Raw genomic sequence first — 55831 nt, 5'->3', positions numbered from 1 at the left:
TGATCGATCTGGTCGCTGAACTTGCGCAGTTCTTCCAGGCTCATTTCCGCCAGGTCCTTGCCGCTTTCCACGCCGTATTTCACGGCATGGCCGACGATTTCATGGCAGTCGCGGAAGGGCAGGCCGCGACGTACCAGGTAGTCGGCCAGGTCGGTGGCGGTGGAGAAGCCGCGCAGGGCAGCTTCGCGCATCATCGCGTGCTTGGGCTTGATCGCCGGGATCATGTCGGCGAAGGCGCGCAGCGAATCGCGCAGGGTATCGGCGGCGTCGAACAGCGGTTCCTTGTCTTCCTGATTGTCCTTGTTGTAGGCCAGGGGCTGGCCTTTCATCAAGGTCAGCAGGCCCATCAGCGCGCCGAACACACGGCCGCTCTTGCCACGCACCAGCTCCGGCACGTCCGGGTTTTTCTTTTGCGGCATGATCGAGCTGCCGGTGCAGAAACGGTCCGGCAGATCGATGAACTGGAACTGCGCGCTGGTCCACAGCACCAGCTCTTCGGAGAAGCGCGACAAGTGCATCATCGCGATGCTGGCGGCCGAGCAGAACTCGATGGCGAAGTCGCGATCGGACACGTTGTCCAGCGAGTTGCCACCCACCGCATCGAAGCCCAGCAACTGGGCGGTGTATTCGCGGTCGATCGGGTAGGTGGTGCCGGCCAGCGCGGCGCTGCCCAGTGGCATGCGGTTGGTGCGTTTGCGGCAGTCGACCAGGCGCTCGTAGTCGCGGCTGAGCATTTCGAACCAGGCCAGCATGTGGTGCCCGAAGGTCACCGGCTGCGCAGTTTGCAGGTGGGTGAAGCCGGGCATGATGGCGCCCGCTTCGCGCTCAGCCTGCTCCAGCAAGCCTTTTTGCAGGCGGGTGATTTCGCCGAGGATCAGGTCGATTTCGTCACGCAGCCACAGGCGAATGTCGGTGGCGACCTGGTCGTTGCGGCTTCGGCCAGTGTGCAGCTTTTTACCGGTCACGCCGATGCGGTCGGTCAGGCGCGCCTCGATGTTCATGTGCACGTCTTCGAGGTCGACGCGCCAATCGAACTGGCCAGCCTCGATTTCACCCTGGATGGTCTTCAGGCCATCGATGATGCTGTCGCGCTCGGCATCGGTCAGCACGCCGACCTTGGCCAGCATGGTAGCGTGGGCGATCGAGCCCATGATGTCGTGGCGATACAGGCGCTGGTCGAAGGTGACGGAGGCGGTGAAGCGGGCGACGAAGGCGTCGACGGGTTCACTGAAGCGGCCGCCCCAGGACTGATTGGTCTTGTCAGTGCTCATGAATTCGCTCGTATCGGCTGAAGAAAAATGGCGTTGAAAGCTGCCGCGGATAATAACAGGGTTGCCAATCCTGTCGTTGACACTGGTCGATTGGTTTTCTCGTGTGGGAGCGAGCCTGCTCGCGATGGACGTTAACGATAACGCGTGCTTTCTGAATAAACCGTCGCTCTCAGGTTCATCGCGAGCAGGCTCGCTCCTACAGTTTTCACTATTAGTACAACGATATTTTTCAATTGAGCAATATCGTTCCGGCAACCGTCTACAGTTGGACAGGAGGATGAGCGCACTTCTCGGTGCGCAAGAGGACTATAAGAAGAGGGGTGTTCATATTGCGTATCAGCAAACCCTGTGGCGATGTGTCGCCAAAGCGGGCCTGGGCCGCTAATCGCCCGGCAGATGAAAAATTAGCTGCCCGACCAGCGGCACTTTTTCACGCTCGCGCTAGTCTTAGCGTGGATCGCGGTGACGGACGTCACTTCACCTGTCTACGCTATCCTTGTGCGAGACTCACGCAGGAATCCAGCGCAATATGAATGTCCTGATCGTTGATGACGACCCCCTAGCCCGCGAGCGCCTGAGCCGAATGGTTGGTGAACTCGAGGGATACAGTGTCCTGGAGCCCAGCGCCACGAACGGCGAAGAAGCGTTGGCACTGATCGACAGCCACAAACCGGATATCGTACTGCTCGATATCCGCATGCCAGGCCTCGATGGCCTGCAAGTGGCCGCGCGATTGTGCGAACGCGAAACCCCGCCTGCCGTGGTGTTTTGCACAGGCCCCGATGAATTTGCCGTGGAAGCCTTACAGGCCAGCGCCGTAGGCTATCTGGTGAAACCTGTGAGAACTGAACAGTTACATGACTCGTTGAAAAAAGCCGAACGGCCCAACCGTGGACAGCTCGCCGCCCTGACTCGACCCGCTGCCGAGAGTGGCAGTGGCCCGCGCAGCCACATCAGTGCCCGTACCCGAAAGGGCATTGAGCTGATCCCGCTGGATCAGGTGGTCTATTTTATCGCCGACCACAAGTACGTGACCTTGCGCCACGAAAGCGGCGAGGTGCTGCTCGATGAGCCCCTCAAAGCCCTTGAAGATGAATTCGGTGACCGTTTCGTGCGCATCCACCGCAACGCACTGGTCGCTCGCGAGCGCATCGAGCGCTTGCAACGAACACCGCTGGGGCATTTTCAGCTGTTCCTCAAGGGCCTCAATGGCGATGCCTTGATCGTCAGCCGACGCCACGTGGCCGGCGTGCGGAAAATGATGCAACAGCTTTGATTCGCTGATCGCAGGCGGACTGCACACCCGATTGCCGGATATCCGGGGCCAGGGAGGCCGAGTAGTTTCTGATACAAGTCAAAGTGGATTTGGCTGAGCTGTTATTATCCGTCGTATCTATTCAGTACGGATTGATCCATGTCCTCTCGCCAGATCCGCATCGCCACCCGCAAAAGCGCTCTTGCCCTGTGGCAGGCCGAATACGTCAAAGCCCGTCTGGAGCAGGCCCATCCGGGTCTGCTCGTGACCCTCGTACCCATGGTCAGTCGCGGCGACAAGCTGCTCGACTCGCCGCTGTCGAAAATCGGCGGCAAGGGCCTGTTCGTCAAGGAACTGGAAACCGCGCTGCTGGAAAACGAAGCCGACATCGCCGTGCACTCGATGAAAGACGTGCCGATGGACTTCCCTGAAGGCCTCGGTCTGTTCTGTATCTGCGAGCGCGAAGACCCCCGCGATGCATTCGTGTCCAACACCTACGCCAGCCTCGAGGCGTTGCCTGCGGGCAGCATCGTCGGTACCTCCAGCCTGCGCCGCCAGGCCCAGCTGCTGAGCCGACGTCCAGACCTGGAAATCCGTTTCCTGCGCGGCAACGTCAACACCCGCCTGGCCAAGCTCGACGCTGGCGAATACGACGCGATCATCCTGGCGTCCGCAGGCTTGATCCGGTTGGGCTTTGAAGATCGCATCACCTCGGCCATCAGCGTCGACGACAGTCTGCCGGCCGGTGGCCAGGGCGCGGTGGGCATCGAGTGCCGCACCGCGGACAGCGAAATTCACGCCCTGCTGGCGCCGCTGCATCACCAGGACACCGCGATCCGCGTGAGCGCCGAACGCGCCCTTAACAAGCACCTCAATGGCGGCTGCCAGGTGCCGATCGCCTGTTACGCCGTGCTCGAGGGCGAGGAAGTCTGGCTGCGTGGGCTGGTGGGGGATCCCGCTGGCAGTCTGCTGCTCAGTGCCCAGGCGCGTGCGCCGCGTGGCGATGCCGAAGCCTTGGGTGTACGGGTGGCCGAAGACCTCTTGAGCCAGGGCGCTGCGGATATCCTCAAGGCGGTGTATGGCGAGGCAGGTCACGAGTGACAGGCTGGCGCCTGCTGCTGACGCGTCCGGCGGATGAGTCGGCGGCGCTGGGCAGCCTGTTGGCCGAACAGGGGATTTTCAGCAGCAGCCTGCCGCTTTTGGACATAGTGCCGATCCCGGTCTCTGGGACAATGGGCAAAGCGTTCCGCGAACTGGATCGCTACTGCGCCGTGATCGTGGTCAGCAAGCCGGCGGCGCGCATCGGTGTCGAACTGCTCGACCGGTTTGGCCCGCAAGCACTGTGCGCGAAGTGGTTCAGTGTCGGCGCTGCGACGGCGCAGATCCTCGAGGCTCGCGGGTTGGACGTGAGCTTCCCGGCGCAAGGCGATGACAGCGAGGCCTTGCTTGAACTTGCAGCGCTGCGCGAGGCTGTCGCCCGGCCTGATCCGCGGGTGCTGATCCTGCGCGGGGAGGGTGGACGCGAACTGCTGGCTGAGCGTTTGCGCGAGCGAGGTGCTAGTGTCGAGTATCTGGAGTTGTACCGCCGCGAGCTGCCGCAATACCCGGCCGCAGCCCTAGGGCAGCGGATCGAGGCGGAACGCCTGAATGCGCTGGTGGTCAGCAGTGGACAGGGTTTTGAGCACCTGCATCAATTGGCTGGCGATGCCTGGCCGCAGTTGGCGCGGTTGCCGTTGTTTGTACCAAGCCCCAGGGTCGCCGAGCTGGCACGTGCCGCCGGGGCCCTGACAGTTGTGGATTGTCGTGGCGCCAGTGCCGCGGCTTTGCTGACGGCGTTACGGGAGCATCCCGTGCCCGTTCTCTAAATGCAAAGGATGGATACGTGAGCGAAACAGCCTTGCCTAAAGATGACTCGCGGCCAGTGCTCGATGCACCGGCTGATGCACCTCTTGATGAACTGCAACCACCCCCTGTCGAGCAGCAGCGCCGAGGAAACGGGCTGGCAATCGTCGCGCTGCTGGTAGGCGCCGTCGGTGTCGCAGTGGGTGGCTGGGGAGTCTGGCAAGTGCGGCACTTGCAAGCCAATACCCAGCAGCAACTGAGTCAGGTGCAGGCTTTGAACGATCAGGCGCAGAGCCTGAAGCTGAACGAGCAGCGCCTGAGTGCGCGCCTGGAACAACTGCCCAATGCCGATGTGCTGGAAGAACGCAGCCGCCTGGTGACTCAGTTGCAGGGCGACCAGCAACGCTTGAATCAACGCCTGGAAACCGTCCTCGGCGCCAGCCGCAAGGACTGGCGTCTGGCCGAGGCCGAGCACTTGCTGCGCCTGGCCAGCCTGCGCCTTTCGGCGTTGCAGGACATCAGCAGCGCCCAGGCCCTGGTGCAGGGTGCCGATGAAATTCTCCGTGAGCAGAACGACCCCGGTTCCTTCGCCGCCCGCGAGCAAGTGGCCAAGACCCTGGTGGCCTTGCGCAGCACCGAGCAGCCGGATCGCACCGGTTTGTTCCTGCGCCTGGGGGCATTGCGCGACCAGGTGATCAGCCTCACCGAGCTTGCGCCCGAGTACAAGGACCGTGGCGAATCCCTGCTGGGGCTGACCGCCGATGGCGACGGCGCCAGTCGCTGGGCGCAATGGTGGGATCAGATCTCGCGCTACATCCGTATCGATTTCAACGCCGACAAGAATGTCCGCCCATTGCTGGCCGGGCAGAGCCTGAGCCAGGTCCGTCTTGCCCTGAGCCTGGCGCTGGAGCAGGCGCAATGGGCCGCGCTCAACGGTCAGGCTGCGGTGTATGCCCAGGCACTGGCAGAGGCGCGGGATGTGCTCAAGGGCAACTTCAACCCGGACAATCCCCAGAGCAAAGTGATGCTCGAGCAGGTGGCCGAACTGAGCAAGCAACCGGTCTCCGTGGTCACCCCGGACCTGACCGGGACCCTGAGTGCGGTCCAGGGTTACCTGGAACGGCGTAACGTCAACGCCGAAGACTCGATCAAGCCGATGGCCAAACCTGCGGCCAATACCGCGCAGGAGGCCACCCCATGAAACGCCTCTATGTGATCGTGTTCCTGGCCATTGCGGCGGCGGCCGCCCTGGGCCTGGCCATCGCCGAGCATTCCGGTTACGTCCTGATCGCCTACAAGAGCTTTCGCTACGAATCGAGCCTGTGGGCGACCCTGGCCGTGGTTGCCGTTCTCTGGCTGGTCGTCTGGGGCATCAAGGCCTTGGTCGAGCTGGTGACGACCTCCGGTGGCGTGGTCAATCCGTGGTCACGGCGCAATCGCAGTCGCCGGGTCCAGGTGGCGATCGAGCACGGACAACTGGACTTGGCCGAAGGTCGCTGGGCCAGCGCGCAGCGTCATTTGCATCGGGCCGCAGAGGCCGAGCGCCAACCGCTGCTTTACTACCTTGGGGCTGCCCGCGCCGCGAACGAGCAGGGTCGTTACGAAGAAAGTGACAACCTGCTGGAGCGTGCGCTGGAGCGACAGCCCCAGGCCGAGTTGGCGATTGCCTTGAATCACGCGCAATTGCAGACCGATCGCGGTGATACCGAAGGCGCCCTGGCGACCCTGGAGGCGATGCACGAGCGCCATCCGCATAACGCACAGGTCCTGCGTCAGTTGCAGCGCCTGCATCAGCAGCGAGGCGACTGGTCGGCGGTGATTCGCCTGCTGCCTGAGCTGCGCAAGGACAAAGTCCTGCCCGCACCTGAACTGGCGGAACTGGAGCGTCGGGCCTGGGGTGAGAACCTGTCCCTGGCAGCGCATCGGGAAGAGGAAGGGGCTCTCGGTCTGCAAGCGCTTGATCGCGCCTGGCAGCAGCTGACCTCTGCTCAGCGCCAGGAGCCGCAATTGGTCCTCGCCTATGCCGAGCAGCTGCGGCAACTGGGGGCCCAGGTCGAGGCCGAAGAGGTCTTGCGCACGGCATTGAAACGCAACTACGACAGCCATCTGGCGCGCCTCTATGGCTTGGTGCGCGGCAGTGACCCGGCTCGCCAGCTGCACCTCGCCGAGGGCTGGCTGAAAGATCATCCGACCGATCCAGGCCTGTTGCTGACACTGGGTCGCCTGTGCCTGCAAAGCAGTCTGTGGGGCAAGGCCCGGGACTATCTGGAAAGCAGTCTGCGAGTCCAGCGCAACCCGGAAGCCTGTGCCGAACTGGCACGCCTGCTGGCGCAGATGGGCGATACCGAGCGCAGCAACCAGCTGTTCCAGGAAGGCCTGGGCTTGCTTGATGAGCGCTTGCTGGCGGCACCGCTGCCGGTGTTGGCGCACGGTTGATCGCTGCGTGAAGGATCGCTCGAGTGGGCGATCCGAACCGCGGATCCTGTCGGAATTCTCCCTTCGCGGTCCGCATTCAGCAAAGTCCTACAGACCACTTCATCTGATCCTCTGATGTCTGTCGGGATTTCCCTACGCAATTGCTGAAATGTCTGCATCTGCCCGCCTTGTAAGGGTTGCGCGCTTTCCACTACCGTAGCGGCCGGACTCTTGATCGTTACGGAAACGCCATGTCGTTGGCCTGCCCACGCTCCCTGTTTTTTACTGTGTTTATCGCAGGCGCCCTGGCCCTGGGCGTTTCCTATTACCTGGAATATGCGGTAGGCCTCAGCCCCTGTGGTCTGTGTCTGGTGCAGCGGGCTTGCCTGGCGCTGTTGAGCGGTTTTTGCCTGATGGCTGCGGTGCACGGTCCCGGTCGCCTGGGATCCTTCGTGTACTGGCTGCTCGGGCTGTCCTGCAGCCTGTTGGGGACCTTCACGGCCTGGCGCCAGGTGTTGCTGCAAACCGATCCGGTGCATCAACTTTCCGCCTGCTCACCTGACCTGGTCGAAGTATTCACCAGCGCACCGTGGCTGAATGCCGTGCAGAGGCTGTTCCAGGGTGCCGTCGACTGCCCGCGGATCGCCTGGACGCTGTTCGATTTGAGTATCCCGGAATGGAGCCTGCTGTTCTTCGTTGCGGTGATGATCCTGAGTATTTATCAGCTGATACGCCTGGTCTTGAGCGTCAGCCGACGACCGCTCGGCGGCGAGTCGGCGCAGCGGGTACTTGCCGGCGATTAAACACTTGTATGAACTTTATCGTCTGCGTACCTTGAAGCCACCGTCGTGCGGGCATAATCTGGCCCGCACGTGTCATTGGATTTATGTTGCTCGATGACGCTCTGCCTGGTCGAATCTTGATTCTCAAGTGTGCGACAGGTGTAGAGCAGCATGACCCACAAGGGAAGAGAGACCGCCATGCTCGAAAGTTGTCAGAATGCTCAGGAACGTTGGGGTGGAGTACATCTGCTGATCGATCGTTGGTTGCAGGAACGTCACGAACTGGTTCGGGCCTATGACACGCTCGGCGAGAAGCCTGAGGCGTTAGGCGAAAACCGAAAACCTTTGCAGGAATTCTGTGGGGTGCTGGTCGACTACGTGTCCGCCGGCCACTTCGAGATCTACGAACAGCTGACGGGAGAGGCCAAGGCCTTCAACGACAAGCGTGGCCTGGAACTCGCCGAGACGATCTACCCGCGCATCGACGTCATCACCGAGAAACTGCTCGCTTTCAATGATTTGTGTGATGCCGGCAAATGCGTCGCGGAGAAGTTCAAGGAACTGGGTGGCCTGTTGCATGAGCGTTTTGAGCTGGAAGACTGCCTGATCGAAGTGCTGCATACCGCTCACAAGGAAGAGGCTCCGGTTCAGGCCTGAACCGAGCTCCTGCAATGTCATTGAAACGGTGCGCGATGCGCACCGTTTTCGTTTCTGCTTTTCAGCCGGCTGCGCCGCGTAACTCGACTTCGAATACCAGGGGCGTGTACGGCGCGATCAAGTCACCGGCACCGTCGGCGCCATAGGCTTGCGCCGATGGAATCACCAGGCGCCATTTCGCACCGACCGGCATGTCTTGCAGGGCGCTGCGCCAGCCGCTGATCACACTGTCGAGACTGAACCATTGCGGCTGGCTGTTCTGGTCGAACACTGTGCCGTCAGGCAGGCGACCGACATACAAAACCTGCACCTTGCCATTCGGCCCGGCCTTGTCACCTGTCCCGGGTGCCAGCTCTGTCAGCAGGATGCCATCGGCCAGTTGACGAACCCCGGGCCTGGCTCTTTCTTCGCTGAGAAAACGCTGCTCTTTTTCCAAAGCCAATTCACTTTCCGGCGTAGGCGATTGCGTCGCAGCCAGGGCTTGGTGCTCGGCCAGAATCCGTTCGATCTGCTCGTCCTTCAACGCCAGTGGCTTGCCTTGATAGGCCTGCTGCAATCCGTCGACCAGTGCCTGGATCTGCAATTCGGGCACCTCCTGGCGCAAGCGTTCGCCGAGACTTGCGCCCAGGCTGTAAGCGAGATCGTGAGCCTCTTTTTCCTGGTTTTTTTCAGCGGCGTTGGCCACGGAAACTATCACGCACAGCGATAAAAAAAGGTAGCGCGACATGGGCACTCTCCGGCCTGGGTTGCGGGCGATTATGCCAGCGTGAATGCGTTTAACGGTGAACTGCTTTTGCGTCGGCACAGAACATTTTCAATTCGTTGCAACGCAGCGCTTTGGATACTGTCAAGATGCCCTAGCGGCGGTAGCAGCAGAGGTCTAGTATGAGCCGCACTCACGCCAGCCAGGAGGTAAACCATGTCGGCCACCAAGAAGCCTGTAAGTACTCCGTTGCACCTGCTCCAACAACTCTCGGGCAGCTTGCTCGAGCATCTCGAAAACGCTTGTTCCGAAGCTTTGGCCGATGCTGAAAAACTGCTCGCCAAACTGGAAAAGCAGCGCGGAAAAGCGCAAGAGAAATTGCACAAATCCCGTACCAAATTGCAGGACGCAGCGGCGGCTGGAAAGGCCAAGGCGCAGACCAAGGCGAAGGACGCGGTGAAACAGCTCGAGGACCTGCTTGATGCACTCAAGGATCGTCAATCGGAAACTCGCGGCTACATTCTGCAACTCAAGCGCGATGCCCAGGAAAGCCTGAAACTGGCCCAGGGTGTTGGTCGCGTACAAGAGGCTGTCGGCAAGGCGTTGTCCCTGCGTTCGGCCAAGCCTGCTGCGGCCTCTGCGAAGAAAGCCGCTGCCAAACCGGTTGCCGCAAAAGCACCGGCCAAGCCTGCCGCCAAACCTGCCGCCAAGGCACCGGTGAAAGCCGCAGCCAAACCTGCTGCAACAACTGCGGCGAAAAAACCTGTCGCGGCCAGCGCTGCAAAACCGGCGGCTAGAACTGCAGCTGCCAAACCTGCTGCCCGGACAACCGCGGCGAAAACCGCTGCTGCGAAACCAGCTGCCAAACCGGCCGCCAAAACTGCTGCTGCGAAACCTGCCGCGGCGAAAACCGCAGCCGCCAAACCAGCTGCCAGAACTGCCGCTGCAAAACCTGCTGCCAAGCCGGCCGCAAAACCTGTCGCGGCTAAAACCGCTGCCAAGTCAGCTACAAAACCAGCAGCCAAACCGGCGGCAAAAGCAGCCGCCAAACCTGCCGCCAAACCGGCTGCTAAAACCGCTGCCGCAAAACCTGCCGCAGCGAAACCGGCAGCCAAGCCTGCCGCGGCAAAACCAGCAGCCAAACCAGCTGCAAAACCTGCTGTGAAAAAACCGGCCGCTGCTACCAAGCCGGCCCCTGTCGCCAAGCCGACTCCGGCGCCTGCTGCCAAGCCAGCGACCCCAGCGCCAGCACCAACCGCTTCGGCTGCTCCTGCGCCGACAGCAACGGCCTCGACTGCCTCCACTGCGCCAACGCCAGTAGCACCGTCGAGCAACAGCTCCACCCCAACCAGCGCTTCTTAAGTGCCGGTTACCGCGACGCGCAGCTGATGCAGCGCGTCGCGGTCGAGGTGGGCGGCCTCTGCCGTCACACCTTCCAGCCAGACCGCCAGGTCGGTCGCGGCAGCTTGCGGCCAGCCTTCGGCCGATCGCTCCAGGCGCAATAACAGAATTCGCTCGGCCTCCAACTCAAGTGTCTTGACCTGCTCGCGTAGCGAGTGCAGTTCGGCATCCTGCGTGGCGGCAACTTTCCATTGCATGCGCAGTGCCCGCAACGGTTGCACGACATCGGCGTCCCAGGCTCGCGTCACGCCGCGAAGTTGCTGCAGGCGTTGTTCATTGCAGGCGATACCCCGCTGTCCCAGCCATGCCCCGCACAGCAGCAGACACACACTGACGCCGGCCGACTGCAATTGCAGGCACGCCTGTTCAACACCAGGGCGGGCATAAAGGGTCAGGGAAAAGCTCCACAGGTCAGAGGACATAGTGCTACTCGCGCCAGTTGCGAGCGAAGCTGGTAGACTCCGCCGCCATTATGATTCGACTTCAGAACCTGACTTTACAGCGTGGCCCGCAACGTCTGCTAGAAGACGCCGAGCTGACCCTGCACGCCGGCCAGAAAGCCGGCCTCATCGGTGCCAACGGCGCCGGCAAATCGAGCCTGTTCGCCTTGCTTCGGGGTGAACTGCACCCGGACTCGGGTGATTGCTTCCTGCCGGCCGACTGGCGTATCGCCCACATGCGCCAGGAGGTCGACACGCTCGAGCGCCTGGCGGTCGACTACGTGCTCGATGGCGACTTGCGCCTGCGCCAGGTGCAACGGGACCTGGCGGCAGCCGAAGCGGCCCATGACGGTGCCGCACAGGCCCGCTACCACTCCGAGCTGGACAGTGCCGACGGTTACACCGCCGATGCCCGCGCTCGCAAGCTGCTGGCAGGCCTGGGCTTCACCAATGAGCAGATGGATCGCCAGGTCGGCGATTTCTCCGGTGGCTGGCGGATGCGCCTGAACCTGGCGCAGGCCTTGATGTGTCCTTCGGACCTGCTGTTGCTCGACGAACCGACCAACCACCTGGACCTCGACGCCATCATCTGGCTCGAAGAGTGGCTAAAGAGCTATCCGGGCACCTTGATGCTGATTTCCCACGACCGGGACTTCCTCGATGCCGTGGTCGATCACGTGGCTCACGTCGATCAGCGCAAGATCACCCTGTACCGCGGTGGCTACAGCGCTTTCGAACGTGCCCGTGCCGAACGCCTGGCCCAGCAACAGCAGGCCTACGAGAAGCAGCAGGCGCAACGTGCGCACATGGAAAGCTACATCGCCCGCTTCAAGGCCCAGGCCACCAAGGCCCGCCAGGCCCAGAGCCGGATCAAGGCGCTGGAGCGGATGGAAGAGCTGACTGCGGCCCACGTCGACTCGCCATTCGACTTTGTCTTCCGTGAATCGCAGAAGATTTCCAGCCCGCTGATCGACCTGTCCGATGCCCGCCTGGGTTACGGCGACAAGGCCGTGCTGGAGAAGGTCAAGCTGCAACTGACCCCCGGTGCGCGGATCGGCCTGCTCGGCCCGAACGGCGCCGGTAAATCGACCCTGATCAAGAACCTGGCCGGTGAGCTGTCGCCGCTGTCCGGCCGCCTGACCCGTGGCGAGAACACCGTGGTCGGCTACTTCGCCCAGCATCAGCTCGATTCCCTGGATTCCAAGGCCAGCCCGTTGCTGCACTTGCAGCGCCTGGCGCCGACCGAACGCGAACAGACCCTGCGCGATTTCCTCGGCGGTTTTGACTTCCGAGGTGCACGGATCGACGAGCCGGTGCTGAATTTCTCCGGTGGTGAAAAGGCGCGCCTGGCGTTGGCCTTGATCGCTTGGGATCGGCCGAACCTGTTGCTGCTCGACGAACCGACCAACCACCTGGACCTGGAAATGCGCCTGGCGCTGACCATGGCCCTGCAGGAATTCAGCGGTGCGGTACTGGTGGTCTCCCACGATCGTCATTTGCTCAAGAGCACCACCGACAATTTTTATCTGGTGGCGGACGGCAAGGTCGAAGAGTTCGACGGCGACCTGGAGGACTACACCCGTTGGCTGGTGGAGTACCGTCAGCGCAATGCGCCGGTCAGCAACACCCCGGTCAATCCGGACAAGACCGACAAGAAGGCCCAGCGTCAGGCCGCCGCGGCGTTGCGTCAGCAACTGGCGCCGCACAAGCGCGAGGCCGACAAGCTCGAAGCCGAGTTGGGCAAGCTGCACGAGAAACTGGCGAAGATCGATGCCAGCCTGGGCGACAGCGACATCTACGAACCCTTGCGCAAGAATGAACTGCGCGACCTGCTGGCCGAGCAGGCCAAGCTGAAGGTGCGTGAAGCAGAGCTGGAAGAAGCCTGGATGGAAGCCCTGGAACTGCTGGAAAGCATGCAGGCGGAGCTGGAGGCGCTGTCCTGATGGAGGCGTTCAAGCTGCCGCTGCCGGCAATGTGGATCGAACCGATCTGGCTCGGTGTGCAAATCCTGCTGATCCTGCTGGCGGGTTACATCGCCCAGCGTTTCGTTGCCAAGTGCCTGACCCGTCTCGGGGAACGCTACCCGTTTCCGCCGCAATTGCTGATGCCGCTGCGCGGCGGTCTGCGTTGGCTGATCATGGGCAGTGCGCTGATCTTCGTGCTGGAGCGCCTCGGGGTCTCGGCCACGGTGCTGTGGACGGCGCTGTCGGGTTTCGTCGCGGTGGCAGCGGTGGCGTTTTTCGCCATGTGGAGCGTGCTCTCCAATCTGTTGTGCGCGATCCTGATCTTCACGGTCGGCCCGTTCCGCCTCGGTGATGTGGTCGAGTTGGTGGACACCACCGACAAGCCTGGCGTCAAAGGGCGGGTGATAGCGATCAATCTGCTGTACACCACGTTGATCGAGGCTGAAGAACTCGGTACGGGTAGCGCGATGGTGCAAGTGCCCAACAGCCTGTTCTTCCAGCGTTCGGTTCGACGCTGGCGTGGCACGGATGTATTCCCTTCCAGCGGGTTTGAAAAATAAGCTCGCTCCCACAGATGCACGCGGTCAACTGTAGGAGCGAGCTTGCTCGCGAAGGGGCCCTAAAGGCATAAAACGCTGGTCGGCCATTGCCATGTACTACAAAAAATCAATGGTCATCCACCCAAAGCCGCATTAGCTTATTCATCTGTCACAAATCCGAGTCGAGGTGTGCAATGGAGCTTCAAACATGGCTGGCGTTTTTTGCCGCCTGCTGGGTGATCAGCCTGTCCCCCGGTGCCGGCGCCATTGCGTCGATGTCCAGCGGTCTGCAGTACGGTTTCTGGCGCGGTTACTGGAACGCCCTGGGCCTGCAATTGGGGCTGGCGGTGCAGATCGCGATTGTCGGTGCTGGTGTGGGCGCGATTCTCACGGCGTCGGCCACTGCGTTCTTTGCGATCAAATGGTTCGGCGTGGCGTACCTGGTTTATCTCGCGATCAAACAATGGCGCGCGCTGCCCAGCGACATGAGCGATGACGCGGCGATCCGGCCGATTGGCAAGCCGATGGCCCTGGTGTTCCGCGGTTTTCTGGTGAACATCAGCAACCCGAAGGCGTTGGTGTTCATGCTGGCGGTGTTGCCGCAGTTCATTGATCCGCAAGCGCCGCTGCTGATCCAGTACGTGATCATCGGTGCCACCATGATCTGCGTCGACCTGATCGTCATGGCCGGGTACACCGGGCTGGCGTCCAAGGTGCTGCGCCTGTTGCGCACACCCAAACAGCAAAAGCGCATGAACCGTACCTTCGCCGGGCTGTTCATTGGCGCGGCGGCGTTCATGGCGACCCTGCGCAAAGCCGCGGTTTAAGCCCTCCGGCACAGGAAAGGCGACCTATCAGGTCGCCTTTTTCGTTTAAGTCCAGTAACGCGCCACACAACAAAGCTTGAGTGAAACTGATTGGGAGTGAACAATATGTTACTTCGTATTTCCAATTGAGATTCGTTCATGATCGCCCCGTCCCGTTTCCTGGCCTGGCTGATAGCGCCGGTGTTGGCCCTGTGCAGTTTTAATCTGCTGGCCGACACGGTAGAGGGCGCACCGCAAGCGCTGCACCTGCTCGACTACATCGGCGCGGATTATCCGCAAGCGGTGCAGGCCGGCAAGGTCGCCAGCGAATCCGAATACCGCGAGCAACTGGAGTTCGTCCAGGCGGTCCAAGGCTTGATTGCCGCGCTGCCGGCCAAACCGGAAAAGGCCGGGCTGGAACAGGGCATCACCAAGCTGCGCGAGGCGATCAGCGCCCGCCAGGATGGCGCCGACGTCGCCCGCCAGGCTCGCCAACTCGGGGCGAAGCTGGCCGTGGCCTATGAAGTCAGCCAGGCGCCGATCATTACCCCGGACCCGACTCGCGGCGCGCCACTGTACGCCCAGCATTGCTCGGTGTGTCACGGCGACACGGGCGCTGGCGATGGACCGGCGGGTGTCGGCCTGACCCCGCCGCCGGCCAACTTGCGTGATAACGCGCGCCTCGATCACCTGAGCCTCTACGCGATCTACAACACGGTGGGCCTGGGGGTCGAAGGCACCGACATGCCGGCTTTTGGCGATCAGATGGACGATCGTCAGCGCTGGGACCTGGCCACTTACATCGCCAGCTTCAGCGCCGATCCGGCGACCGCCAGCGGCGACAAGATCTATGACATTGCCGAGCTGGCCCGCCAGACCCCGGCCGAAGTGCAGGCCGCCGACGGTCCGCAGGCTGCCGCGACGTTCCGCGCGCAAGGGGCGCAGCCACCACAGGCCAAGCGTGGCCCGGCGCAGTTGCTCGACTACACCGCCGTCACCCTGGACAAGAGCGTGGCGGCCTACCGTGCCGGCGATCACGACCAAGCCTATGACCTGTCGGTAGCGGCGTATCTGGAAGGCTTCGAGCTGGTCGAAAGCTCCCTGGACAACGTCGATGCCAACGTGCGCAAAGACACGGAAAAGTCATTGATGGCTTACCGTCAGTCGTTGCAAGACGGCCTGCCGGTGGAGCAGGTGGAACAGCGCCTGGAAGCGGCCAAGGCCAAGTTGAAGGCGTCCGCCGAATTGTTGGGCAGCGATGGCTTGAGCTGGTCGTTGAGCTATATCTCCGGCTTGCTGATCCTGCTGCGCGAAGGCCTGGAAGCCATCCTGGTGCTGGCGGCGATCCTCGCTTTCCTGCGTAACACCGGCCAACAGTCGGCGGTACGCAGTGTCAACGTCGGTTGGGGCCTGGCGCTGTTGGCCGGCCTGGGTACCTGGGCGCTGGCGGCTTATGTGATCGATGTCAGCGGCTCGCAGCGCGAACTGCTGGAAGGTGCGACGGCGCTGTTTGCCAGCGTCATGGTGTTGTGGCTCGGTGTGTGGATGCACGACCGTCGTCATGCCGCAGCCTGGCAGGATTACATCAAGAGCAGCCTGGTGGGCGGAGGCGGGCGTTTCGGTTTTGCGATCCTGGCGTTCTTCTCGGTGTATCGCGAGCTGTTCGAAGTGATCCTGTTCTACGAGACCCTGTGGCTGCAGGCAGGTCCCGCTGGCCATGACGCGGTGCTGGCCGGTGGTGCGACGGCGCTGGTGCTGTTGGTTGGCCTGGCCTGGGTGATCCTGCGCGGCTCGGCGAAACTGCCGCTGACGCTGTTTTTCAGCATCAACGCCGGTCTGCTCTGTGCTTTGTCGGTGGTGTTCGCCGGGCATGGCGTGAAGGCGCTGCAGGAAGCCGGGATCTTCGGCACGCGACCGGTGCCGTTTTTTGAGTTCGATTGGCTGGGGATTCATGCGGATGCGTATTCGTTGAGCGCTCAGGCTGTGGCTTTGCTTGCGATCATCGTGCTGTACAGCCGTAGTCGCATGGCCGAGAAGCGGCGGGTGACAGTTTCTTAACCGAGGATCCTTAAAAGATCGCAGCCTGCGGCAGCTCCTACAGGTATACGTTAATCCCTGTAGGAGCTGCCGAAGGCTGCGATCTTTTGCTTTCAAGAGGAAAAAAACATGCGCGTATGGATCGATGCCGACGCCTGCCCTCGGGCAGCCAAGGATCTGGTGGTCAAGTTCGCTCTCAAGCGCCGGTTTGAGGTGGTGCTGGTGGCGGGGCAGCCGCAGATCAAGCCGGGCCTGGCCCTGGTCAAGCTGATCGTGGTGCCCAGCGGACCGGATGCGGCGGATGATTACCTGGTGGAGCACGCGGTCCCCGGTGAGCTGGTGATATGCAGTGACGTGCCGCTGGCCGACCGGCTCGTAAAGAAGGGCGTCGCTGCGCTGGACCCGCGGGGCAAGGAATTCGACGCGCAGAACATGGGCGATCGCTTGGCCGTACGTAATCTGTTCACCGACTTGCGTGAGCAGGGGCAGATGAGCGGCGGACCAGCGCCTTTTGGCGAGCGGGAGAAGCAGGCGTTTGCCAATGCGCTGGACCGGATCCTGACGCGGCTGTCGCGCCAGTCTTAAGGTTCACGCGGTCCCCTGTAGGAGCTGGCTTGCCAGCGAAAGCGATCGAACATTCAACATCTGCGTCGAATGCTATGACGCCTTCGCTGGCAAGCCAGCTCCTACAGGGGGCGGTGTCAGGCGTCGTTTTCGTGGGTCAGTTCGAGTACGCGGTCGACCAGTTTATTGATGCCCGAAGCCGCTTCACTGATCGATTGCGCCAGCATGTACGCCGGCGTCGTCACCAGTTTGCGCGCCTTGTCTTCGACGATATCGCTCACGGCACAGTCCTTGTGGGTGGCGCCCATCTTGTTCAGGGCCGCTGCCGTTTCGGCGTCGTTGCCGATGGTGCAGGTTACGCCCGGCCCATAGATTTTCGCCGCCAGGGCAGGCGAGATGCAGATCAGGCCGACCGGCTTGCCGGCCTCGGCAAAGGCTTCGGTCAAGGCCAGCACGTCCGGTTGAACAGTGCAGCCGGTTCCTTCGATGGCGAAATTGGAGAGGTTCTTGGCGGAGCCGAAACCGCCGGGAATGATCAGCGCATCGAAGTCTTCGGCGTCCGCTTCACGGATGTCCTTGATCTCGCCCCGGGCAATGCGCGCCGATTCCACCAGCACATTGCGCGACTCGGGCATTTCTTCGCCGGTCAGGTGATTGATCACATGCAGCTGCGCGATGTTCGGCGCAAAACACTGCACCTGCGCGCCACGCTGGTCCAGGCGCAGCAGGGTCACCACGCTTTCGTAGATTTCGGCGCCGTCGTACACGCCACAGCCGGAAAGGATCACTGCAACTTTTTTGCTCATGGGCTTTTCTCCAGATTCATGGCGTTAAATGTCCACTAATTTGTCACTCGTTGCCATAGGGATAATTCGAGGTTACACATAGGATCTGTCCTCAAGATTCCGTTCAGGGCGCGTCATGGACTTCATTCTGTATGCGGTGCCGTTTTTCTTCGTGCTGATCGCCGTCGAGCTGCTGGCCGACCGTTGGCGCGGGGTCAGCAACTATCGACTGGCGGACGCGATCAACAGCATCAGCACCGGCGTGCTCTCGACCACCACCGGCCTGCTGACCAAAGGCGTAGGGCTGCTGACCTACGCGTTTGCCCTCAAGCACCTGGCGCTGTTCGAGCTCTCGGCCGACAGTGTCTGGGTATGGATTTTTGCCTTTGTCTTTTATGACTTCTGCTATTACTGGCTGCACCGCATGGGCCACGAGCGCAACATCCTCTGGGCTGCGCATTCGGTGCATCACCAGAGCGAGGACTACAACCTCTCCACCGCCCTGCGCCAGACCAGCACCGGGTTTCTGCTGAGCTGGATCTTCTACCTGCCCATGGCCGTCGCCGGCGTGCCCTTGCTGGTGTTCGTCAGCGTCGCCGCGCTGAACCTGCTGTACCAGTTCTGGGTGCACACCCGGCACATTCCCAAGCTGGGATGGTTCGAGTGGTTTTTCGTCACGCCATCCAATCATCGGGCCCACCATGCACAGAACGCTCTCTACATGGATCGCAACTACGGCGGCGTGTTCATTATTTGGGACCGTCTATTCGGCTCGTTCCAGGAAGAAGACGACAACGAGCCGGTGATTTTCGGCGTGACCACGCCCCTGGCGAGCTGGAATCCGGTGTGGGCCAACGTGCAGTTCTACGCGCAGTTGTGGGCGGATGCGCGGCGTGCCGAAAGCACCTGGGACAAGCTGCGGATCTGGTTCATGCGCACCGGCTGGCGGCCGGCGGACGTGGCAGCCAGGTACCCGATGAGTAAACCGGACCTGAGCCAGTTCCGCAAATTCGAGGTGCCGCTGGATGGGCGCCAGCAGCTCTACGTGCTGTTGCAGTTCTGCGTCTACATCGCCCTGGGCAGCTATTTGATGAACCTGGAACCCAGTCTGTCGACGGCCGCGTTGGTGTTGGGCTGGGGGGCGGTGGCGCTGGGCCTGTTCGTTTTGGGCGTGGCCCTGGAGAATCGCCCGTGGGCGCTGAAGCTGGAATTGCTGCGCCTGGCATCGAATGTGCCGCTGGTGTGGCTGGCGCCGCTGGCGGGACTGTGGCCGGCCAGCGCGGTGGGCTGGGTCGGCCTGCTCAGTTACAGCCTGATCAGCGGTATCGGGCTTTATTGCTGCAGAAACCGCTTTACTCGACTGGCGTCTTAGGGCCGCCGGTAGTGTGCTTTTCGGCCTTCAGGGCTTGCTCGTCGGCATAGATCTGCCGGGCCAGGCGCGCATTCTTGAAGCGCCGGCGCAGCCACAGGCCCAGGCCCAGGATGAGCAGGGCGCCGAGCACCCACAGCTCGTATTTCTTGATACTGCCGAGCATCCCTTCCAGTACAGCGCCAAAGTGATAGGCCGCCGCCGCCAGCGCGGTGGCCCAGATCGCCGCGCCAATGCCGTTGAGCAGCAGATAGCGGCCCGGTGGATAGCCCGACAGGCCGATGGCCACCGGCATCACGGTGCGCAAGCCGTAGACGAAGCGGAAGCTCAGGACCCAGATGTCCGGGTGTTTGCGAATATGTTCCAGCGCCCGGTCACCCATCATTTGCCAGCGCGGTTTGCGTGCCAGCAGCTTGCGCCCGTGCTTGCGTCCCAGGAAGTACCACAGCTGGTCGCCGGCATAGCTGCCGCAGAACGCCACGACCACCACCAGGTTGATGTCCATGTAACCACGGAACGCGAGGAAGCCCGCGAGCACCAGGATGGTTTCGCCTTCGAAGAACGTGCCGAGAAACAGGGCAAAGTAGCCGAAGTCATGCAGAAATTGTTGGAGCATTGTCTGGGTGCTGGCGAAATGAACGCGCAGCCTAACCCTTCGTACACATTCAGGAAAGTGTCCAAATGTGTCTCGACGTGAACATTTCCTACAAGGACAATGGAATACGGCTACATGACATAGGGCGCACACAACTGTAATACGTTCGTCATAATGGCCGCTTATAACTGTCACGCTCGCACGCCTGCGGGCTCAGGAGTCTGCCGTGAGCTTTACCCCCGCCAACCGTTTGTTTCCCGCCACCCGCCTGCGCCGCAACCGTCGTGACGATTTTTCGCGTCGTCTGGTCCGTGAAAACGTGCTGTCCGTCGACGACCTGATCCTGCCGGTATTTGTGCTGGACGGTGAGAACCGTCGTGAAGCGGTGGCTTCGATGCCGGGCGTCGAGCGCCTGACCATCGATCTGTTGCTGGAAGAAGCGGCCAAGTGGGTCGAGCTGGGCATTCCGGCATTGGCGCTGTTCCCGGTGACCCCGGCAGAGCTCAAGTCGCTGGACGCCGCCGAAGCCTGGAACCCGGAAGGCATCGCCCAACGCGCCACCCGCGCCCTGCGTGCGCAGTTCCCTGATCTGGGCGTGATCACCGACGTCGCCCTGGACCCGTTCACCACCCACGGTCAGGACGGTATTCTCGACGAAGAAGGCTACGTGCAGAACGACATCACCGTCGACGCACTGGTCCGCCAAGCCCTGTCCCATGCCGAAGCCGGTGCCCAGGTGGTGGCGCCGTCGGACATGATGGACGGTCGCATCCAGGCGATCCGCGAGGCCCTCGAAGTGGCCGGTCACGTCAACGTGCGGATCATGGCCTACTCGGCGAAGTACGCCAGCGCCTATTACGGCCCGTTCCGCGACGCGGTCGGTTCGGCGCTGAACCTGGGCAAGGCCAACAAGGCCTCCTATCAGATGGACCCGGCCAACAGCAACGAAGCCCTGCACGAAGTGGCGGCCGACTTGTCAGAAGGCGCAGACATGGTCATGGTCAAGCCAGGCATGCCGTATCTGGACATCCTCTGCCGGGTCAAAGAAGAATTCAAAGTGCCGACCTTTGTGTATCAAGTCAGCGGCGAATACGCCATGCACATGGCGGCGATCCAGAATGGCTGGTTGAGCGAAGGGGTTATCCTCGAATCCCTGACCGCTTTTAAACGCGCAGGCGCTGATGGCATCCTCACGTATTTTGCCGTTCGTGCCGCTCAATTGTTACGAGAGCAAAAATAGCCCTCCCAGGAACATTCGATGAATACCGAAGTACTCACTGAAGTTGCCGTAAAAGACGCTCAACCAGTGGTGGAGCAGGTCGACGAAACCCCGCCGGAGGTGGAGCCCGCTCCGCCCGCGGCGGTCGTCGAGCCCGCAGTGGCAGCGCCAGCGATTGCCATTCCCGGCCTGGATGACAGCAGCCTGTACATCCACCGTGAGCTGTCGCAACTGCAGTTCAACATCCGCGTGCTGGAACAGGCACTGGACGAGTCCTACCCGTTGCTGGAGCGGCTGAAGTTCCTGCTGATCTTCTCCAGCAACCTGGACGAGTTCTTCGAGATTCGCGTCGCCGGCCTGAAGAAGCAAATCACCTTCGCCCGTGAGCAGGCCGGCGCCGACGGCCTGCAACCGCACCAGGCCCTGGCCCGCATCAGTGAACTGGTGCACGGTCACGTTGACCGCCAGTACGCGATCCTCAACGACATTCTGCTGCCGGAACTGGAAAAGCATCAGGTCCGCTTCATCCGTCGCCGCAACTGGACGACCAAGCTCAAGACCTGGGTGCGCCGTTATTTCCGCGACGAAATCGCCCCGATCATCACCCCGATCGGCCTCGACCCGACGCACCCGTTCCCGTTGCTGGTGAACAAGAGCCTGAACTTCATCGTCGAGCTCGAAGGCATCGACGCCTTCGGTCGCGACTCTGGCCTCGCGATCATCCCGGCCCCGCGCCTGCTGCCGCGCATCATCAAGGTGCCGGAAGAAGTCGGCGGCGCCGGCGACAACTATGTGTTCCTGTCGTCGATGATCCACGCCCACGCCGATGACCTGTTCCAGGGCATGAAGGTCAAGGGCTGCTACCAGTTCCGCCTGACCCGAAACGCCGACCTGGCGCTGGACTCCGAAGACGTCGAAGACCTTGCGCGCGCCCTGCGCGGCGAGTTGTTCTCCCGTCGTTACGGCGACGCGGTGCGACTGGAGGTGGCCGATACCTGCCCGAAACACCTGTCCGACTACCTGCTCAAGCAGTTCAACCTGAGCGAGACCGAGCTGTATCAGGTCAACGGTCCGGTGAACCTGACGCGTCTGTTCAGCATCACCGGCCTGGACAGCCAGCGCGAGCTGCAGTACCTGCCGTTCACCCCGCAGATCCCGAAACTGCTGCAAAACAGCGAGAACATTTTCAGCGTGATCAGCAAGCAGGACATCCTGCTGCTGCACCCGTTCGAGTCGTTCACCCCGGTGGTCGACCTGCTGCGCCAGGCCGCCAAGGACCCGCACGTGCTGGCGGTGCGCCAGACCCTGTACCGCTCCGGCGCCAACTCGGAAATCGTCGATGCGTTGGTGGACGCGGCGCGTAACGGCAAGGAGGTCACCGCGGTGATCGAATTGCGCGCGCGCTTCGATGAGGAGTCCAACCTGCAACTGGCCAGCCGTCTGCAAGCGGCCGGTGCGGTGGTGATCTACGGTGTGGTCGGCTTCAAGACCCACGCCAAGATGATGCTGATCCTGCGCCGCGAAGCGGGCGAGATCGTGCGTTACGCGCACCTGGGCACGGGTAACTATCATGCCGGCAACGCCCGCCTGTACACCGACTACAGCCTGCTGACTTCCGACGACGCCCTGTGCGAAGACGTCGGCAAACTGTTCAGCCAGTTGATCGGCATGGGCAAGACGTTGCGCATGAAGAAGCTGCTGCACGCGCCGTTCACCCTGAAAAAGGGCATGCTCGACATGATTGCCCGGGAAACCCAGTTCGCCCTCGAGGGCAAGCCGGCGCACATCATCGCCAAGTTCAACTCGCTGACCGATCCGAAGATCATTCGCGCGTTGTACAAGGCCAGCCAGTCGGGCGTGCGCATCGACCTGGTGGTGCGTGGCATGTGCTGCCTGCGGCCGGGCATCGCCGGGGTCTCGCACAACATCCATGTGCGTTCGATCATCGGGCGCTTCCTGGAACACACCCGGGTCTTCTACTTCCTCAATGGCGGCGATGAACAGATGTTCCTGTCCAGTGCCGACTGGATGGAGCGCAACCTCGACAAGCGCGTCGAGACTTGCTTCCCGGTGGAAGGCAAGAAGCTGATCATGCGAGTGAAGAAAGAGCTGGAGCTGTATCTGACCGATAACACCCACAGCTGGAGCCTGCAGTCGGACGGCCGTTACATCCGCAATACGCCGACCGGCAACCAGAACCCGCGCAGTGCCCAGGCTACGTTGCTGGAGCGGTTGGGTAGCCCGATTCTGGCGGTACGCTAAAAAAATGGCGATCCCAAGGGATCGCCATTTTTGTTATGACCGCCGTCCCTGTAGGAGCGAGCTTGCTCGCGAAAAACCTGAGGGCAGCGCGTTTATTCAGGCCGCACGCATTATCGTTCACGTCCATCGCGAGCAAGCTCGCTCCTACAGGGGTTTCAGCGCGCGGTAAGGACGATATCCACCCGCGTCAGCCACTGCGCTTCAATTTCGAAATCCGCCTGGGTCAGTTGGTTCTCATCCAGCCAGTTTTCCGGGAACACCACTTCCAGGCTGTTGCCATTGGCATTCAATTCCACCTGGGGCATCTGTTGGGTGCCGCGGATGTGATGGAACAGGATCGCGAAGCGCAGCAACACGCACAGGCGAATCAGCTTGGTGCCGTCGTTGCCGAACTCGGCAAACTTGTCCTTGGGGATGTTGCGGCGGTGACCGCGTACCAGCAGCGCGAGCATCAGTTGGTCTTCGCGGGAGAAGCCGGCGAGGTCCGAGTGCTCGATCAGGTAGGCGCCGTGCTTGTGGTACTGGTAGTGGGCAATGTCCAGGCCCACTTCGTGCACCTTGGCCGCCCAGCCGAGCAGTTCGCGCCAGACGCCGTCTTCCAGGTCCCAGTCCCTGGCCACCTGGTCGAAGGCATGCAGGGCCTTGCGTTCGACCCGCACCGCCTGTTCCAGGTCGACGTGGTAACGCTCCATCAGCGAGGTCAGGGTGCGTTCACGCACGTCTTCGTGATGATGGCGACCCAGCAGGTCATAGAGCACGCCTTCGCGCAGCGCGCCTTCACAGTGGTCCATGCGCTGCAATTCAAGGGAATCGAAGATGGCTTCGAGAATGGCCAGGCCTGCCGGGAAAATCGCCCGGCGGTCCGGCTTGATGCCTTCGAAATCGATCTTGTCGACGTCGCCCAGCTTGATCAGCTTGCGCTTGAGCCAGGCCAGGCCCTGGGCGTTGACCTCGCCGCTGCCGTGGCCACCGGCCTTCAGCGCCAGGCCGATGGCGCGGATGGTGCCCGAGGAGCCGATGGCTTCATCCCAGGTCAGGCGGTGCAGGGCGTGCTCGATGCTCATGATCTCCAGCCGCGCCGCGGTGTACGCCTGGGCGTAACGGGCGGGGGTGATCTTGCCGTCCTTGAAATAGCGCTGGGTGTAGCTGACGCAACCCATCTGCAGGCTTTCGCGCAACAATGGCTCGAATCTCTGCCCGATGATGAATTCGGTACTGCCGCCGCCGATGTCGGCCACCAGGCGTTTGCCTGGGGTGTCGGCGAGGGTGTGGGATACGCCCAGATAAATCAGGCGCGCTTCTTCACGGCCGGAGATGACTTCCACCGGGTGACCGAGGATTTCTTCGGCGCGGTGGATGAATTCGTTGCGGTTGCGGGCTTCACGCAGGGCGTTGGTGCCGACGATCCGCACGGCGCCGGTGGGCATACCGTTGATCAGTTGGGCGAAGCGCTTGAGGCAATCGAGCCCGCGCTGCATGGATTCTTCGCTGAGCTTGCGCTCTTCATCGATACCGGCGGCCAGCTGAACCTTCTCCCCGAGACGTTCGAGAATACGGATTTCACCGTTCTGGGCCTTGGCCACGACCATGTGAAAGCTGTTGGAGCCCAGGTCGATAGCGGCGATCAGGGACAGATTCTTGGCTTGGGATTGCGGCATGGTCAGGGTCTCGGTCGATAACCTCGACATCGTGCCACGATCAAAGGCTGGCGCCAACGCGTAGGCGTTGCGGCGATGCAAATGGCCTCTTCGCGGGCAAGCCCGCTCCCACAGGTTTTTGCGTCGAACACACCATTGTGCTCCGGCAGAGAACCCTGTGGGAGCGGGCTTGCTCGCGAATGCGGCCTCACAGGCACTAAATTTCCATCAGACTGCCGCTTCCACCGTGCCAATGAAATTCGCCAGCTCCACAGTCTGCGGATTGGCAAACAACTCTTTCGGATCACCCACCTCATGCACCAGCCCCTGATGCATGAACACCAACTTGTCCCCAACCTCCCGGGCAAAACGCATCTCATGGGTCACCATGATCAAGGTCATGCCTTCCCTGGCCAGCTGCCGAACCACGCTCAGCACTTCGTTGACCAGCTCCGGGTCCAGCGCCGAGGTGATTTCGTCGCACAGCAACACCTTGGGCGACATCGCCAGCGCGCGGGCAATCGCCACGCGCTGTTGCTGCCCGCCGGACAACCGATCCGGGAAGGCATCGAATTTCTCCCCCAGGCCTACGCGTTCCAGCATCTCCCGGGCCAGTTCGGCCGCCTTGGCTTTCGGTACTTTCTGCACCACCTGCGGCGCCAGCATCACGTTTTCGCCAACCGTCAGGTGCGGGAACAGGTTGAACTGCTGGAACACCATTCCGACCTTCTGCCGCAGGCTGCGCAGGTCCGCGCGGGCGGCGTCGAGGTATTCGCCGTCGACTTCGATGACGCCATCGTTGATCGATTCCAGGCCGTTGAGGGTGCGTAGCAAAGTCGACTTGCCCGACCCGCTACGGCCGATGATTGCCACCACCTGGCCTTGTTCGACACTCAGGTCGATGCCTTTGAGCACATGGTGGTCGCCGTAGTATTTATGCAGGGCGGAAATTCTAAGCAGAGGCATGCAGTCTCCTTTCCAGGTAGCGCGCACTGAGGGACAAGGGGTAGCAGAGCAGGAAGTAGCCGAGGGCGACCAGGCCGTAGACCATGAAGGGCTCGAAGGTGGCATTGGCCAACATGCCGCCGGTCTTGGTCAGTTCGGTGAAGCCGATGATCGAGGTCACGGCGGTGCCCTTGACCACTTGCACCGAGAAACCCACGGTCGGCGCCACGGCAATGCGCAACGCTTGCGGCAGGATCACGTAGCGCAGTTGCTCCAGCGGGTTCAGCGCCAGGCTCGACGAGGCTTCCCACTGGCCGTTGGGGATCGACTCGACGCAACCCCGCCAGATCTCCGCCAGGTAGGCGCTGGTGAACAACGTCAAGGCGATGGCTGCCGCGGCCCAGGGCGATATCTCTACCCCGGCCAGCGCGACGCCGAAGAACACCAGGAACAGCTGCATCAACAGCGGCGTGCCCTGGAACAGTTCGATGTAGGTGCGGGCAACTCTGCGTGGCAGGGGCTTGTTCGAGATGCGCAGCACCATGACCAGCAAGCCGATCAGCCCGCCGCCAACGAACGCTACCAGCGACAGCGCCAGCGTCCATTGCAGGCCCATGAGCAGGTTGCGCACGATGTCCCAGAAGGTGAAATCGCTCATCGAGTGCTCCTCGCGATGAATCGCTGGCCGATCCAGTTCAGCAGCTGGCGGATCAACAAGGCCATGCACAGATAGAGCAGCGTGGTCAGGGCATAGGTTTCAAAGGCGCGGAAGTTGCGCGACTGGATGAAGTTGGCGGCGAAGCTCAGCTCTTCGGTGGCGATCTGCGAGCAGACCGCCGAGCCGAGCATGACGATGATGATCTGGCTGCTCAGGGCCGGCCAGACCTTGCCCAGTGCCGGCAGCAGCACCACGTGGCGGAACGCCTCGAAGCGCGTCATGGCCAGTGCCGCCGCAGCCTCCAGTTGGCCGCGCGGGATCGCCTGGATGCCGGCACGGATGATCTCGGTCGAGTAGGCTCCCAGGTTGATCACCATCGCCAGCACGGCGGCCTGCCATTCGGAAATCTGCACACCCAGCGACGGCAGGCCGAAGAAGATGAAAAACAATTGCACCAGGAACGGTGTATTGCGGATCAACTCGACGTAGACCGCGAAAATCCCGGCGAAGGGGCGGATATTCCACGCCCGCACCAGCGCCCCGACGATGCCCAGGCCCACCCCCAGCACCGCGCCGATGGCCGTCAGCTCAAGGGTGAACAGCGCACCGCGCAACAGCAAATCGGTGTTGTGCACCACCGGCAAGAAATCGAACTGATAAGCCATCATGAGTCTCCTGCGCGCCGGATCAGAGGTCGGCCGGCAGCGGTTCTTTCAACCAGGTCAGGGCGTTTTTCTCCAGCGCGCCGTCGCTCCTGGCGGTGACGAGGATCTGGTTGACCTTGTCCAGCAACGCCGGCTCGTTCTTGTTCACGCCGACGTAGACCGGCGAGTCCTTGAGCTTCACTTTCAGCGCCGGCACGCGTTTCGGGCTCTTCTCGCTGATGGCGACCATCACCACGTTGCCGCTGGCGATCAGATCCACTTGCCCCGCCAGATAGGCAGCGATGGTTGAGTTGTTGTCTTCGAAGCGCTTGATGGTCACGCCTTCGGGGGCGACCTTGGTCAGCTCGATGTCTTCGATGGCGCCACGGGTGACGCTGATGGTCTTGCCCTTGAGGTCGTCAAGGCTTTTGATGTCGGCGTCTGGCGGCCCGAACACGGCGAGGTAAAAGGGGGCGTAGGCGCGGGAGAAATCGATGACTTTTTCCCGCTCCGGGTTTTTACCCAGGCTGGAGATCACCAGGTCGACCTTGCCGGTGGTCAGGAACGGGATGCGGTTGGTGCTGTTGACCGGGGTCAGTTCGAGTTTGACCTTGAGCTGTTCGGCCAGCAGTTTGGCGGTGTCGATGTCGAGGCCGCGCGGTTTCATGTCCGGGCCGACCGAGCCAAAGGGCGGGAAATCCTGGGGCACGGCGACCTTGAGGACGCCGCGCTGGACCACATCTTCCAGGGCGTCGGCATGGGCGGGTGCCTGGCTCAGCACGAGGCTGGCGAACAAGGCAGCGAGGAGGGCGCTGTAACGCTGGGTCATGGCAAGTCTCCGGATCTTCGAGAAGTGATTTCTGCGGATCGACAGAGCACGGGCCATGCCAACATGGCGTTTCCCGGGCGCCAGGCCGCGGTTTTGCTGGGGGCGAACGGTCTTACTGGTCTGAACAGTCAAGTCGCGTTTCGCACCCCGATGGCGCAGCCGTTAACGTTACCGAACCCCCATGGGGCACGACTTGCCGGGCGCGGCGAATAGCTTTACAACTGATCGCACATTGGCCTGGTTCTAGTGGAAAACCATGAATTCGATCTCCCGCGCCGTACCTGAAGTGGCGCTGCAAGCCATCCGCAAACTGATCACCGAACAGGGGTTCGTGCCGGGGGATGCCTTGCCCTCGCAGCGGGACCTGGCCGTGCAATTGGGGGTCAGCCGGGCGTCGTTGCGCGAGGCGCTGTCATCGCTCAGTGCCCTGGGTGTGATCAGTATCCAGCCGGGTAAAGGGGTGTTCGTGCAGTCGCCGGTGGAGTTGCCGCGAGGCGAGGCCGCGCCCGGTTGGCCGTTCGCGGCACAGGCTTCGCCCTTGGATATCTTCCAGTTGCGGTATGCGCTGGAGGGATTCGCGGCGGGGCTTGCGGCCGTTACCTTGAGTACCGATGAGCTCGATGCACTGGAAGACAACGTCGCTGCCATGCGCAACGAACTGAAGTCCGGCGACTTTGAAGCGGCGGCGCGGCTGGACTTCGAATTCCACCGTCGAATCCTGTTGGCCAGCGGCAATCAGGCGATGCTGAGCATCCTGACGGCCAGCGCCGACATCTTCCTGGAGAGCCAGAAGCTACCGTTCATCCGGGCCGAACGGGCCATGGAAACCTGGCAGGAACACCGCAAAATCCTTCGCGCGCTGGCGCGCCGGGCCTCGGGGGCCGCGCAAAAGGCCATGCACGAACATGTGCGCAACGCGGCCCTGCGTACCGGAATCGCCTTCGTCGCTCCCGCCACCGCGTGACCTGAGCTATACCCAAACTCATGTAACACCATAGCGAGACTCAATCATCTGCACCTTCCTGAACGGGGGAAGGGCGGCTATGATGGGCCACGTTTTTTTGCTTACAACCCTGGAGAATTCCATGAGCAGCGATCTTATCAAACACGTTAGCGACGCTAGCTTCGAGGCCGACGTACTCAAGGCTGAAGGCGCTGTACTGGTCGACTACTGGGCTGAATGGTGCGGCCCTTGCAAAATGATCGCTCCTGTCCTGGACGAAATTGCCGAGACCTACAAAGGCAAGCTGACCGTTGCCAAACTGAACATCGACGAAAACCAGGAAACCCCCGCCAAGCACGGCGTGCGTGGTATCCCGACGCTGATGCTGTTCAAGAACGGCAACGTTGAAGCGACCAAGGTCGGCGCACTGTCGAAGTCGCAGCTGGCAGCTTTCCTCGACGCCAACATTTAAGCGTCGTAGCAGCCTGTCAGAAAAAGGCCCCGCAAATAGCGGGGCTTTTTTCGTTGTGAAGGGCTAGACGCTCCGAAACTCAGGTGTTACATTCGGCCCCGCGCTGGTTTCTCCAGTGCCCCCTGCTAGCCGTCGCCGACGCTCTCCTTTTCGAATAAGTACGCGATCCTGTCGCCTTCTCCGCGGCGCGGCCTCATTAAGCCAAAAGCTTAATTTCCCCCCTCCATAAATGATTACGTCATTCCTATATGAATCTGACTGAACTCAAGCAAAAGCCGATTACCGAACTGCTCGAATTGGCCGAACAGATGGGCATAGAAAATATGGCCCGTTCGCGCAAGCAGGACGTGATTTTCTCCCTGCTGAAAAAGCACGCGAAAAGCGGCGAGGAAATCTCCGGTGATGGCGTGCTGGAGATTCTCCAGGACGGCTTCGGCTTCCTCCGCTCTGCAGACGCCTCCTATCTTGCCGGCCCTGACGATATCTACGTCTCGCCGAGCCAGATCCGTCGCTTCAACTTGCGCACCGGTGACACCATCGTTGGCAAGATCCGCCCTCCGAAGGAAGGCGAGCGTTATTTCGCGCTGCTCAAGGTCGACACGATCAACTTCGACCGTCCGGAAAACGCGAAAAACAAGATTCTCTTCGAGAACCTGACCCCGCTGTTCCCGACCGTGCGCATGAAGATGGAAGCCGGTAACGGTTCCACCGAAGACTTGACCGGTCGAGTCATCGACCTGTGCGCCCCGATCGGTAAAGGCCAGCGCGGTCTGATCGTTGCACCGCCGAAAGCCGGTAAGACGATCATGCTGCAGAACATCGCCGCGAACATCGCCCGTAACAATCCTGAAGTTCATCTGATCGTGCTGCTGATTGACGAACGTCCGGAAGAAGTAACCGAAATGCAGCGCACCGTGCGCGGCGAAGTGGTTGCCTCGACGTTCGATGAGCCGCCAACCCGCCACGTGCAGGTTGCCGAGATGGTGATCGAGAAGGCCAAGCGCCTGGTCGAACACAAGAAGGACGTGGTGATCCTGCTCGACTCCATCACCCGTCTGGCCCGTGCCTACAACACCGTGATCCCGAGCTCCGGCAAGGTACTGACCGGTGGTGTCGATGCCCACGCCCTGGAGAAACCGAAGCGTTTCTTCGGCGCCGCGCGGAACATCGAAGAAGGCGGCTCGCTGACCATCATCGCCACCGCGCTGGTTGAAACCGGCTCGAAGATGGACGAAGTGATCTACGAGGAATTCAAAGGCACCGGCAACATGGAACTGCCTCTGGACCGTCGCATCGCTGAAAAGCGCGTATTCCCGGCCATCAACATCAACCGTTCCGGTACTCGCCGCGAAGAGTTGCTGACGGCCGACGACGAGTTGCAGCGCATGTGGATCCTGCGCAAGCTGCTGCATCCGATGGATGAAGTCGCTGCCATCGAGTTCCTGGTCGACAAGCTGAAAACGACCAAGACCAACGATGAGTTCTTCCTGTCGATGAAACGCAAGTAAGTCGAACGGGCCAAGAAGCCGGGGAAACCCGGCTTTTTGCTATCTGATTTTTGATGAACCGCCAGTTCGTGGTTCTGAATAGAGGGGTTCGGCGCTAAACTGCCCACCCCGAACGCCACGGCCAATACGAGGCTCACGCATGCAGTATCGCGACTTGCGCGACTTTATCAGCGGCCTGGAACAGCGCGGCGAACTCAAGCGCATCCAGGTTCCGGTGTCCCCAGTGCTCGAAATGACCGAGGTGTGCGATCGCACCTTGCGCGCCAAGGGCCCGGCCCTGCTATTCGAAAAACCTACCGGTTTTGACATTCCCGTGCTCGGCAACCTGTTCGGTACCCCCGAGCGCGTAGCGTTGGGCATGGGCGCCGAAGCGGTCAGCGAGCTGCGTGAAATCGGCAAGTTGCTGGCGTTCCTCAAGGAACCCGAGCCGCCGAAGGGGCTGAAAGACGCCTGGTCCAAGCTGCCGATCTTCCGCAAGATCATCTCCATGGCGCCCAAGGTCGTCAAAGACGCGATCTGCCAGGAAGTGGTGGTCGAAGGCGACGACGTCGACCTGTCGACCTTGCCCGTGCAGACCTGCTGGCCAGGCGACGTCGCCCCGCTGATCACCTGGGGCCTGACGGTCACCAAGGGGCCGAACAAGGACCGGCAGAACCTCGGTATCTACCGTCAGCAAGTGATTGGCCGCAACAAGGTCATCATGCGCTGGCTGAGTCACCGTGGCGGCGCGCTGGATTATCGTGAATGGTGCGAGAAACACCCTGGCCAGCCGTTCCCGGTGGCCGTGGCGCTGGGGGCTGACCCGGCGACCATCCTCGGTGCCGTGACCCCGGTGCCAGACAGTCTTTCCGAATACGCCTTTGCCGGCCTGCTGCGCGGCAACCGGACCGAACTGGTCAAGTGCCGCGGCAACGACCTGCAAGTGCCAGCGACCGCGGAAATCATCCTCGAAGGCGTGATTCATCCGGGCGAGATGGCCGATGAAGGACCGTATGGCGACCACACCGGTTACTACAACGAAGTCGACAGCTTCCCGGTGTTCACCGTCGAGCGCATTACCCACCGGATCAAGCCGATTTACCACAGCACCTACACTGGTCGTCCACCGGATGAGCCGGCGATCCTGGGTGTGGCGCTGAACGAAGTGTTCGTGCCGATCCTGCAGAAGCAGTTCCCGGAGATCACCGACTTCTACCTGCCACCCGAAGGCTGTTCGTACCGCATGGCCGTCGTGACCATGAAGAAGTCGTACCCGGGGCATGCCAAGCGGGTAATGCTCGGTGTCTGGTCGTTTTTGCGACAGTTCATGTACACCAAGTTCGTTATCGTCACTGACGACGATATCAACGCGCGGGACTGGAACGACGTGATCTGGGCCATCACCACGCGCATGGACCCCAAGCGCGACACGGTGATGATCGAGAACACACCGATCGACTACCTGGACTTCGCCTCGCCGGTTTCCGGCCTGGGTTCGAAGATGGGGCTCGATGCCACGCATAAATGGCCGGGTGAAACCACGCGTGAGTGGGGCCGTGTAATCGTCAAGGACGACGCCGTGACCCAACGGATCGATGCCATCTGGAATCAGTTAGGAATAGATTGATGCGTGTAACCTTGCAGCCCTCCGGCGCAGTACTGGATATCTTGCCCGGCGAGCGGATTCTCGATGGCGCACGCCGCCTGGGCTATGAATGCCCGCAAAGCTGTCGCAACGGTAACTGCCACGTATGCGCCGCGCTGCTGGTGGAAGGCCGCGTCGAGCAGGCCGGTCTCGTGCGCGACCATGGCGAGTTCTACACTTGCATTGCAGAGCCGCTGGAAGACTGCATCGTGCTGTGGGATGGCGTGCTCGCGCTGGGAGAATTGCCGGTGCGCAGTCTGTCGTGTCAGGTCACCAGTTGCACCGAGGTTGGTGGCGATACCTGGCGGGTGCGGCTGCGGGCTCCTGCCGGCAAGCCACCGCGTTATCACGCGGGCCAGTACCTGATGATCCATCGTGACAACGGCGACAAGTCCTCCTTCTCCCTGGCCTCGGCGCCCTCTGGCGGGCGAGATCTGGAAATCCACGTGCTGGCGCGCGAACCCAGTGCGCTCAGCCTGATCGAGCAACTGCAACGCAACACGATGGTGCGTATCGACATGCCGTTCGGTGATGCGCACCTGGCCGAGTTGCCGGACGGTCCGCTGGTGCTGATTGCGGCGGGCACCGGGATGGGCCAGGTTCATGGCTTGATCGAGCATTGCCGTGCGCAAGGTTTCAAGCATCCGGTGCATCTGTATTGGGGTGTGCGTCGTCCTGAGGACTTTTATGAAATCGAACATTGGGATGAGTGGCTGAAGTTACCCAACCTGTTCCTGCATAAAGTCGTCAGCGACCAATGCGGCTGGCAGGGGCGCTGCGGCATGTTGCATGAAGCGGTCTGCGAAGACTTCCCCGACCTCAAGGCCCTGCATGTCTATGCCAGTGGCTCGCCGGCCATGGTCTACGGCACCCTGGATGCGCTGGTCGAGGCAGGAATGGACGCCCACCAGATGCGCGCCGACGTATTTGCATACGCGCCACGATCCTGATTCTGTCCCACCACACGGTAGGAGCGAGCTTGCTCGCGATGGTCGTTAACGATTACGCGGGCAGTCAGGATGCCCGCGGCGCTCTTGAGTCCATCGCGAGCAAGCTCGCTCCTACAGGTTATAACCCCATATATAGCTTATCGGTATTTATAAAATCGTATAAATGCCGGTAGGTTATATTGTGTTCAGGTAATTAATTAACAACAGTGCCATGGCACTTGAATTGCTTTGAAAAACATATGTGCCTTATTGTTACAGCGGTGCGTTCTATTAAGTAACTCTTAACTCGCGGGGAGCTGAACGCTATTCGCCATGAGCGCCATTGAATCTTCGATCTTGAACCTGGCTTACCCTCCGCGGCTCGATCTGGGGCCGCAGCTCACGCACGAACAATTGCTCAGCTCGATGCAGTCGACCATGGCGCGCCACAAGGGCGGCCCGGTGTGGCTGTTCGCCTACGGCTCACTGATCTGGCGACCGGAGTGCACGGCGGTGGAGCGGGTTCGCGGTCGCGTGCATGGCTACCATCGTGGTTTGTACCTGTGGTCCCACGAACATCGCGGCACGCCGGAAATGCCCGGCCTGGTGTTTGGCCTGGATCGCGGCGGCTCCTGCAGCGGGTTCGCCTACCGCTTGCCGGAAGAGCAACTGGACGCTTCGCTGTATGCGCTGTGGAAAAGAGAAATGCCATTCCCGTCCTATCGCCCGCACTGGCTCAACTGCCGACTTGAAGACGGCAACCAGGTTCAGGCGTTGGGATTCGTTCTGGAGCGGCATCTGCCCAGCTACGCTGGCAACCTGCCGGATCACGTGCTGAGCCACGTGTTCGAAAACGCTTGCGGGCGTTACGGCACCACTCGCGATTATGTCGAGCAGACCGCCCACGCCCTGCGTAGCCACGCCATGCCAGACCGTAATCTGGAGGCGCGGCTCAAGCGCTGCAAGTCAAAGGACGATCAAGCGAGTGCTTCGCGGCTCTGACTGGCGACCTGCTTGTGCCACAACGTCGGCGCAAGGAAGGCCATCGCCAGCAGGCAGGCACCGATCAGCAAGACGAAACCGCCGTCCCAGCCGAAATGGTCCACGGTGTAGCCCATCGCTGCACTGGCCGCGACCGATCCCCCCAGGTACCCGAACAGACCGGTGAAGCCCGCGGCTGTGCCGGCGGCTTTCTTCGGTGCCAGTTCCAGCGCCTGCAAACCGATCAACATCACCGGCCCGTAGATCAGGAAGCCGATGGACACCAGCGCAATCATGTCAACCGTCGGGTTACCCGCCGGGTTGAGCCAGTACACCAGCGTCGCCACGGTCACCAATGCCATGAACACCATGCCGGTCAGGCCACGGTTGCCACGGAAGATCTTGTCCGACATCCAGCCGCACAGCAGCGTGCCAGGAATACCGGCCCACTCGTAGAAGAAGTATGCCCAGGACGTCTTGTCCACGGTGAAACCCTTGGCTTCCTTGAGATAGGTCGGCGCCCAGTCCAGCACGCCGTAGCGCAGCAGGTAGACGAAGACGTTGGCCAGGGCGATGTACCAGAGCATTTTGTTGCGCAGCACGTATTTGACGAAGATTTCCTTGGCGCTGAATTCTTCTTCGTGGCTGGCGTCGTAGCCTTCCGGGTAATCGTTCTTGTACTTCTCGATCGGTGGCAGGCCGACCGATTGCGGGGTGTCGCGCATGGTGATGAAGGCAAACACCGCCACGGCCATGGCCACCGCCGCCGGCACATAAAACGCCGCGTGCCAGTCGTTGAACAGGCCCATGCCGATCAGGAACAGCGGGCCGATCAGACCGCCACCGACGTTGTGCGCCACGTTCCACAGGGACACCACGCCACCGCGTTCCTTCTGCGACCACCAGTGCACCATGGTCCGCCCGCTCGGCGGCCAGCCCATACCCTGCGCCCAGCCATTGATGAACAGCAGGACGAACATGATGGTCACGCTGGACGTCGCCCAATGGGCAAAACCGAACGTGAACATCACCGCCGCCGACACCACCAGGCCGAACGGCAGGAAGTAACGCGGGTTGGAACGGTCGGAAACGATGCCCATCAGGAACTTGGACAAGCCGTAGGCGATGGCAATCGCCGACAACGCCACCCCCAGTTCTCCACGGGTGTAGCCCTCTTCGATCAGATAAGGCATGGCCAGGGAGAAGTTTTTACGCAGCAGGTAGTAACCGGCGTAACCGATAAAGATACCGGCGAAGATCTGCCAGCGCAGGCGTCGGTAGGTGCTGTCTATTTTTTCTTCAGGCAGGGGAGCCTGATGCGTGGCAGGACGAAAGAAAGCAAACATTCAAGAGCTCCAAATTTCTTGTTTTGACTGCGGATGCGAATGTTACAGTTTCGTTACCGAAAATAGCATCGGTTCGCATCGGCAAAACAGCGTAAATGTTGGAATTCGAGCGTTCCTTTATGAACATGTCGCTCAGGTGTAAATGCGGGGCGTTGTAGGAATTGTTACTGCATTCCTTTTTGACGCGGTGGGTGTAAGGCAGGCCTTTGGGAAATGTCCTGCGCCTTTACCGGAAGCCGCGACCTTCAGCTTGAGGCCGTCGGTCTGTAGCCTTTTTGTTGCGGCCAGGGCCTGGCATTTGCATCAAGAGGGAGGAGGTATGCGGTGGTTTGTGTTGATGTTGATCCTGGTGGTATCGGGTGAAATCCAGGCTGAAGAGTTTTTTGTGATACCGGAGAACAATCCCAAGCCGATCTATCCACTGGCGCTGCAGAGGGCCGGGGTCGTCGGTACTGTCCGGGTCGGGTTCACGGTCAAGGCCGATGGTTCGGTCAGCAAGGTGAGGATTGTGCAAAGCGATCACCCGGATCTGGCCGAAGCGACCAGGGAGGCGATAGCACAGTGGCGGTTCAAGCCCTGGACAGTCGAAGGCGGTAAACCTGCGGAGCAGGACATGATTGCGCCGATGGTGTTTGGATATGATTGGGATATATCGATCGATTCCAACAAGTGGCTCAACGAACTGAGATGTCGCGATCTCAATAACGCGCTTGCCGATACGCCAGAACACAGGTGGACAGATTCCGCGGCGTTCTACCACACCCGTGCTTATCTGACGAAAGCGTTTTCCAAAGCCATGTTGTCGAACGAAAGGCGCCTTGAACTAATTGCCCAGATGAACCGCAAGGTGCCAATCATCGTCAGGGAATGCCAGAACAACCCTGTTTCCAGGTACGTGCGGTATTTGCCGAAGGATATTCGACAGTTGCTCTGAAAATGAGCGCGCTGCTATCTGACCGCGCTCTTTTTGCGCATCGCGCTTTGGTTTAAACAGGTGCCTTGCGCTACATGCCCCGAAATATGGCATGGAGGGGGGGTAGGAAAGTTTGTCTACAGGAATGTTCTTACAAATTTTCAGGAATAGTCCTACCTCGACCAAGGATTGTAAGTGTAAGTAACTTCTGAAAATCTCATGAGCTCTTGACGTGTTGTATGTCCTCGAAATAGGTTTGCTGCAGTAACGCTATGCAGCCAGATGCCTACATATTCCGCAAGGTCGTGTTTTGCTCGGTCGTGCTCAATAGTTTCCGATACGGAAAGATAGTGAGTGGTTTGATTCTGAGTGTTTAAGCGGCACGCAAACTAGAGATTCTGATTTTCTTGCGGGATACAGGCTTTCGGGTTGTTTCGGACAATACTGTTCAGGAGAGCGCATATGATCAGCGTAGACCTTACTTTCAAAGAAAAGGATAGGATTTATCTTCAAGAAATTTTGCTAAAACTAAAAAATAACCCCTACAGTGATTACGAGTGCTTCGAAGAAGAAGTTGACGATGTCATAAATAGAGGTAAGGTTCCCGCCGAACTGGTCAGACTTTGCGAAGCCCGAAAGAATGTGGATACGTTCGCCAATCCCTACATTTTTATCCATAATTGCCCTATAGACCCCCATCTACCGTATTTGGACTTCAAATCACCGGTTATCGACAAGCGAATAAAGAAACGTTCTTATGTTGCTGAAGGGTTTTTACTGATCTACGCTAAATTGATGTCGCAGGAGCCGATTGGCTACGTTAATGTCAATGACGGTGATGTTTTTCAGGATATCCATCCTATGGAAAGTCTTTGTGAAACTCAGTCACAAAAGGCTCTAAATGATATATATTTTCATAAGGATCTGGCTAATCATTACGTTAGGCCAGACTGGGTGAATATTATAGGATTGCGAGGGTGCGAGGAAAATGAGGTTTACACTTGCTTCGCTTCCAATAAAAAGATTCTTGCGGATTTGCCTGAAAGTATAAAAGCCTTGCTTAGGGAGTCCGAATTCAATACTCCCTTTGATGACCTGACTACAATCTCGGGGAATCTAAAAATGGGTAGTGCTCCAGATCATCCTGTTCTTGGTGGCGCTACCGATTACGATATTCGTTATTTTGAACGCCGTACAGTTGGTACTACTGAGCGGGCTCGTGGTGCGATTGAAGTTCTCAATAGAACTCTGCATAGCGTAAAGACTCCAATTTACGTCCTTCCGGGAGTTTTCATAGGGTCGGCCAACAATGAATGTGTTCACAACAAAGAGGTGAGATTAATCAGTAATCCACAAGAGTTAAGAAATCGTTGGCTAATGAAAACTGTCAATGTAAACAATTTGGATCAACATGCAAGGCATGTAATTCCAGGTAAAAAGCGTATCATTGCGGGATGAGCCAAAAAAAGGATATAAAAATGATTCCTCGCCACCAAAAACTATACGACGCTCTAAGCCTGACATTTGATGATATTGCTTATGAGGTTACAGGAGGCTTATTCAACGACGTCCATCGAGTGATCAGGGCAGATGAACTTATTTATATAAAGTCATTTGCAGATGAAGCAAAAACTGCAGGATTCCCACCTCTGCCAACCACTTCTCTTCAGCGCTATGAAGTTGCTGTTAGTCTACATGAACATGCTCAAGAAATAGTGAGCGGTAACGTTTACGTCCCTCGATTGATGGCTGTGGATCCCGACAACAGAGCAATTGCAATGGAGGGTGCCAAGGGGAGTGATTTATATGAGTACCTGTTGAATAGAGATAAATTTCATTTTGCGGTTGAACAGATTTCACAAGTTTTAATATGGCTAACGTCCTTGCATGCATCGAGTAAATTCAAGGTGCTATCTGTAAGTGCTAACAGTGAAGCTTTTAAGTGTTACAAAGCGACCCTTCAGTACAGGAAGCTATTTGAGTTTTTGCCCGATAACAAGCTTGCTGCCGCAAATTTGTTTCTAGATCAGCATTTGAAAAATCAAGAATCTGTATTGCACGGAGATTTGAATAGTCGGAACATTATAATTTGTGCCGACGGGCGTATTGCAATAATTGATTTTGAACAAGCTCAAGTCGGATGTGGTTCGCACGATGCTGCCTATCTAATCTCAGAAATAGTCATTGCCAGTTTCGTTGTCAATGAATCAGTCGAGGCCCTAATCAATTTGCTTTGGAGCTGCTATGAAACTGACTTGTCCAATATTGAGAAATATACACGCTTTAGACGTCACCTTTGTTTTCAAGTATTGTATCGTTTGAAAGGACCGTCTCGTCACGTTTGGACAGGGCACTTGGATGGTGATACAAGAGCCAAAATTGAAGCGTGGTGCACCGATGAGTTCATAAGCTACTTATGAAGCAGTCTATAGGTCTGGTGGTTCTGAGTTATGTCATTTTTTATTTTCCATCTGGATTATTAAAAAGTTACCTTTCTCAATTTTTGGTTAACTCTGGGTTCTCGTATAGTGTAGCTGGCTGGGTCGTCGCCAGCACCTTTGTAATCAAGATTATTGTTAACCCAGTAATTACTTTTTTTGCTGATCGCGCGCATTCAAAGCATGTTTTCAATGTTTCATTTTCATTGCTGGCGGTAGTGTGTGCTTTTGTAGTGTTCTTTAGCCAATACAGAGTTTTACTCGCTGTTGGTTTTTGCATTTTAATGATGTCGCGAAATTTTTTTCAAAGTTTATTAGAGAGTGCCGCGAGTACGATTCGGGGGGCTGAGGGTGGCTATGGCCGGGTCCGATTCGCAGGCTCGTTATCGGTCGCCGTGGGGACAGCCACGCTGGCTGGGTTAAGTGCTCTTGATTTGGCACCCGACCTGATATTTATCTGGATATTAACATTCTCTACGCTGTCTTTTAGTGTTGTTATTATATTGATGTCAAAAGAAGAAATTCATCCAGTAGAGTTTGCGGTATCATCATTAAAGCCGAATATTCCAAAGCGTAGCGCATTTTTTATGTTTGCAGCCACGGCGTTCATCATTGGTGCACAAGGCACCTACTATTCGATTGGCACGCCTTGGCTAGAAAGGATGGGCTTGACCAATTCGCAAATTTTGCTTGCCTGGACTATGGGTTTCATCGCTGAGGCCTTTGTTTTTCGCTACTCAAATGTCTTTGCGTCAAGACACTACGTAATTATCATACCAATTGTGGCGATGTGTTTTGCTATTAGAGCTTTGTTACTTTGGTACAATCCCGGTGTGATTCAAGCTGTACTGTCATTTGTGCTGCAAGGCGTAACATTTTCAATTCCACATGTTGCTTTCGTGATGTCGATCCGACGCTTTTTCGCTGAGCGCTATTCTGCGACGGCCATATCTTTATATTTAGCGGTGGCTCACGGCATCGGTATTGCTATTTTTTCTGCTGCATCAGGAATTGTGTTGGAGAAATACGTTGGGTTCGCCTGGTTATTGCCTGCGGTGTCTGGGGCGGTAGGATGTGCTGTTTGGATCGCTTTCTATAAGACATCAGGAGTCAACAGTTCCCAGCTGATATATGACCCGTCTCGCGAACTCAAACTACATTAAGGTGCGCCGCACATTGCACATAATGGCGTAATTTGGTTATTTTCACATTGTCCGACTGGCCAGAACAACTACAGAGTTGTTCTAGCCTTTTTGCCATTGAAAATCAGCGAACCTGCACCACCACCTTCCCGACCGCCTTGCGCTGGCCAAGATCATTGATGGCCTGCGCCGCATTGCTCAACGGATACACCTGCGACACCAGCGGCTTCAACTTGCCCTCTGCAAACCAGCCAAACAATTGCTGGAAGTTCGCGGCGTTGTCCTGGGGCTGGCGCTGGGCAAACGAGCCCCAGAATACGCCCAATACCGCTGCACCCTTTAGCAGTGCCAGGTTCACCGGCAGTTCGGGGATGCGTCCGCTGGCGAAACCGACCACTAGCAGGCGGCCGTTCCAGGCGATGGCGCGGATGGCCTGGTCGAACAGGTCGCCACCCACCGGGTCGTAGATCACGTCGGCGCCCTGGCCGTCGGTCAGGCGCTTGATTTCGTCCTTGAGGCTGGTTTCGCTGTAGTTAATCAGTTCATCGGCGCCCGCAGCCTTGGCCACGGCGAGTTTTTCCGCGCTGCTGGCCGCGGCGATCACCCGGGCGCCCATGGCCTTGCCGATTTCCACTGCCGCCAGGCCGACACCGCCGGAGGCGCCCAGTACCAGCAGGGTTTCGCCGGGTTGCAGGTTGCCGCGTTGCTTGAGGGCGTGCATCGAGGTGCCGTAGGTCATGCTGAAGGCGGCGGCGGTGTTGAAGTCCATGGAGGGCGGGATCGGCAATACGTTGTAGCCGGGCACTGCGACCTGTTCGGCAAAACTGCCCCAGCCGGTCAGGGCCATGACCCGGTCGCCGACTTTCAGGTGGCTGACCTTTTCGCCCACTTCGCTGACGATGCCTGCGGCTTCACCGCCCGGGGAAAAAGGGAAGGGCGGCTTGAACTGGTACTTGCCCTCGATGATCAGCGTGTCGGGGAAGTTCACCCCGGCGGCGTGTACCTCCAGCAGGATTTCGTTCTTCTTCGCGACAGGACTGGCGACGTCTTCCAGCACCAGCGATTCGGCAGGACCGAAGGCTTTGCACAGCACGGCTTTCATCAGGGCTATTCCTTTTGGAGTGATGGCCGATAAGTGTAGGTGTGTGAGTCGACGGGTCAACGAGCATGCCCGGGCCTGATAGTCAGCCATAAGCTTGTGTTGGCGTGGCGGGTGGTTATGCTGGGCCGCAAACCGGATAAGGAGCGAATTGTGAAAGCGTGGATCATGTTGTTGCTGGCCCTGTCCCTACCTGTGGCAGCGGTGGCCGAGGAAAAGGAAGAGGTGGCGCCGAAGGTCAATTACGTCACCTTGAGCCCGCCGTTCGTGGGCAACTACGGGTTGGATGGCACGCCCAAGCTCAAGGTCTACAAGGCCGATGTGGCCTTGCGTGTGACGGGGGACGAGGCCACCAAGGCGGTGAAGGCCAACGAGCCGCTGATTCGCAATCAACTGGTGGCGTTGTTTGCCCAGCAGTCCAGCGAGACGATGAACAATGTCGAGGCCAAGGAAAAGCTGCGTCAGGAAGCCTTGAAGCAAACCCAGCAGATCATGAATGATGAAACGGGCAAGCCGGTGGTTGAGGATTTGTTGTTCAACAACCTGATCATCCAATAAGTTTTGCAGCGCCTTTACCGGCCTCTTCGCTGGCAAGCCAGCTCCTACAAGGTTTGTGGTGAATCACAATCCTGTTTTCACCGCAGAACCCTGTAGGAGCTGGCTTGCCAGCGAAGGCATTCGCAGAGTCGCTGCAAATATTACGGCTTGAGCGCAATCACCGCCGCCCACTGCTCCTCTGTCACCGGCATCACCGACAGCCGCGAGCCCTTCTGCACCAGCGGCATCTCGGCCAGCGCCGTCTGCTGCTTCAGATAATCGAGTTTCAACACCCGGGAAAACGTCTCGACATGCGCGACATCAATCGCGCTCCAGGCGTTTTTTTCTGCCGTTGCCTTTGGATCGTAGTAGTGGCTCTCAGGCTCGAGCGCCGTCGGGTCGGGATACGCGGCTTCGACAATCTTGCCGATGCCAGCAATCCCCGGCTCCGGGCAGCTCGAGTGATAGAAAAAGAACGCGTCCCCCACCGCCATGGCCCGCAAAAAGTTACGCGCCTGATAGTTGCGAACCCCGTCCCAGCGCGCTTTGCCGAGCTTTTCCAAGTCTTTGATCGAGAGCTCGTCGGGCTCGGATTTCATCAGCCAATAGGCCATGGTTCTGGCTCCTTGCGTAGCGGGTGGAGAGGTTGTCGGGCAATTTTATGACAAACCGACAGTCGGTTGACGCCAGCATTTGCGTGCCGGTTCACGTTGTCGCAAAATGCCGGCCTTTCAAGCTTGACGCTGCTGCACGGCCAACAAACGGAAACCGCTGCTGTCATCGTGTTGATATGCCTTTGGGGGGCAATCGATGAAACGCAAACCGGATTTACTATGGATTTTGGTTATTTTGTTCGGCCTCGGCGTCGTGACCACTGGCTATGCCCAAAGCCTGTGGGTCAACAAGAACGATGCACCGGTCGAAATCTCGTCATTGCAGCAACAGTCGACAGCCTTCAAACGCTGATCCGCGCTTTTCGACGCCGCTGAATCCGGTGGCGTCTAGCCTGCGTAATACCAGGCCTTGTCCGTCACCGTTCCCTGCAACGGCACATCCCAGCTCGCCTGAGCCAGTCGCTCGACCTTCTGACATTCGTGGGCCAGCCCCAGCAACGTCGGCTTGCGCCAGTCATTGCGGCGCGCCAGGTAGGCCAGGCTGCGATCATAGAAGCCGCCGCCCATGCCCAGGCGCCCGCCGACATCGTCAAACCCCACCAATGGCAGCAGCACCAGATCCAGCGCCCAGACTTTACGTTGCCGGGCGAGGTTGTGCCTGGGTTCCAGGATACGGAAGCGATTGAGCCTGAGTTTTTCGCCGGGGCGGATGCGCTGGAACACCATCTTGGTGCGCGGCCAGGCGCTGAGCACCGGTAGATAGGTGGCCTTGCCCCGACGTTGAGCCGCACGCAGCAGCAGGCGCGGATCGATTTCACCGTCAGTGGGCAGATAAAGGGAGATGTGCCTGGCGCGGCGAAACAGCGGTTGCTGGGCCAATTGCTTGTACAGCCCGCGGGCCGCCTGGCGTTGCTGACAGGGCGTCAGTGCGCGGCGGGCCTTGCGCAACATGCGTCGAAGTTGCGGGCGAGGGAGCAGCGCAGGTTCGGTCATGGATTCGGGGCTTCGGTAATGCAATTACAGATATCGTATCTGTAAAAACGCCGATGCCGGTATTTAAACCGGCATCGGACTGGAATCAGGCTCCCCGGATGTACCGCTGTCGACTTAGCCCTTGAACCCGAAAGTTCAAGGTGGAAGATGCAGTAGGCTTTCAGGCTTTCCGTCTAGCGGACATGCACACCAGCCCAACGTGCAACCTCCAGGGTATAGCAAATCGGCTCAGGGACATCGCCAACTGGCAAGCACCCCAGGGAGTGATCAGAGTATACCGCAAGCGGTGACACGAATCAGCCTTTGGTGACATCCGGATCAGTGGCGAGCACCAGATCGACTCGATCGAGCAGGTCGCGCACCTGTTCGCGGGTCGAACCGCTGGCCTGGATGTCCGGTCGCTCTTCCTTGTGCAGCAGGTCGTGGGTGATGTTCAGCGCGGCCATGACGGCGATGCGATCGGCGCCGATGACTTTGCCGCTGCTGCGGATTTCGCGCATCTTGCCGTCCAGGTAGCGGGCGGCGCTCACCAGGTTGCTGCGTTCTTCCTGGGGGCAGATGATCGAATATTCTTTGTCGAGGATCTGCACAGTGACGCTATTGCTTGAACTCATGAGTCTTGCTCCAGGGCCTTGAGGCGCGAAATCATCGATTCGACCTTACGCCGGGCGATTTCGTTTTTTTCAATGAGGTGCGCGCGTTCCTCGCGCCAGGTCTTTTCCTGAGCTAGTAAGAGTCCGTTTTGGCTCTTAAGTTGCTCGACTCGGGTAATCAGCAGTTCGAGTCTGGCCATCAGCGCTTGCAGGTCGGTGTCTTCCATTGTCTTCACTGTCTGATGGGTGATGGACTGTAGGAGCGAACTTGCTCGCGATGAACCAGAGATCGCCGCGGGGTGTCAGGTAACCAACGTTATCGTTGACGACCATCGCGAGCAAGCTCGCTCCTACAGGGGTAGTCGATGTAGGATACAAGGCCTTCATTCTAGACATAGCGCCGTCTGGCGCCTAGCTGCCCATGACCATTCAGAATTCCCCGTACCAAGCCTTCGCCAACCTGCTGACTTCCAGCGGTCATAACGTCTCGCCTGCCGAACTGCACGGCCTGTTGCTCGGCCGTAGCTGCGCCGGCGCCGGTTTCGAGGCCGAAGGCTGGCTGATCGACGCCGCCGAACTGCTCGAAAACGAGCCTCAGGACAACGTTCGCAGCGCCTTGATCGGCCTGCAGGAGATGGTCAAGGGCGAGCTCACCGGCGACGACGTGACCGTGGTCCTGTTGCTGCCGACCGATGACGCCCCGCTCGCCGAGCGTGCCGCGGCACTGGGCCAATGGTGCCAGGGCTTTCTCAGCGGTTTCGGCCTGAACTGCCGCGACAGCAGCAGCCTGAGCCTGGAGGCCACCGAAGTGTTGCAGGACCTTGCAGCCATTTCCCAGGTGCAAGAAGCACTGGAAGAGTCGGACGACGGCGAAAGCGACTATATGGAAGTCATGGAGTACGTGCGCATCGCGCCGTTGCTGCTGTTCTCCGAAACCAAAAAAGACGTGGCGGCTGCCGCCAAGCCGTCGCTGCACTGATCAAAAAGCCAGGGAAAGCCATCTGCCCATGATTCATATCCCGAAAGCGGAATACAGCCGTCGCCGCAAGGCCCTGATGGCGCAGATGGAACCCAACAGCATCGCCATCCTGCCCGCTGCCGCGGTGGCCATTCGCAACCGCGACGTCGAGCACGTCTACCGTCAGGACAGCGACTTCCAGTACCTCAGCGGTTTTCCCGAGCCCCAGGCCGTACTGGTCCTGATGCCGGGACGTGTGCATGGCGAATACATCCTGTTCTGCCGTGAACGCAACGCCGAGCGCGAGTTGTGGGACGGCCTGCGTGCCGGGCAAGAGGGCGCGATTCGCGACTTCGGTGCCGACGACGCCTTCCCCATCACCGATATCGACGACATCCTGCCCGGCCTGATCGAAGGCCGTGACCGGGTGTATTCGGCCATGGGCAGCAACCCGGAGTTCGACCGGCACCTGATGGACTGGATCAACGTGATCCGCTCCAAGGCCAGCCTCGGCGCCCAGCCGCCGAACGAATACGTTGCCCTGGATCATCTGCTGCACGACATGCGCCTGTATAAATCGGCGGCAGAAGTGAAAGTGATGCGCGAAGCCGCACGGATTTCCGCCCAGGCGCACGTGCGCGCGATGCAGGCCAGCCGTGTCGGGCTGCATGAGTTCAGCCTGGAGGCCGAGCTCGATTACGAATTTCGCAAGGGCGGGGCCAAGATGCCCGCCTACGGGTCGATCGTCGCCGCAGGGCGCAACAGCTGCATCCTGCACTACCAGCAGAATGACGCGCTGCTCAAGGACGGCGATCTGGTGCTGATCGACGCCGGGTGCGAGATCGACTGCTACGCCAGCGACATCACCCGTACCTGGCCGGTCAACGGCAAGTATTCCGCGGAACAGAAGGCGATCTACGAGTTGGTGCTGGCGGCCCAGGAAGCGGCATTTGCCGAGATTGCCCCGAACAAGCACTGGAATCAGGCGCACGAAGCCACGGTCCGGGTGATCACTGCGGGTCTGGTCGAGTTGGGCTTGCTGCAAGGCGATGTCGACGAACTGATTGCCAGCGAGGCCTACAAGGCGTTTTACATGCATCGCGCCGGCCATTGGCTGGGCATGGATGTGCACGACGTCGGCGAGTACAAGGTCGGCGGTGAATGGCGCGTGCTGGAAGTCGGCATGGCGCTGACCGTGGAGCCGGGGATTTATATCGCTGCAGACAACCAGAACGTAGCGAAGAAATGGCGCGGCATTGGCGTGCGCATCGAGGACGACGTGGTGGTCACCAAAACCGGCTGTGAAATCCTGACCAAAGGCGTGCCGAAAACGGTCGCCGAAATCGAGGCCCTGATGGCGCAAGCACGGACACAAGCGGCATGAGTCGTTTCAACCTGGCGATTATCGGTGGCGGCCTGGTCGGTGCCAGTCTGGCGTTGGCCTTGCAGGCCGGGGCAAAGGCGCGTGGCTGGAAGATCGTGCTGATCGAACCGTTTGCCCCCGGTGACGCCTATCAACCCAGTTACGACGCGCGTTCCACGGCGTTGTCCTTCGGTGCGCGGCAGATTTACCAGCGCTTGGGCGCCTGGCAGGAAATCTCCCGCCGCGCCGAGCCGATCAAGCAGATCCACGTCTCTGACCGCGGGCGTTTTTCCACGGCGCGACTGTCGGCGATGGAAGAGGGCGTTCCGGCGCTGGGTTACGTGGTGGAAAACGCCTGGCTCGGCCATTGTCTGTGGCAAGGCCTGGACAAGGACGTGATCAGCTGGCGTTGCCCGGCGGAAGTCACGCGCATGGAGCCGCTCACCGACGGCTACCGCCTGACCCTGAGTGATGAAACCTCGTTCGATTGTGATCTCGCGGTGCTCGCCGATGGCGGCCGTTCCGGCCTGCGCGAGCAACTGGGCATCGGCATCAGGAAGCGCCCGTACAACCAGAGCGCGCTGATCGCCAACATCACCCCGAGCGAAGCCCATGAAGGCATGGCGTTCGAGCGCTTCACCGACGATGGCCCGATGGCGTTGCTGCCGTTGCCGGACAACCGCTGTGCGCTGGTCTGGACGCGTCAGGGCATGGATGCGCAACGCCTGGCCGCCCTCGATGAGCGCAGTTTCCTGAGCGAGCTGCAGGGGGTATTCGGTTATCGCCTCGGCACGTTGAAGCAAGTCGGTGTGCGGCACTTGTATCCGCTGGCGCTGGTGGAGGCCGAAGAGCAGGTGCGCTCGCACCTGGTGGTGCTCGGCAATGCGGCCCACAGCCTGCACCCGATTGCCGGCCAGGGCTTCAACCTGTCCCTGCGCGATGCCCAGGCGCTGGCCGATGCACTGCTCGCCAGCGAACAACTGCCGGGCAATTTCGCCACCTTGCAGGATTACCGCGAGCGCCAGCGACTGGACCAGAACCTCACCGTCGGATTCTCCGACCAGGTCACGCGCCTGTTCGGCAGCACCCAGCCCCTGGTATCACTGGGTCGCAACCTGGGCCTGCTCGGCCTGGACCTGCTGCCGCCGGCCAAGCGCTGGTTCGCCCGGCAAGCCATGGGCCTGGGTACCCGTCCTGATGTTTAAGTGGCTGACCCGCCGGTTTGGCAAGGCCCGCCTGATGTGCCGGTTCATGAACCTCTACCCGCCGTACCTTGGGGCCGGGGTTCGGGTACGGCACATCAGCGATGACTTTCGTGACGTCCAGGTGTCCATGGGCCTGAGCTGGTACAACCGCAATTACGTCGGCACGCAGTTCGGCGGCAGCCTGTATTCGATGGTCGACCCGTTCTTCATGTTGATGTTGATGGAGAACCTGGGTCGCGATTACATCGTCTGGGACAAGGCCGCCGACATCGATTTCATCGCGCCGGGCAAAGGCCCGGTGTTTGCCCGTTTCAACATTGACGACACCCTGCTCGACGAGATCCGGCGGCAGACGGCGGATGGCAGGAAGTACCTGCCGCAATTGCAGGTCGATATTCATGACGGCGCCGGTAACCTGGTGGCGCGCGTCGGAAAAACCCTTTACGTGCGGCTCAAGCCGCAAGCGAGACAGGCTTAAAGCATGGAAATGCGCGCAGATCTGCTGATTGTCGGGGCCGGAATGGTCGGCAGCGCCCTGGCGCTGGCGTTGCAGGGCAGCGGGCTGGAAGTCCTGCTGCTCGATGGCAGCCCGATGAGCGTCAAACCCTATGACCCGCAGGCGCCGTTCGAGCCGCGGGTGAGTGCATTGTCCATTGCCAGTCAGCGAATTCTCGAACGCCTGGGTGTCTGGGATGGCATCGCCAGCCGGCGCAGCAGCCCTTACAGCGAGATGCAGGTCTGGGATGGCAGCGGCACAGGGCAAATCCATTTTTCCGCGACGAGTGTGCACGCGGAGGTACTGGGTCATATCGTCGAGAACCGTGTGGTTCAGGACGCTTTGCTCGACCGATTGCACGACTGTGACCTGGGCATGCTGGCCAACGCGCGACTGGAGCAGATGCGCCGCTCCGGCGACGACTGGCTGCTGACCCTGGCCGATGGCCGTACCTTGCGCGCGCCGCTGGTGATCGCGGCGGATGGCGCCAACTCGGCGGTGCGGCGCCTGACCGGTGTCGCCACGCGGGAATGGGATTACCTGCACCACGCCATCGTCACCAGCGTGCGCAGTTCCAAGCCCCATCAAGCGACCGCCTGGCAGCGGTTTACCGACAACGGTCCGCTGGCGTTCCTGCCGCTGGAGCGCGACGGTCAGCAGGATTGGTGCTCGATCGTCTGGTCGACCACTCCTGGCGAAGCCGAACAGCTGATGGCGCTGGATGACGAGGGTTTCTGTCGCGCGCTGGAGCGGGCCTTCGAAGGCCGGCTAGGCAGCGTGCTCAGCGCCGACCCGCGTCTGTGCGTGCCCCTGCGTCAGCGCCATGCCAAGCGTTACGTGGCCGAGGGCCTGGCCCTGATCGGCGACGCGGCGCACACCATTCATCCATTGGCCGGGCAGGGCGTGAACCTCGGTTTCCTCGATGCGGCGGTGCTGGCTGAAGTCCTGTTGCAGGCCAACACGCGTGGCGAGCGCCTGGCGGATGTGAAGGTGTTGAGTCGATATGAGCGTCGGCGCATGCCGCATAACCTGGCGCTGATGGCGGCGATGGAAGGCTTCGAGCGGCTGTTCCAGGCCGATCCATTGCCGGTGCGCTGGTTGCGTAATACCGGGTTGAAGATGGTCGACCGGATGCCCGAGGCCAAGGCGCTGTTCGTGCGTGAGGCGTTGGGATTGATCGGCGACCTGCCGGCCCTCGCCAAGGCCTGACACCTCCCCTATACCCCTGTAGGAGCTGCCGCAGGCTGCGATTTTTTGATCTTGCTCTTTTTAAAAGCAAAATCAAAAGATCGCAGCCTTCGGCAGCTCCTACAGGGATCACAGCAAATTCGCGGACCTGTGCAACATCTGGTAACTCCTCCGCAAACTGTTCGATTGAGAAGGCAAATGTGAGTCCTTATCATTTGCCCTCACTTTTTCAATCGAGAGACCGCTCCCATGTTGGCACCGAAGCGTCTACTGACCGCACTGGCCCTGACTCTGATCGGCAGCACCGCCGCCCAGGCCGCTGACGAGGTAGTGGTCTACTCCTCGCGCATCGACGAACTGATCAAGCCTGTCTTCGATGCCTACACCGCGAAAACCGGGGTCAAGGTGAAGTTCATCACCGACAAGGAAGCGCCGCTGATGCAGCGGATCAAGGCCGAGGGCGAGAACACGCCCGCCGACCTGCTGCTGACCGTCGATGCCGGCAACCTCTGGCAAGCCGAGCAGATGGGCATCCTCCAGCCGTTCACCTCGAAAACCATCGATGCCAACATTCCGCTGCAATACCGCGCGGCCTCCCATGCCTGGACCGGCCTGAGCCTGCGCGCGCGGACCATCGCCTATTCCACCGACCGGGTGAAACCGGGCGAACTGACCACCTACGAAGCGCTGGCCGACAAGAACTGGGAAGGTCGCCTGTGCCTGCGCACGGCGAAGAAGGTCTACAACCAGTCCCTGACCGCCACCATGATCGAAGTGCACGGCGCCGAGAAAACCGAGAAGATCCTCAAGGGCTGGGTCAACAACCTGTCCACTGACGTGTTCTCCGACGACGTGGCGGTGCTCGAGGCCATCAATGCCGGCCAGTGCGACGTCGGCATCGTCAACACCTACTACTACGGCCGCCTGCACAAGCAGAAGCCGGACCTGCCGGTAAAACTGTTCTGGCCGAACCAGGCGGATCGCGGCGTGCACGTCAACCTGTCGGGCATCGGCCTGATCAAAAACGCGCCGCACCCGGAAGCGGCCAAGGCGTTGGTGGAGTGGATGACCACGCCTGAGGCGCAGAAGATCTTCGCCGACGTGAACCAGGAATTCCCGGCCAACCCGACCGTGCAGCCCTCCGCCGAAGTCGCCGCCTGGGGCAAGTTCGTCGCCGATACCCTGCCGGTGGAAGTCGCGGGCAAGCGCCAGGCCGAAGCGATTCGCATGATGGACCGGGCTGGCTGGAACTGACGCCACGGTTTAAAAGCAAAAGATCGCAGCCTTCGGCAGCTCCTACACAGGCCCCCTGTAGGAGCTGCCGGAGGCTGCGATCTTTTTGCGTTTTCCCTACAATTCAGGATTTTGCGAGAACCATCCCTTGGCCCACCCCGCCCAACGCCGCTGGTATCCCCTGGTCTTCGCCATCGCTGCGCTGGTCCTGCTGCCCCTCAGCGTCCTGCTGTTGTCCTGGCAAACCATCGACCAGCAGATCTGGTCCCACCTCTGGGAAACCCAGATGCCGCGCCTGCTGGGCAACACCCTGACCCTGGTACTCGGTGTCGGCGTTGGCGTGACGGTGCTGGGGGTGAGCCTGGCCTGGCTCACCAGCCTCTGCGAATTCCCCGGCCGGCGCTGGCTGGACTGGGCACTGATGCTGCCCTTTGCGATTCCGGCCTACGTGCTGGCGTTCGTCTTTGTCGGGCTGCTGGATTTTGCCGGCCCCGTGCAGACCCTGCTGCGGGAGTGGTTCGGCACTGGCCTGCGATTGCCGCGCGTGCGCTCCACGGGCGGGGTGATCCTGGTCCTGGTGCTGGTCTTCTATCCCTACGTTTACCTGCTGGCCCGCACCGCGTTTCTCGCTCAGGGCAAGGGCTTGATGGAAGCGGCGCGGGTGCTCGGTCAATCCCCATGGCAGGCGTTCTGGCGCGTTGCTATGCCCATGGCGCGTCCCGCCATCGGCGCTGGCGTCGCCTTGGCGCTGATGGAAACCCTGGCGGATTTCGGCGCCGTGTCGGTCTTTAACTTCGACACCTTCACCACCGCCATCTACAAGACCTGGTACGGGTTTTTCAGCCTCTCCAGCGCCGCGCAACTGGCCAGCCTGTTGCTGCTGGTGGTGATGCTCGTACTGTACGGCGAGCGGCGCGCCCGCGGTGCCAACCGGGCGAGCAACGAACGGCCACGGGTCAAGGCGTTGTACCACCTGCGCGGGCTCAAGGCGCTGTTGGCGACAGCCTGGTGCGCGCTGGTGTTCGCCTGCGCCTTCGTCATTCCGATGCTGCAGCTGCTGGTCTGGTTCTGGCAGCGCGGGCGCCTGGACCTGGATGAGCGCTACACCGCGCTGATACTCCACACCTTGTACCTGGGGACGATGGCGGCGTTGATCACCGTCAGTGTCGCCCTGGTCTTGGCGTTTGCCCGGCGGCTGGCGCCCACCCAAGGCATCCGCGCCGGGGTCAGCCTGGCCAACCTTGGCTACGCCTTGCCCGGTTCGGTGTTGGCGGTGTCGATCATGCTGGCGTTCAGTTACCTGGATCGTGAACTGGTGATCCCGCTCTCCGGCTGGTTCGGTGGGGCTGGCAAGCCGTTGCTGCTGGGCAGCCTGCTGGCGTTGCTGCTGGCCTATCTGGTGCGCTTCATCGCCGTGGCTTACGGTCCGCTGGAAAGCAGTCTGGCGCGAATACGGCCATCTTTGCCCGAAGCGGCACGTAGCCTGGGCGTCAGTGGTCCGCGACTGTTTTTCAAAGTGTATCTGCCGTTGCTGCTCCCCGGTTCGTTGAGCGCGGCGTTGCTGGTGTTCGTCGATGTGCTCAAGGAAATGCCCGCGACCCTGCTGATGCGGCCGTTTGGCTGGGATACGCTGGCGGTGAGGATCTTCGAAATGACCAGTGAAGGCGAGTGGGCGAGGGCCTCTTTGCCGGCCTTGACCCTGGTTTTGGTCGGACTGCTACCGGTCATCGGATTGATACGTCGTTCGGCGCATCGAAACAGCTAGGTGCCAGTCCTACACCATGCGGCTACAATGCGCGGCATTCGGTGCGGTCCGTCTGACAGACAAGGTAGTGAAAACGGCTGGAAGCCTCTTATTTCAAGGCGCCCGCAAGCCGCATCACTCGCCCGCACCTTCGCCACGCCCGGAAGGAGAAACCCATGGGACAGCGTACGCCTCTGTATGACCTTCATCTCGCCCTGGGCGCGAAGATGGTCGATTTTGGCGGTTGGGATATGCCTCTGCATTATGGATCCCAGGTCGAGGAGCACCATCAGGTGCGCCGCGATTGCGGTGTTTTTGATGTATCCCACATGACCGTGATCGATGTCGACGGCCCCCAGGCCAAGGCATGGCTTCAGCATTTGCTGACCAACGACGTCGAACGCCTGCACAAACCCGGTTCCGCGTTGTACAGCGCCATGCTCAATGAGCGCGGCGGTATCGTCGACGACATGATCGTCTATCGCCTCGAAAGCGGTTACCGCCTGGTGGTCAACGCCTCCACCCGCGATCAGGACCTGGCGTGGATGCAGGCGCATCTCGACGGTTTCGATGTGCAGCTTAACGAGCGTTCCGAAATGGCCATGCTGGCCATCCAGGGGCCTCATGCCCGGAACAAGATTGCCGAGTTGGTGAACCAGGCACGCGGCACATTGATCCAGCAGCTCAAGCCTTTCGAGGGCAAGCCCGACAGTGACTGGTTCATCGCACGCACCGGCTATACCGGTGAAGACGGCCTGGAAATCATTCTGCCGGCCGACCAGGCACCGGGATTCTTCAACGATCTGGTGGGTGCGGGCATTTCCCCCATTGGCCTGGGCGCGCGTGACACCCTGCGGGTCGAGGCGGGCATGAACCTGTACGGTCAGGACATTCACCAGGACGTTTCCCCGCTGGCCTCCAACATGGCCTGGAGCATCGCCTGGGAGCCGGCCGCTCGCCAGTTCATCGGCCGCACGGCGCTGGAAGCCGAGCGCAGCGGCGGCATACAACACAAGCTGGTCGGTCTGGTCCTCGAGGAGCGCGGGGTTTTGCGCGCTCATCAAGTGGTCCGCATCGCCGATGTTGGCGAAGGGGAGATCACCAGTGGTAGTTTCTCTCCTACGCTTAGCAAGTCGATTGCACTGGCGCGCGTGCCAATGGCCACGGCCGACCGCGCAGAAGTGGAAATCCGTGGCAAGTGGTACCCGGTCCGAGTGGTCAAGCCGACCTTCGTCCGCCATGGCAAAACCTTGATCTAACCTTTTCCGGCGGACCTTGACCGCCGATCATTTACCTGAGGACACAGAACATGAGCGATATCCCTGCCGACCTGCGTTTTGCCGAGAGTCACGAATGGGCTCGCCTGGAAGCCGATGGCACCGTCACCGTGGGCATCAGCGATCACGCGCAGGAAGCGCTGGGTGATGTGGTGTTCGTTGAGCTGACCGAAGTGGGCAATGTGTTTGCCGCTGAAGACCAGGCCGGTGTCGTTGAATCGGTAAAAGCCGCTTCCGACATCTACTCCCCGATTGCCGGTGAAGTGATCGCGGTCAACGAAGCACTGAGCGCTGAACCTGAGTTGCTCAACTCCGACCCGTACGGTGCGTGGATCTTCAAGATCAAGCCAAGCAACGCGGCTGACCTGGAAAAGCTGCTCGATGCAGCGGCTTACAAGGCCGCCATCGGCGAATAAGCCTTCAGCGTTACCCCAAAGCCCCGACCTGTCGGGGCTTTTTTGTACCCTAAAAGATCGCAGCCTTCGGCAGCTCCTACATTGAAATGCGGTCCCCTGTAGGAGCTGCCGAAGGCTGCGATCTTTTGATTTTCAGGGGACTGCTATGCTGGTTTGACCGTGTTGCATCGACGCTGAGCGCCAGTCAAGAGAGAGCCCGTCATGTCCCAGTTGCCGTCCCTGAGCCAGTTACGCGACCCCAATGCCTTCCTTCGCCGCCACCTCGGGCCTGATGCCGCCGAGCAACAGGCGATGCTCGACAGCCTCGGCCTCGGCAGCCGGGTCGAGTTGATCGAGCAGACGGTGCCGCCGGGAATCCGCCTGAACCGGCCACTCGATTTGCCGCCGGCCCTCGACGAAGAAGCCGCGCTGGCCAAGCTGCGCGGTTACGCCGAGCAGAACCAGGTCTGGACCAGCCTGATCGGCATGGGCTATCACGGCACGTTGACGCCGGCCGTCATCCTGCGCAACGTCCTGGAAAATCCCGGCTGGTACACCGCGTATACACCCTACCAACCGGAAATTGCCCAGGGTCGGCTCGAAGCCCTGCTGAATTTCCAGCAATTGACCATCGACCTCACGGGCCTGGAACTGGCCAACGCCTCGCTGCTGGATGAAGCCACTGCGGCGGCGGAAGCCATGGCGCTGGCCAAGCGGGTCGCCAAGTCGAAAAGCAATCTGTTCTTTGTCGACGAACATTGCCATCCGCAGACCATCTCCGTGGTGCAAACCCGCGCTGAAGGCTTCGGCTTCGAGCTGATCGTCGATGCTGTGGATAACTTGAAACAGCACCAGGTGTTCGGTGCGCTGCTGCAATATCCCGACACCCGCGGCGAGATCTGTGACCTGCGTCCGTTGATCGATCATCTGCATGCCCAGCAGGCGCTGGCCTGTGTCGCCACCGATCTGTTGAGCCTGCTGTTGCTGACCCCGCCGGGGGAGCTGGGGGCCGACGTGGTGTTCGGCTCATCCCAGCGTTTCGGCGTGCCCATGGGCTACGGCGGCCCTCATGCGGCGTTTTTTGCCAGCCGTGACGAGTACAAACGAGCGATTCCCGGACGCATCATCGGCGTGTCGAAAGACGCCCGCAGCAACGTTGCCCTGCGCATGGCGCTGCAAACCCGCGAGCAGCATATTCGTCGTGAAAAGGCCAACTCGAACATCTGCACCGCGCAGGTCCTGCTGGCCAATATCGCCAGTTTCTATGCGGTTTATCACGGCCCGGAGGGGCTCAAACGGATCGCCCAGCGCGTGCACCGGCTGACCTGCATCCTTGCCGCCGGCCTTGAGCGCAAGGGCATCACCCGCCTCAACCAACACTTCTTCGACACCTTGACCCTGGAAGTCGGTGGCACCCAGACCGCGATCCTCGAAAGCGCCCAGGCCGCGCAGATCAACCTGCGCATTCTTGGGCGTGGGCAGTTGGCTTTGAGCCTCGACGAAACCTCTGACGAAAGCACGGTGGCGAAACTGTTCGATGTGTTCCTGGGGGCCGATCATGGGCTCAACGTCGACGAACTGGACGCTGAAACCCTGGATGGCGGCATTCCCGACGCGCTCAGGCGAACCTCGCCCTACCTGCGCCACCCGGTGTTCAACGCCCATCACAGCGAAACCGAGATGCTGCGCTACCTCAAGCAACTGGAAAACAAGGACCTGGCGCTCAATCAATCGATGATCCCGCTGGGTTCTTGCACCATGAAGCTCAATGCCACCAGCGAGATGATCCCGATTACCTGGCCGCAGTTCGCCAACCTGCATCCGTTCGCGCCCAAGGAGCAGGCGGTCGGTTACTCATTGATGATCGAAGAACTGGAGCGTTGGCTCTGCGCGATCACCGGTTTCGATGCGATCTGCATGCAGCCCAACTCCGGGGCCCAAGGCGAGTACGCCGGGTTGCTGGCGATCCGCAAGTACCACGAGAGCCGCCAGGAGGGCGGGCGGGATATCTGCCTGATTCCTTCATCGGCCCATGGCACCAACCCGGCCTCGGCGCAAATGGCCGGGATGCGCGTGGTGATTGTCGAGTGCGATGAAGCGGGCAACGTCGATCTCGATGACCTGAAAGACAAAGCCGCCCAAGCCGGGGATAAACTCGCCTGCCTGATGGCGACCTATCCCTCGACCCACGGCGTGTACGAGGAAGGCATCAGCGAAATCT

At 60.3% G+C, this 55831-nt stretch carries 54 protein-coding genes and 1 other RNA gene (2 of these 55 running past the window's edge); 38 read left to right on the top strand and 17 right to left on the bottom strand.

The window, feature by feature from the left end; translation table 11 throughout:
• Positions 1-1271, bottom strand: the 5' portion of a protein-coding gene (gene argH / locus NPS56_RS04765; protein ID WP_274073687.1) for an argininosuccinate lyase. Its footprint begins 124 nt before the window's first position; 1271 of the gene's 1395 nt are visible here — the first part of the coding sequence; its start codon is at positions 1269-1271; its stop codon lies off the left edge, out of view.
• Positions 1272-1800: 529 nt separating this feature from the next.
• Here argH and NPS56_RS04760 point away from each other — a divergent pair.
• The 7 genes from NPS56_RS04760 (at position 1801) to rsd (ending at position 8222) form a co-directional block, all read left to right on the top strand.
• Entirely contained in the window at positions 1801-2547 is a 747-nt protein-coding gene (locus NPS56_RS04760) for a LytR/AlgR family response regulator transcription factor (RefSeq protein WP_046818480.1), read from the top strand.
• 138 nt (positions 2548-2685) lie between these two features.
• Positions 2686-3627: a hydroxymethylbilane synthase gene (hemC, locus tag NPS56_RS04755; RefSeq protein ID WP_274073686.1), complete on the top strand. Its 942-nt coding sequence runs from the start codon at positions 2686-2688 to the stop codon at positions 3625-3627.
• On the top strand, positions 3624-4391 hold the full coding sequence (locus NPS56_RS04750) for a uroporphyrinogen-III synthase (RefSeq protein ID WP_274073685.1): 768 nt from the start codon (positions 3624-3626) through the stop codon (positions 4389-4391). Before hemC ends, NPS56_RS04750 begins: the two co-directional genes overlap by 4 nt.
• 17 nt (positions 4392-4408) lie before the next feature.
• Complete coding sequence (locus NPS56_RS04745) at positions 4409-5569, top strand: uroporphyrinogen-III C-methyltransferase (RefSeq protein ID WP_274073684.1); 1161 nt, start codon at positions 4409-4411, stop codon at positions 5567-5569.
• Positions 5566-6804, top strand: a complete 1239-nt coding sequence (locus NPS56_RS04740; protein ID WP_274073683.1) for a heme biosynthesis protein HemY — start codon at positions 5566-5568, stop codon at positions 6802-6804. The genes NPS56_RS04745 and NPS56_RS04740 overlap by 4 nt, the downstream gene beginning before the upstream one ends.
• A gap of 230 nt (positions 6805-7034) precedes the next feature.
• On the top strand, positions 7035-7586 hold the full coding sequence (locus NPS56_RS04735; RefSeq protein ID WP_274073682.1) for a disulfide bond formation protein B: 552 nt from the start codon (positions 7035-7037) through the stop codon (positions 7584-7586).
• Positions 7587-7763: 177 nt separating this feature from the next.
• Positions 7764-8222, top strand: a complete 459-nt coding sequence (rsd, locus tag NPS56_RS04730; RefSeq protein ID WP_274073681.1) for a sigma D regulator — start codon at positions 7764-7766, stop codon at positions 8220-8222.
• Between the two features lie 61 nt (positions 8223-8283).
• Here rsd and NPS56_RS04725 read toward each other — a convergent pair whose 3' ends face one another.
• Positions 8284-8949 (bottom strand): FKBP-type peptidyl-prolyl cis-trans isomerase, encoded by a 666-nt coding sequence (locus NPS56_RS04725; RefSeq protein WP_274073680.1) that lies wholly within the window; start codon positions 8947-8949, stop codon positions 8284-8286.
• A 192-nt stretch (positions 8950-9141) separates the two neighbouring features.
• Between NPS56_RS04725 and NPS56_RS04720 the strand changes: the two genes are divergently transcribed.
• Positions 9142-10287: an AlgP family protein gene (locus NPS56_RS04720; RefSeq protein ID WP_274073679.1), complete on the top strand. Its 1146-nt coding sequence runs from the start codon at positions 9142-9144 to the stop codon at positions 10285-10287.
• Here the strand turns inward: NPS56_RS04720 and NPS56_RS04715 are convergent.
• On the bottom strand, positions 10284-10748 hold the full coding sequence (locus NPS56_RS04715) for a TIGR02444 family protein (RefSeq protein WP_274073678.1): 465 nt from the start codon (positions 10746-10748) through the stop codon (positions 10284-10286). The genes NPS56_RS04720 and NPS56_RS04715 overlap by 4 nt on opposite strands.
• A gap of 50 nt (positions 10749-10798) precedes the next feature.
• On the opposite strand from NPS56_RS04715, the gene NPS56_RS04710 reads away from it, so the two are divergent.
• From NPS56_RS04710 to NPS56_RS04690, 5 genes are all read left to right on the top strand, one after another.
• Entirely contained in the window at positions 10799-12709 is a 1911-nt protein-coding gene (locus tag NPS56_RS04710) for an ATP-binding cassette domain-containing protein (RefSeq protein ID WP_274073677.1), read from the top strand.
• Positions 12709-13290, top strand: coding sequence for a mechanosensitive ion channel family protein (locus tag NPS56_RS04705; protein ID WP_274073676.1), 582 nt, complete (start codon positions 12709-12711; stop codon positions 13288-13290). The genes NPS56_RS04710 and NPS56_RS04705 overlap by 1 nt, the downstream gene beginning before the upstream one ends.
• 173 nt (positions 13291-13463) lie before the next feature.
• Positions 13464-14096, top strand: coding sequence for a LysE family transporter (locus tag NPS56_RS04700; RefSeq protein WP_274073675.1), 633 nt, complete (start codon positions 13464-13466; stop codon positions 14094-14096).
• A 138-nt stretch (positions 14097-14234) separates the two neighbouring features.
• Positions 14235-16133, top strand: a complete 1899-nt coding sequence (locus tag NPS56_RS04695; RefSeq protein ID WP_274073674.1) for an FTR1 family protein — start codon at positions 14235-14237, stop codon at positions 16131-16133.
• A 108-nt stretch (positions 16134-16241) separates the two neighbouring features.
• The gene (locus NPS56_RS04690; RefSeq protein WP_274073673.1) at positions 16242-16697 is read left to right on the top strand and encodes a YaiI/YqxD family protein; all 456 of its coding nucleotides are present in this window, start codon (positions 16242-16244) and stop codon (positions 16695-16697) included.
• A gap of 116 nt (positions 16698-16813) precedes the next feature.
• Here NPS56_RS04690 and elbB read toward each other — a convergent pair whose 3' ends face one another.
• A complete protein-coding gene (gene elbB, locus NPS56_RS04685; RefSeq protein ID WP_046818466.1) occupies positions 16814-17482 on the bottom strand; it encodes an isoprenoid biosynthesis glyoxalase ElbB in 669 nt (222 codons plus the stop codon).
• 115 nt (positions 17483-17597) lie between these two features.
• On the opposite strand from elbB, the gene NPS56_RS04680 reads away from it, so the two are divergent.
• Entirely contained in the window at positions 17598-18833 is a 1236-nt protein-coding gene (locus tag NPS56_RS04680) for a sterol desaturase family protein (RefSeq protein ID WP_274073672.1), read from the top strand.
• On the opposite strand, the gene NPS56_RS04675 is transcribed toward NPS56_RS04680, so the two are convergent.
• Positions 18814-19446 carry a DedA family protein gene (locus NPS56_RS04675; RefSeq protein ID WP_274073671.1) on the bottom strand — a complete coding sequence of 211 codons (633 nt, stop codon included), beginning with the start codon at positions 19444-19446 and terminating at the stop codon, positions 18814-18816. The genes NPS56_RS04680 and NPS56_RS04675 overlap by 20 nt on opposite strands.
• Before the next feature lie 205 nt (positions 19447-19651).
• Between NPS56_RS04675 and hemB the strand changes: the two genes are divergently transcribed.
• Positions 19652-20665, top strand: coding sequence for a porphobilinogen synthase (gene hemB / locus NPS56_RS04670; protein WP_274073670.1), 1014 nt, complete (start codon positions 19652-19654; stop codon positions 20663-20665).
• Positions 20666-20683: 18 nt separating this feature from the next.
• The gene (gene ppk1, locus NPS56_RS04665; RefSeq protein ID WP_274073669.1) at positions 20684-22906 is read left to right on the top strand and encodes a polyphosphate kinase 1; all 2223 of its coding nucleotides are present in this window, start codon (positions 20684-20686) and stop codon (positions 22904-22906) included.
• Positions 22907-23061: 155 nt separating this feature from the next.
• Here the strand turns inward: ppk1 and ppx are convergent, their stop codons facing one another.
• From ppx to NPS56_RS04640, 5 genes are all read right to left on the bottom strand, one after another.
• Complete coding sequence (ppx, locus tag NPS56_RS04660) at positions 23062-24564, bottom strand: exopolyphosphatase (RefSeq protein ID WP_274073869.1); 1503 nt, start codon at positions 24562-24564, stop codon at positions 23062-23064.
• 207 nt (positions 24565-24771) lie between these two features.
• Positions 24772-25509 carry an amino acid ABC transporter ATP-binding protein gene (locus tag NPS56_RS04655; RefSeq protein WP_274073668.1) on the bottom strand — a complete coding sequence of 246 codons (738 nt, stop codon included), beginning with the start codon at positions 25507-25509 and terminating at the stop codon, positions 24772-24774.
• Positions 25496-26146 (bottom strand): amino acid ABC transporter permease, encoded by a 651-nt coding sequence (locus NPS56_RS04650; RefSeq protein ID WP_274073667.1) that lies wholly within the window; start codon positions 26144-26146, stop codon positions 25496-25498. The genes NPS56_RS04655 and NPS56_RS04650 overlap by 14 nt, the downstream gene beginning before the upstream one ends.
• The gene (locus NPS56_RS04645; RefSeq protein WP_274073666.1) at positions 26143-26811 is read right to left on the bottom strand and encodes an amino acid ABC transporter permease; all 669 of its coding nucleotides are present in this window, start codon (positions 26809-26811) and stop codon (positions 26143-26145) included. The genes NPS56_RS04650 and NPS56_RS04645 overlap by 4 nt, the downstream gene beginning before the upstream one ends.
• A 22-nt stretch (positions 26812-26833) precedes the next feature.
• Entirely contained in the window at positions 26834-27619 is a 786-nt protein-coding gene (locus NPS56_RS04640; protein WP_274073665.1) for a transporter substrate-binding domain-containing protein, read from the bottom strand.
• A 256-nt stretch (positions 27620-27875) separates the two neighbouring features.
• Between NPS56_RS04640 and NPS56_RS04635 the strand changes: the two genes are divergently transcribed.
• The 6 genes from NPS56_RS04635 (at position 27876) to NPS56_RS04610 (ending at position 34097) form a co-directional block, all read left to right on the top strand.
• Positions 27876-28583: a FadR/GntR family transcriptional regulator gene (locus NPS56_RS04635; protein ID WP_274073664.1), complete on the top strand. Its 708-nt coding sequence runs from the start codon at positions 27876-27878 to the stop codon at positions 28581-28583.
• 121 nt (positions 28584-28704) lie between these two features.
• Positions 28705-29034, top strand: a complete 330-nt coding sequence (gene trxA, locus NPS56_RS04630; protein ID WP_003206727.1) for a thioredoxin TrxA — start codon at positions 28705-28707, stop codon at positions 29032-29034.
• 248 nt (positions 29035-29282) lie between these two features.
• The gene (rho, locus tag NPS56_RS04625) at positions 29283-30542 is read left to right on the top strand and encodes a transcription termination factor Rho (protein ID WP_003206716.1); all 1260 of its coding nucleotides are present in this window, start codon (positions 29283-29285) and stop codon (positions 30540-30542) included.
• Positions 30543-30681: 139 nt separating this feature from the next.
• Entirely contained in the window at positions 30682-32148 is a 1467-nt protein-coding gene (ubiD, locus tag NPS56_RS04620) for a 4-hydroxy-3-polyprenylbenzoate decarboxylase (RefSeq protein WP_274073663.1), read from the top strand.
• On the top strand, positions 32148-33116 hold the full coding sequence (locus tag NPS56_RS04615) for a CDP-6-deoxy-delta-3,4-glucoseen reductase (RefSeq protein ID WP_274073662.1): 969 nt from the start codon (positions 32148-32150) through the stop codon (positions 33114-33116). Before ubiD ends, NPS56_RS04615 begins: the two co-directional genes overlap by 1 nt.
• Positions 33117-33428: 312 nt before the next feature.
• Positions 33429-34097, top strand: a complete 669-nt coding sequence (locus tag NPS56_RS04610; RefSeq protein WP_274073661.1) for a gamma-glutamylcyclotransferase — start codon at positions 33429-33431, stop codon at positions 34095-34097.
• On the opposite strand, the gene glpT is transcribed toward NPS56_RS04610, so the two are convergent.
• A complete protein-coding gene (gene glpT / locus NPS56_RS04605; protein ID WP_274073660.1) occupies positions 34073-35422 on the bottom strand; it encodes a glycerol-3-phosphate transporter in 1350 nt (449 codons plus the stop codon). The genes NPS56_RS04610 and glpT overlap by 25 nt on opposite strands.
• Positions 35423-35741: 319 nt before the next feature.
• Here glpT and NPS56_RS04600 point away from each other — a divergent pair, with 319 nt between their 5' ends.
• From NPS56_RS04600 to NPS56_RS04585, 4 genes are all read left to right on the top strand, one after another.
• Positions 35742-36356, top strand: a complete 615-nt coding sequence (locus NPS56_RS04600) for an energy transducer TonB (protein ID WP_274073659.1) — start codon at positions 35742-35744, stop codon at positions 36354-36356.
• Between the two features lie 441 nt (positions 36357-36797).
• Positions 36798-37793 carry a hypothetical protein gene (locus tag NPS56_RS04595; RefSeq protein ID WP_274073658.1) on the top strand — a complete coding sequence of 332 codons (996 nt, stop codon included), beginning with the start codon at positions 36798-36800 and terminating at the stop codon, positions 37791-37793.
• Between the two features lie 20 nt (positions 37794-37813).
• Positions 37814-38755 carry a phosphotransferase gene (locus NPS56_RS04590; RefSeq protein WP_274073657.1) on the top strand — a complete coding sequence of 314 codons (942 nt, stop codon included), beginning with the start codon at positions 37814-37816 and terminating at the stop codon, positions 38753-38755.
• Positions 38752-39936 carry an MFS transporter gene (locus NPS56_RS04585; RefSeq protein ID WP_274073656.1) on the top strand — a complete coding sequence of 395 codons (1185 nt, stop codon included), beginning with the start codon at positions 38752-38754 and terminating at the stop codon, positions 39934-39936. Before NPS56_RS04590 ends, NPS56_RS04585 begins: the two co-directional genes overlap by 4 nt.
• A 103-nt stretch (positions 39937-40039) precedes the next feature.
• Here the strand turns inward: NPS56_RS04585 and NPS56_RS04580 are convergent, their stop codons facing one another.
• Entirely contained in the window at positions 40040-41017 is a 978-nt protein-coding gene (locus NPS56_RS04580) for an NADPH:quinone oxidoreductase family protein (protein WP_274073655.1), read from the bottom strand.
• Between the two features lie 150 nt (positions 41018-41167).
• Here NPS56_RS04580 and NPS56_RS04575 point away from each other — a divergent pair, with 150 nt between their 5' ends.
• Positions 41168-41572 (top strand): flagellar basal body-associated protein FliL, encoded by a 405-nt coding sequence (locus NPS56_RS04575; protein WP_274073654.1) that lies wholly within the window; start codon positions 41168-41170, stop codon positions 41570-41572.
• A gap of 140 nt (positions 41573-41712) precedes the next feature.
• Here the strand turns inward: NPS56_RS04575 and NPS56_RS04570 are convergent, their stop codons facing one another.
• Complete coding sequence (locus NPS56_RS04570) at positions 41713-42165, bottom strand: EVE domain-containing protein (protein ID WP_274073653.1); 453 nt, start codon at positions 42163-42165, stop codon at positions 41713-41715.
• A gap of 196 nt (positions 42166-42361) precedes the next feature.
• On the opposite strand from NPS56_RS04570, the gene NPS56_RS04565 reads away from it, so the two are divergent.
• Positions 42362-42517: a hypothetical protein gene (locus tag NPS56_RS04565; protein ID WP_274073652.1), complete on the top strand. Its 156-nt coding sequence runs from the start codon at positions 42362-42364 to the stop codon at positions 42515-42517.
• Between the two features lie 35 nt (positions 42518-42552).
• Here the strand turns inward: NPS56_RS04565 and NPS56_RS04560 are convergent, their stop codons facing one another.
• From NPS56_RS04560 to NPS56_RS04545, 4 genes are all read right to left on the bottom strand, one after another.
• Entirely contained in the window at positions 42553-43158 is a 606-nt protein-coding gene (locus tag NPS56_RS04560; protein ID WP_274073651.1) for a 5-formyltetrahydrofolate cyclo-ligase, read from the bottom strand.
• Positions 43159-43245: 87 nt separating this feature from the next.
• Positions 43246-43424: non-coding RNA, 6S RNA (gene ssrS, locus NPS56_RS04555), on the bottom strand.
• Positions 43425-43454: 30 nt separating this feature from the next.
• Positions 43455-43772, bottom strand: coding sequence for a cell division protein ZapA (locus NPS56_RS04550; RefSeq protein ID WP_008055229.1), 318 nt, complete (start codon positions 43770-43772; stop codon positions 43455-43457).
• The gene (locus tag NPS56_RS04545) at positions 43769-43978 is read right to left on the bottom strand and encodes a TIGR02449 family protein (protein ID WP_007982902.1); all 210 of its coding nucleotides are present in this window, start codon (positions 43976-43978) and stop codon (positions 43769-43771) included. The genes NPS56_RS04550 and NPS56_RS04545 overlap by 4 nt, the downstream gene beginning before the upstream one ends.
• Before the next feature lie 194 nt (positions 43979-44172).
• Between NPS56_RS04545 and NPS56_RS04535 the strand changes: the two genes are divergently transcribed.
• The 10 genes from NPS56_RS04535 to gcvP form a co-directional block, all read left to right on the top strand.
• On the top strand, positions 44173-44730 hold the full coding sequence (locus NPS56_RS04535) for a YecA family protein (RefSeq protein ID WP_274073650.1): 558 nt from the start codon (positions 44173-44175) through the stop codon (positions 44728-44730).
• A 28-nt stretch (positions 44731-44758) separates the two neighbouring features.
• A complete protein-coding gene (gene pepP, locus NPS56_RS04530; protein WP_274073649.1) occupies positions 44759-46093 on the top strand; it encodes a Xaa-Pro aminopeptidase in 1335 nt (444 codons plus the stop codon).
• Entirely contained in the window at positions 46090-47277 is a 1188-nt protein-coding gene (gene ubiH, locus NPS56_RS04525; protein WP_274073648.1) for a 2-octaprenyl-6-methoxyphenyl hydroxylase, read from the top strand. The genes pepP and ubiH overlap by 4 nt, the downstream gene beginning before the upstream one ends.
• Entirely contained in the window at positions 47270-47755 is a 486-nt protein-coding gene (locus NPS56_RS04520; RefSeq protein ID WP_274073647.1) for a DUF4442 domain-containing protein, read from the top strand. Before ubiH ends, NPS56_RS04520 begins: the two co-directional genes overlap by 8 nt.
• 9 nt (positions 47756-47764) lie before the next feature.
• Complete coding sequence (locus tag NPS56_RS04515; protein ID WP_274073868.1) at positions 47765-48982, top strand: 2-octaprenyl-3-methyl-6-methoxy-1,4-benzoquinol hydroxylase; 1218 nt, start codon at positions 47765-47767, stop codon at positions 48980-48982.
• Positions 48983-49210: 228 nt separating this feature from the next.
• Positions 49211-50215, top strand: a complete 1005-nt coding sequence (locus NPS56_RS04510; RefSeq protein ID WP_274073646.1) for an extracellular solute-binding protein — start codon at positions 49211-49213, stop codon at positions 50213-50215.
• Between the two features lie 127 nt (positions 50216-50342).
• Positions 50343-51959: an ABC transporter permease gene (locus NPS56_RS04505; protein ID WP_274073645.1), complete on the top strand. Its 1617-nt coding sequence runs from the start codon at positions 50343-50345 to the stop codon at positions 51957-51959.
• Between the two features lie 155 nt (positions 51960-52114).
• A complete protein-coding gene (gene gcvT / locus NPS56_RS04500) occupies positions 52115-53197 on the top strand; it encodes a glycine cleavage system aminomethyltransferase GcvT (RefSeq protein WP_274073644.1) in 1083 nt (360 codons plus the stop codon).
• 50 nt (positions 53198-53247) lie between these two features.
• The gene (gene gcvH, locus NPS56_RS04495; RefSeq protein ID WP_274073643.1) at positions 53248-53631 is read left to right on the top strand and encodes a glycine cleavage system protein GcvH; all 384 of its coding nucleotides are present in this window, start codon (positions 53248-53250) and stop codon (positions 53629-53631) included.
• Between the two features lie 201 nt (positions 53632-53832).
• Positions 53833-55831, top strand: partial view of an aminomethyl-transferring glycine dehydrogenase gene (gene gcvP, locus NPS56_RS04490; protein WP_274073642.1) — the 5' portion only. 875 nt of this gene lie beyond the right edge of the window; only the first 1999 of its 2874 coding nucleotides appear in the window; the start codon lies at positions 53833-53835; the stop codon falls past the right edge of the window.

Origin of the sequence: Pseudomonas putida, from assembly GCF_028682635.1 — a bacterium.
In the GTDB taxonomy this organism is placed as follows: Bacteria; Pseudomonadota; Gammaproteobacteria; order Pseudomonadales; family Pseudomonadaceae; genus Aquipseudomonas; species Aquipseudomonas putida_AE.
The sequence above is the reverse complement of the archived record's forward strand: the minus strand, read 5'-3'. Positions and strand labels throughout refer to the sequence as shown.

Excerpts from the sequence above, each read along its gene's own strand:
- ubiD (WP_274073663.1), top strand. The coding sequence starts at position 30,682 with ATGCAGTATCGCGACTTGCGCGACTTTATCAGCGGCCTGGAACAGCGC.
- NPS56_RS04705 (WP_274073676.1), top strand. The coding sequence starts at position 12,709 with ATGGAGGCGTTCAAGCTGCCGCTGCCGGCAATGTGGATCGAACCGATC.
- ubiH (WP_274073648.1), top strand. The coding sequence starts at position 46,090 with ATGAGTCGTTTCAACCTGGCGATTATCGGTGGCGGCCTGGTCGGTGCC.
- rsd (WP_274073681.1), top strand. The coding sequence starts at position 7,764 with ATGCTCGAAAGTTGTCAGAATGCTCAGGAACGTTGGGGTGGAGTACAT.
- gcvH (WP_274073643.1), top strand. The coding sequence starts at position 53,248 with ATGAGCGATATCCCTGCCGACCTGCGTTTTGCCGAGAGTCACGAATGG.
- NPS56_RS04590 (WP_274073657.1), top strand. The coding sequence starts at position 37,814 with ATGATTCCTCGCCACCAAAAACTATACGACGCTCTAAGCCTGACATTT.
- NPS56_RS04585 (WP_274073656.1), top strand. The coding sequence starts at position 38,752 with ATGAAGCAGTCTATAGGTCTGGTGGTTCTGAGTTATGTCATTTTTTAT.
- NPS56_RS04725 (WP_274073680.1), bottom strand. The coding sequence starts at position 8,949 with ATGTCGCGCTACCTTTTTTTATCGCTGTGCGTGATAGTTTCCGTGGCC.
- NPS56_RS04715 (WP_274073678.1), bottom strand. The coding sequence starts at position 10,748 with ATGTCCTCTGACCTGTGGAGCTTTTCCCTGACCCTTTATGCCCGCCCT.
- NPS56_RS04600 (WP_274073659.1), top strand. The coding sequence starts at position 35,742 with ATGCGGTGGTTTGTGTTGATGTTGATCCTGGTGGTATCGGGTGAAATC.
- glpT (WP_274073660.1), bottom strand. The coding sequence starts at position 35,422 with ATGTTTGCTTTCTTTCGTCCTGCCACGCATCAGGCTCCCCTGCCTGAA.
- NPS56_RS04695 (WP_274073674.1), top strand. The coding sequence starts at position 14,235 with ATGATCGCCCCGTCCCGTTTCCTGGCCTGGCTGATAGCGCCGGTGTTG.
- trxA (WP_003206727.1), top strand. The coding sequence starts at position 28,705 with ATGAGCAGCGATCTTATCAAACACGTTAGCGACGCTAGCTTCGAGGCC.
- gcvT (WP_274073644.1), top strand. The coding sequence starts at position 52,115 with ATGGGACAGCGTACGCCTCTGTATGACCTTCATCTCGCCCTGGGCGCG.
- elbB (WP_046818466.1), bottom strand. The coding sequence starts at position 17,482 with ATGAGCAAAAAAGTTGCAGTGATCCTTTCCGGCTGTGGCGTGTACGAC.
- rho (WP_003206716.1), top strand. The coding sequence starts at position 29,283 with ATGAATCTGACTGAACTCAAGCAAAAGCCGATTACCGAACTGCTCGAA.
- NPS56_RS04545 (WP_007982902.1), bottom strand. The coding sequence starts at position 43,978 with ATGGAAGACACCGACCTGCAAGCGCTGATGGCCAGACTCGAACTGCTG.
- NPS56_RS04565 (WP_274073652.1), top strand. The coding sequence starts at position 42,362 with ATGAAACGCAAACCGGATTTACTATGGATTTTGGTTATTTTGTTCGGC.
- pepP (WP_274073649.1), top strand. The coding sequence starts at position 44,759 with ATGATTCATATCCCGAAAGCGGAATACAGCCGTCGCCGCAAGGCCCTG.
- NPS56_RS04595 (WP_274073658.1), top strand. The coding sequence starts at position 36,798 with ATGATCAGCGTAGACCTTACTTTCAAAGAAAAGGATAGGATTTATCTT.
- ppx (WP_274073869.1), bottom strand. The coding sequence starts at position 24,564 with ATGCCGCAATCCCAAGCCAAGAATCTGTCCCTGATCGCCGCTATCGAC.
- NPS56_RS04720 (WP_274073679.1), top strand. The coding sequence starts at position 9,142 with ATGTCGGCCACCAAGAAGCCTGTAAGTACTCCGTTGCACCTGCTCCAA.
- hemC (WP_274073686.1), top strand. The coding sequence starts at position 2,686 with ATGTCCTCTCGCCAGATCCGCATCGCCACCCGCAAAAGCGCTCTTGCC.
- NPS56_RS04740 (WP_274073683.1), top strand. The coding sequence starts at position 5,566 with ATGAAACGCCTCTATGTGATCGTGTTCCTGGCCATTGCGGCGGCGGCC.
- NPS56_RS04515 (WP_274073868.1), top strand. The coding sequence starts at position 47,765 with ATGCGCGCAGATCTGCTGATTGTCGGGGCCGGAATGGTCGGCAGCGCC.
- NPS56_RS04520 (WP_274073647.1), top strand. The coding sequence starts at position 47,270 with ATGTTTAAGTGGCTGACCCGCCGGTTTGGCAAGGCCCGCCTGATGTGC.
- NPS56_RS04655 (WP_274073668.1), bottom strand. The coding sequence starts at position 25,509 with ATGCCTCTGCTTAGAATTTCCGCCCTGCATAAATACTACGGCGACCAC.
- NPS56_RS04700 (WP_274073675.1), top strand. The coding sequence starts at position 13,464 with ATGGAGCTTCAAACATGGCTGGCGTTTTTTGCCGCCTGCTGGGTGATC.
- NPS56_RS04650 (WP_274073667.1), bottom strand. The coding sequence starts at position 26,146 with ATGAGCGATTTCACCTTCTGGGACATCGTGCGCAACCTGCTCATGGGC.
- NPS56_RS04635 (WP_274073664.1), top strand. The coding sequence starts at position 27,876 with ATGAATTCGATCTCCCGCGCCGTACCTGAAGTGGCGCTGCAAGCCATC.
- NPS56_RS04680 (WP_274073672.1), top strand. The coding sequence starts at position 17,598 with ATGGACTTCATTCTGTATGCGGTGCCGTTTTTCTTCGTGCTGATCGCC.
- NPS56_RS04615 (WP_274073662.1), top strand. The coding sequence starts at position 32,148 with ATGCGTGTAACCTTGCAGCCCTCCGGCGCAGTACTGGATATCTTGCCC.
- NPS56_RS04640 (WP_274073665.1), bottom strand. The coding sequence starts at position 27,619 with ATGACCCAGCGTTACAGCGCCCTCCTCGCTGCCTTGTTCGCCAGCCTC.
- NPS56_RS04675 (WP_274073671.1), bottom strand. The coding sequence starts at position 19,446 with ATGCTCCAACAATTTCTGCATGACTTCGGCTACTTTGCCCTGTTTCTC.
- ppk1 (WP_274073669.1), top strand. The coding sequence starts at position 20,684 with ATGAATACCGAAGTACTCACTGAAGTTGCCGTAAAAGACGCTCAACCA.
- NPS56_RS04645 (WP_274073666.1), bottom strand. The coding sequence starts at position 26,811 with ATGGCTTATCAGTTCGATTTCTTGCCGGTGGTGCACAACACCGATTTG.
- NPS56_RS04580 (WP_274073655.1), bottom strand. The coding sequence starts at position 41,017 with ATGAAAGCCGTGCTGTGCAAAGCCTTCGGTCCTGCCGAATCGCTGGTG.
- NPS56_RS04570 (WP_274073653.1), bottom strand. The coding sequence starts at position 42,165 with ATGGCCTATTGGCTGATGAAATCCGAGCCCGACGAGCTCTCGATCAAA.
- NPS56_RS04550 (WP_008055229.1), bottom strand. The coding sequence starts at position 43,772 with ATGAGTTCAAGCAATAGCGTCACTGTGCAGATCCTCGACAAAGAATAT.
- NPS56_RS04560 (WP_274073651.1), bottom strand. The coding sequence starts at position 43,158 with ATGACCGAACCTGCGCTGCTCCCTCGCCCGCAACTTCGACGCATGTTG.
- NPS56_RS04690 (WP_274073673.1), top strand. The coding sequence starts at position 16,242 with ATGCGCGTATGGATCGATGCCGACGCCTGCCCTCGGGCAGCCAAGGAT.
- NPS56_RS04610 (WP_274073661.1), top strand. The coding sequence starts at position 33,429 with ATGAGCGCCATTGAATCTTCGATCTTGAACCTGGCTTACCCTCCGCGG.
- NPS56_RS04760 (WP_046818480.1), top strand. The coding sequence starts at position 1,801 with ATGAATGTCCTGATCGTTGATGACGACCCCCTAGCCCGCGAGCGCCTG.
- NPS56_RS04535 (WP_274073650.1), top strand. The coding sequence starts at position 44,173 with ATGACCATTCAGAATTCCCCGTACCAAGCCTTCGCCAACCTGCTGACT.
- NPS56_RS04510 (WP_274073646.1), top strand. The coding sequence starts at position 49,211 with ATGTTGGCACCGAAGCGTCTACTGACCGCACTGGCCCTGACTCTGATC.
- NPS56_RS04735 (WP_274073682.1), top strand. The coding sequence starts at position 7,035 with ATGTCGTTGGCCTGCCCACGCTCCCTGTTTTTTACTGTGTTTATCGCA.
- NPS56_RS04710 (WP_274073677.1), top strand. The coding sequence starts at position 10,799 with ATGATTCGACTTCAGAACCTGACTTTACAGCGTGGCCCGCAACGTCTG.